The following is a 57,273-nucleotide window of genomic DNA, read 5'->3' on the forward strand; positions in this document are numbered from 1 at the left end:
CGCCACCGGACGCGGCGCGTCCGACACCCCGAGCGCCAGTTCGGTGTAGACGGTGTTGTTCACGCCGATGAAGGCACCGGACAGGATCGTGCAGACGACCGCCGTGGTGTGGTCGCCGTAGCCGAGGACGAGTACGTCGGCCGCGAGCAGCACCAGCGAGCCGCCGAGCACCTTCAGCGAGCCGAACCGCGCCTGCATGCGCGGCGCGACGAGCACCGAGAAGACCGCGAGCAGCACGCCCCAGGCGAAGAACACCGCGCCCGAGCGGTACGGGCTCATGTCCAGCACGAACGGCGTGAAGGCCAGCACGGTGAAGAACGTGTAGTTGTAGAAGAACGCCGATGTCGCCGCCGAGGCGAGCCCGCCGTGGCCGAGCGCCCTGATCGGGTCGAGCAGTGCGGTCCGGCGGGCCGGCTTCGGCTGCTCCTTCAGGAACGCCGTGATGCACAGGAAGCCGACGGCCATCAGGAACGCGGTGCCGAAGAAGGGGTAGCGCCAGCTGGCGTCGCCGAGCAGCGCGCCCAGCAGCGGCCCGCACGCCATGCCGAGGCCGAGCGCGGACTCGTACAGCAGGATCGCGGCGGCACTGCCGCCGGCCGCCGCGCCGACGATGACCGCGAGGGCCGTCGAGACGAACAGCGCGTTGCCCAGTCCCCAGCCGGCCCGGAACCCGACGAGTTCGCCGACCGAGCCGGAGGTGCCGGACAGGCCGGCGAACACCACCACGAGGGCGAGGCCGAGCAGCAGTGTCCTGCGGCCGCCGATGCGGCTGGAGACGAACCCGGTGAGCAGCATCGCGACCGCGGTGATCAGGAAGTACGAGGTGAAGAGCAGCGAGACCTGACTGGTCGTGGCCTCCAGGCCCTTGGCGATCGACGGCAGGATCGGGTCGACCAGCCCGATGCCCATGAAGGCGACGACCGAGGCGCCGGCGGTGGCCCAGACCGCCTTCGGCTGTCGCAGGACTCCCGTGCTGCTGTGCATGCCTGGGGGCTCCCTTGCTGACGGGGAAATGGTTGACGTATACACATAATAAATTAGTGTGGCTAATTAATGCAATCTACATCTAATGGTTTGCCGAGCCCCTTCCGCCCGGACGGGTGATCGTCCTTGACGTGGCGAAGAAGGGGTAGGACCGTGGAGCCCTATGAGGGGCGAACCCAGTTGCCCGAAGTGTGGTGGCCGGGTCAGGGCTCCCGGACTCTTCGCCGATACCTGGCAGTGCGATGTGCACGGCACGGTGCATCCGCTGCAGCCCGCGATCCCGCCCAGCGTCGAGGCCCTCGGTGTCGTGGTGGCTCGCACGCAGGTGCCGGTGTGGATGCCGTGGCCCCTGCCGGTCGGCTGGCTCTTCACGGGCGTGGTCTGTGCCGGTGACGATCGCAGCGGTGGTCGTGCCACCGCGGTGGCGTGCTCGGGCCCCGGGCCCCTCGGCGGCATCGGCGAGCTGGTCCTGGTCGCCGAGGAACTGGGCGTCGGCCTCGGCGCGCGGTACGCGGGGATCGACGGCCCGGATCCGGGGCCGTACATGAACGTCGAGAAGCCGCCCCAGGCGAAGGTGCTGGCCGCCGGGCGGCCCACGCCGCTGTGGCATGTCACCGGGGCGCCGGACGACCGGGCGGTGTTCGCGGGGGAGGCCCGGGGGCTGTGGCTGTGGGCCGTGGTGTGGCCCGAGCAGTCCGGGCTGCTGATGTACGACGAACTGGTGCTGACCGACGTGCGGGACGCGGGCGCGGAGGTCGAGCTGGTGCCGTGCGGCGCGCTGTCGCCGCGCCTGCTCCAGCCGTGACGGGGTCTTGCCGGCTTCCCTCCAAGAGGTCCTCGGTGGCGCGGGTCCCTCTGTATGTAGGGGGCGCACACCAGTAGAGGGTGTGACAGGAGGGCGCCGGATCACCCGCTATCCTTGGGTGTCCCTTTCCGTTCAGTGACCGCCTGGAGTCCGTGTCGTGCGCATAGACCTGCACACCCACTCCACCGCGTCCGACGGTACGGACACCCCCGCCGAGCTGGTGCGCAACGCCGCCGCTGCCGGGCTGGACGTCGTCGGGCTGACCGATCACGACACGACCCGGGGACACGCCGAGGCCATCGAGGCACTGCCCGAGGGGCTCACGCTGGTCACCGGAGCCGAGCTGTCCTGCCGGATCGACGGGATCGGCATGCACATGTTGGCCTATCTCTTCGACGCCGAGGAGCCCGCGCTGCTCGCCGAGCGGGAGCTGGTGCGCGACGACCGGGTGCCGCGGGCCAAGGGGATGATCACCAAGCTGAACGAGCTGGGCGTGCCGGTCACCTGGGAACAGGTCGCGCGGATCGCCGGCGAGGGGTCCGTGGGGCGCCCGCACGTGGCGACCGCCCTGGTCGAGCTGGGTGTCGTGCCGAGCGTGAGCGATGCCTTCACGCAGGACTGGCTCGCCGACGGCGCGCGGGCCTACGTGGGGAAGCACGAGACCGACCCGTTCGAGGCGATCCGGCTGGTCAAGGGCGCCGGCGGAGTCGTCGTGTTCGCGCATCCGGGCGCGGCCAAGCGCGGGCGTACCGTCCCGGAGTCGGCGATCGCCGACCTGGCCGCCGCCGGGCTGGACGGCATCGAGGTCGACCACATGGACCACGACCCCGACACCCGGGCGCGGCTGCGCGGCCTGGCCAAGGAGCTCGGGCTGCTGGTCACCGGGTCCAGCGACTACCACGGCAGCCGCAAGACGGTCGCGCTCGGCGCGTACTCGACGGACCCCGAGGTGTACGGGGAGATCACCCGGCGGGCGACGGGCGCGTTCCCGGTGCCGGGCACCGGCGGAGCCTGAGGCTCACCCCCGCACGCCCCCTCCGTCATCTCCTCGCAAGGCCTGTGGCTCACCCATGTTCGACCTCGCTGTCTTCGGCTCTCTCTTCCTCACGCTCTTCGTCATCATGGATCCCCCCGGGATCACCCCGATCTTCCTCGGCCTGACCGCCGGGCGGCCCGCCAAGGTGCAGCGGCGGATGGCCCTCCAGGCCGTCTGCGTCGCCGGTGGCGTGATCACCGTGTTCGGGCTGCTGGGGCACCAGATCCTCGCCTACCTGCATGTCTCCGTGCCCGCCCTGATGATCGCCGGCGGGCTGCTGCTCCTGCTGATCGCGCTCGACCTGCTCACCGGCAAGTCGGACGAGCCCCAGCAGACGAAGGACGTCAACGTCGCCCTGGTGCCGCTCGGCATGCCGCTGCTGGCCGGGCCCGGCGCGATCGTGTCGGTCATCCTCGCCGTGCAGAAGGCGGACGGCGTCGGCCCCCAGGTCTCGGTCTGGGCCGCGATCCTCGCCATCCACGTCGTGCTGTGGCTGGTCATGCGGTACTCGCTGCTGATCATCCGGCTCATCAAGGACGGCGGCGTGGTGCTGGTGACGCGGCTCGCGGGCATGATGCTGTCCGCGATCGCCGTGCAGCAGATCATCAACGGGGTCACCCAGGTCATCCGGGCGAGCTGAGCGCCGTGCACACAGCAGGGCCCCGCACGGCGTGTCCGTACGGGGCCCTGAAGCCTGGGGTCTGATCCGCGGTTATGAGGCCGTGGTCTCGGCCGGGCGGATCCAGAGCCGCTGACCGGTGGCCGCGGCCTGCTGAACGATCCGGTTGACGGAGGCGGCGTCCACGACGGTCGTGTCGACGGGCGTGCCGTCCACGTCGTCGAGTCGCATGATTTCGAAGCGCATGGCTTCTCCCTTCGTCTGGTCATCCTCCTGAGGAGAACTACTGGTGATGGCGCGAGAGGCAGGAGTGCCTTCGGGCTCCATACGTATGCAACGGGATGTCGACTACAAACATTCCCTACGCTAAGGAAATTTTTCGAACGACTAAATACTGACCGGTAAGCAGCTCTCTTGAGACTAACCGGGACCAGTTGTGTTCGCAGCGTGACCGACGGGACAATGGAGGCGATGAACGACGACCTCGCGGCCCTGTCCGCCCGCATCGACCGCACGAACGAGCTGCTGCAGCGCATGCTCGCCGAGGTGGCGAAGACGCCCTCGACCCACGCGATCTTCGTCGACGCGGGGTATCTCTACGCGGCCGCGGGCCGGCTGGTCGCCGGGACCGAGGACCGGCGCGCCTTCGACCTGGACGCCGAGGGGCTGATCGAGGCGCTCATCGACAAGGCCCGCCAGATCTTCGCGGACAGCCGGCTGCTGCGGGTCTACTGGTACGACGGCGCCCGGCGCCGCATCCACACCACCGAGCAGCAGTCCATCGCGGAGCTGCCCGACGTCAAGGTCCGCCTCGGCAACCTCAACGCCAACAACCAGCAGAAGGGCGTCGACTCGCTGATCCGCACCGATCTGGAGTCCCTCGCCCGGCATCGCGCCATCAGCGACGCGGCCCTGCTCGGCGGCGACGAGGACCTGGTGTCGGCGGTCGAGGCGGCGCAGGGCTACGGGGCCCGGGTGCACCTGTGGGGCATCGAGGCACCCGAGGGCCGCAACCAGGCCGAACCGCTGCTGTGGGAGGTCGACAGCCAGCGCACCCTCGACCTCGACTTCTTCAAGCCCTACGTCGCCCGGCGCACGGCAGCCGCCTACGAGCCCTCCGGGGCCGTGCGGCCCGCCCGCGAGGACGTCCGCTTCGTCGGCGCGCAGATCGCGGCGAAGTGGCTGGCGGCACGAGGGCGGGAGTCGCTGGTGGAGCTGTTGCCGGGGCACCCGTATCTGCCCGGTTCGGTGGACCAGGACCTGTTGGTGGAGGCCGAGGGGCTGCTGCAGTACTCGCTGCGGGGGCAGGCGGATCTGCGGCGCGCGCTGCGGGACGGGTTCTGGGAGCATCTGCAGACGCAGTACTGACCGGGACGCGCCCCGGTGGCCGGCCGGTGCGTGGCGCGGGTCGGACTCCGAGGCCGGCTAGTCCCCGGCGCGGGGGTTGTCCCAGAAGTCGGCGATCGCGCGGGCCGTCGGGAGCGGCTGGTCCGCGTTCGGCGAATGTTCGGCGTCCTCGACGACCGTGCGGCGCGCGTGCAGCCGTACGGCCATGTCGTCGAGGAGCGGCAGCGGCCAGGTGTCGTCCCGTACACCCGACAGGACGTGGAACGGCAGTGGCACCGCGGCGAGTTCGGCGACACGGTCCGGCTCGGTGGTCAACTGGCGTCCGGTGGCGATGAGTTGCGCCGGTTTGTTGCCGAGCCAGCGGCGGCGCAGGAGGTCGGGACCGCCGATGCCGCGAGCGGGTCCGCCGACCTCCTCGGGGGCGCCCATGGACTGGATCACCTCCCAGACCTGCGCCATCGACATCACGGCGAGCGCGTCCCGCAGCAGCTTCACGCGCTGCTGCTGGGAGGCCGAGATCTGCGCCGGCCCCGACGACATCAGGGTCAGCGAGACGAAGGGGGTGTGGTCCAGCAGGACCGCGGCGCGGGTGATCTGGCCGCCCAGGGAGTGGCCGAGGAGGTGCAGGGGAGCGCCCAGGGCCGCGGCCTGCGCGAGTACGTCGCGCGCCAACTCCGGCTGGGCGTACGCCGTTTCGTCGTGCTCGGGACCGTCAGACTCGAACTGCCCCCGGCCGTCCACGGCGACCGTACGGTACCCGCGTGCCGCCAGCGGCCCCTGCATCAGGCGGAAGTCCTCCTTGCTGCCCGTGAACCCGGGGATCAGCAGGGCCGTGCCGCGCGGCTCGACGCCGAGGGCGACCGGCACGTCCACGACCGCGAAGTCACCGCGTGCGGTGGGCAGGGGACAGGCGCGGGCGCCAGGAGGCGGGGTGTGGGCGGCGGGCGTGGTCACGGGCCCGAGGGTAGCGGGTGGGGGTGTACGGGGCGGGGCGGCGAGGTGAGCCGCGGGTGGGCCGTACCCCGGCGGGTCCGGTGGGCTTCCCGGTGCCGGAACGCCGACGGCCCGGCCCCCGCACAGGGGGACCGGGCCGTCGGGCTGCCGTGATCAGCCGTCCGCGGGCTCCGCGGCGGCCGTGGCCTTGCGGGTGCGGCGGCGCGGCTTGGCCTCCGGCTCCTGCGTGGCCTGCGCCGGGATCTCGGCGGTCGCCTCCGGGGCGGGGGCGGTCGCCTTGCGCGTCCTGGTGCGCTTGGGCTTCGCCTCGGCACCCTCGACGGTGTCGGCCTCGGGCTTCGCGGCCGCGGTCTTCCGGGTGCGCTTCGGCTTGGCCTCCACACCCTCGGCGGTGTCCACCGCCGCCTCGGCCGTCGCCGCCACGGACTTGCGGGTCCGCTTCGGCTTGGCCTCGGCGTCCTCCGTGGTGGCGGCCGCCTTGCGGGTGCGCCGGGGCTTGGTCTCGGCGGCCTCGGCCGTGTCGACCGCGGCCTCGGCGGCGGCCGTGGTCTTGCGGGTACGGCGGGCCTTCGGCTTCGCCTCCGCCTCCGCCTCCACGACGGCCTCGCCCGCCTGGGCGGGCACGGTGACCTCGGCGGCGTCGGCGGCCTGGGCGTGCTCCGCGACCTTGCGGGTGCGGGTGCGCTTCGGCTTGGTCTCCACGCCCTCGGCCGTATCGACCGCCACGTCCGCGGCGACCGCGGCCGCCTTGCGGGTCCGGGTGCGCCGGGGCTTGGTCTCGGCGGCCTGCGGGGCCTCGGCGGGTGCCACGGCCTCGACGGCCTCCACGGCCTGGTCGGGACGCGCCTCGGCCGACTTGCGGGTGCGACGGCGGCGCGACTTCGCCGGAGCCTCCGTCACGTCCACGGTGTCCACCGCGGCGGTGCCCTCGGCCGTCGTGACCGCGGCCTCGGCGGCCTCGCTCACGGGGGAGTCGGCCACTGCCGGAGCCGTCGCCTGGGCGGCGCCGGCGCGGGTGCGCCGACGGCGGCGCAGGGTGCGCGGGCCGGCGGCCTCCTCGGTGGTCGTCTCGGTGACCGCCTCGGCTGTCGCGGTGGGCTCCGGCGTCTGCGTCGCGTCCAGCGGGGTGCCGCCGCGCGTGCGGCGACGGCGCCTCGGCGTACGGTCGGAACGCTCGCGGTCGCCCGTGGGACGAGGCTCCTCGCGGCCGCCCCGGCCACCGCGACCGCGCGCACCGCGACCGCCCGGCTCGCCCAGGTCCTCCAGCTCCTCCGCGTCGAGCCCGGCGCGCGTACGCTCCGAGCGCGGCAGGACGCCCTTGGTGCCCTCGGGGATGCTCAGCTCGGCGAACAGGTGCGGCGACGTGGAGTACGTCTCCACCGGGTCGTTGAAGTTCAGCTCCAGCGCCTTGTTGATCAGCTGCCAGCGCGGGATGTCGTCCCAGTCGACCAGCGTGATCGCCGTACCCGAGGCGCCCGCGCGGCCCGTACGGCCGATGCGGTGCAGGTACGTCTTCTCGTCGTCCGGCGACTGGTAGTTGATGACGTGCGTCACACCTTCGACGTCGATGCCGCGGGCGGCGACGTCGGTGCAGACGAGGACGTCCACCTTGCCGTTGCGGAAGGCGCGCAGCGCCTGCTCACGGGCGCCCTGGCCGAGGTCGCCGTGGACCGAGCCGGAGGCGAAGCCGCGCTGCTTGAGCTGGTCGGCCAGATCGGCCGCGGTGCGCTTGGTGCGGCAGAAGACCATGGCCAGACCACGGCCCTCGGCCTGCAGTATGCGCGCGACCAACTCGGGCTTGTCCATGTTGTGCGCGCGGTACACGTGCTGCGAGATGTTCGCGACCGTCACGCCCTCGTCGTCCGGCGCGGTGGCGCGGATGTGCGTGGGCTGCGACATGTAGCGGCGGGCCAGACCGATGACCGCGCCCGGCATGGTCGCCGAGAACAGCATCGTCTGGCGGCGCACCGGAAGCATGTTGATGATCTTCTCGACGTCGGGCAGGAAGCCCAGGTCGAGCATCTCGTCGGCCTCGTCGAGGACGAGGCTCTTGATGTGGCCGAGGTCGAGCTTCTTCTGGCCCGCCAGGTCCAGCAGGCGGCCCGGGGTGCCGACGACCACGTCGACGCCCTTCTTCAGGGACTCGACCTGCGGTTCGTAGGCCCGGCCGCCGTAGATCGCGCAGACGCGCACGTTGCGCACCTTGCCCGCGGTCAGCAGGTCGTTGGTGACCTGCGTGCACAGCTCGCGCGTCGGGACGACGACGAGGGCCTGCGGGGCGTCGGTGAGGGCCTCGGGCGCGGCGCGCCCGGCCTCGACGTCGGCGGGGACGGTGACGCGCTCCAGGAGCGGCAGGCCGAAGCCCAGCGTCTTACCGGTGCCGGTCTTGGCCTGGCCGATGACGTCCGTGCCGGAAAGGGCGACGGGGAGGGTCATCTCCTGGATGGGGAACGGGGTGACGATGCCGACGGCCTCCAGGGCCTCGGCGGTCTCGGGGAGGATCCCGAGCTCTCGGAACGTCGTAGTCAGGGTGCTGCCTCTTCTGTGTGCGCGGTACGAGGCGAGCGCGGGGGTCGTGTCCGACCGTGCCGGGGGGACGTCGGCGGCCGTGGGGCGCGCCGTAGGACACGGGACCTCTGCCAACGCTCCAGCGTTCGTACCGCTGAGGGGGCCCCTCCGATCGTCGTACGCACTGTGCCGTACGGTCAGGGAGGGCTGTCGGGTCGGAGCCGATCGGGCCTCCGACCGGGCATCCTCATACGTGCGGCCTGTCGAGACGCGGCGAAGACGTCGTCGCATCAGCAGGCGCATTACCACCATACCCCGGAATCGCGCACATGCGATGGCCGATTCGGTCACGTAGTCGTCGTCACACTCTCGTGGACGGTCATTCGCGTCGTCGTGGTCACACTGATTGACCAGGGACTTCCACCCCGTGGCGAGCGGGCTATTGTGCGCTCCATGACGACCTCTGACAAGCCTGAGCACGCCGCCGAGACCACCGACGCCGCCGCACACACGGGGGTCGCCGCCCAGGACTGGGCGACCGCCGCCGCCGATCCGCAGTACCGGGCCGCGGTCGTGGACCTGCTGGGCGCGCTCGCGTACGGGGAGCTCGCGGCGTTCGAACGGCTCGCGGAGGACGCCAAGCTGGCGCCGACGCTGGAGGACAAGGCGGAGCTGGCGAAGATGGCGTCGGCGGAGTTCCACCACTTCGAGCGGCTGCGCGGTCGGCTGACCGAGATCGGTGAGGCGCCGACCGCCGCGATGGAGCCGTTCGTCGCCGCGCTCGACGGCTTCCACCGGCAGACGGCGCCGTCGGACTGGCTGGAGGGGCTCGTCAAGGCCTATGTCGGCGACTCCATCGCCAGTGACTTCTACCGTGAGGTGGCCGCGCGGCTGGACGCCGACACCCGCTCCCTGGTGCTCGCCGTGCTCGACGACACCGGTCACGCCGGCTTCGCCGTCGACCGGGTGCGTGCGGCGATCGACGCCGATCCGCGGGTGGGCGGGCGGCTCGCGCTGTGGGCGCGGCGACTGATGGGGGAGGCGCTGTCCCAGTCCCAGCGGGTGGTGGCCGAGCGGGACGCCCTGTCCACGATGCTGGTGGGCGGCGTCGCCGACGGCTTCGACCTCGCCGAGGTCGGCAGGATGTTCTCCCGGATCACCGAGGCACACACCAAGCGGATGGCCGCGCTGGGCCTGGCCGCGTAGGGAACGCCGACGGGCGGTCCGGCCGAGGTCGGGAGCGCGGGCGGTTCTGCTGTGTGAGGTGCGGCTTCGGTCCGCCTCCCCGTGCTCAGCAGTGTGGCGCGGACAGGGACTCGGCGCCGGGGGCAAAGGTCAGGGCCTGTCCGGCGTGGTCGTCGGACGGGCCCCTACGGGCGGCGGTGGCCGCGGCGGCGGCTCAGGCCGTCGCCGAGCGTCGGCGCAGTCTTCCCGCCGGGCGCAGCAGCAGGGAGAGCGAGGCGACGGAGACGATCGCGGCACCGAGAAGCACCAGCAGGACACCGCCGGTCTCCAGCGCGCTGTGCGTGAGGAAGGCGCCGAAGAGGGCCCCGGCCACCCCGGTCGACAGGACCAGGTGACGGGCCGGGAGGCGGTGCGGCAGGCGAGCGGCACAGGCCCATGACAGAGCCAGGCCGAGGATCGCGGAGCTGAGTGCTTCAAGGAGCATGTCAGGGTCCTCCCACATGGCCGGCCTGCCCGAAACGGTCGTAGCCCGTCTTACCCCTGACCTGCGGAATGCAATCCTCCCGTGTGGGGGAGGTGTGATCCGTTCGTGAATCCGTGCGCGACGCGTCGCAATCGGTCGAAAGGGCGCTTCCTGATCGGTCACAAGGCGACCGCAAGCCGAGACGGGAGGGCTCGGTGGCTTGGACAAGCCACCGAGCCCTCCCGTCTGCTGCTGTCCGCGGCGTTCGCCTACAGCGCGCCGAAGCCCACCTTGCGCGGCGCCGGCTCACCGAGCTCGACGTACGCGAGACGGTCGGCCGGGATCAGGACCTTGCGGCCGTGCTCGTCCACGAGGCTGAGCAGCTGCGACTTGCCGGCCAGCGCCTCGGCCACCACGCGCTCCACCTCCTCGGCACTCTGACCGCTCTCCAGCACGATCTCGCGCGGCGCGTGCTGAACGCCGATCTTGACCTCCACGGCTATGTCCCTCCGAACGGTCAGTGAAGTGCGCGGGCGTCCGCGCCGTACCCAGCACACATTAGCCCGGTGAGGGGACGCGCACGCTCCACGCGAGAACGCCAGGAGCGAACACCCCACGGGAACAAACGCGCGGGCCTCAGTGGTGCTGCTGCTCGTTGCCGTGCAGCGGGAAGCCCGCGATGCCCCGCCACGCCAGCGAGGCCAGCAGCTGCACCGCCTGGTCGCGCGGCACGCTGCGGTCGCTGTGCAGCCAGGACCGGGCCACGACCTGCGCCAGGCCGCCGAGCCCGGAGGCCAGGAGCATCGACTCCGCGCGCGAGAGGCCGGTGTCCTCGGCGATCACGTCGCAGATCGCCTCGGCGCAGTCGTTCGTGACCTTGTCGACGCGCTCGCGGACCGCGGGCTCGTTCGTCAGGTCCGACTCGAAGACCAACCGGAAGGCGCCGCCGTCGTCCTCGACGTACGCGAAGTACGCGTCCATCGTGGCCCGCACGCGCTGCTTGTTGTCGGTGGTCGACGCGAGCGCGTGGCGCACCGACTGGATCAGGGCCTCGCAGTGCTGGTCGAGCAGCGCCAGGTAGAGGTCGAGCTTGCCCGGGAAGTGCTGGTAGAGCACCGGCTTGCTGACGCCGGCGCGCTCGGCGATGTCGTCCATGGCGGCCGAGTGGTAGCCCTGCGCCACGAAGACCTCCTGGGCCGCGCCCAGGAGCTGGTTCCGACGGGCACGGCGCGGCAGGCGCGTACCCCGCGGGCGCGCCGCCTCAGTTTGCTCGATGGCTGTCACGCCGCCTCCCAATGTCGTCCACATGCGGTGTGCGCCGCGCGGCCATCGTACTTTTCGGTAACCGTGCTGTGCGCGCTGCGAGCGCAGAATTTCACGGACCGGACGGCCACGAAAGTCGCACAGACCGTTTTGAACGCGTCCGGAGCGGGCAAAAAAAGGCCTCTTTCCCTTGCCACGGTGCCGGTGCCGGCGTCGACATCCGTCACCGCGACCATCACCGTCACCGATAGTCGTCCTCGTCCAGAGTCACGACGCGGGCCTGCTCGGCGAGGTCGCCCTCGCTGCCCCGGTCCGGCTCGACGCCGGTCAGCGGGTCGTCGCGGTCCGGTGCGAGGTCCGCGTGCTGTTCGGCGGCGTCGGCCACGGGGGCCTCGACATCGAACTCCTGCTCTTGCTCGGTCTCCTCGTCCTCGAAGGTCTCGGGATCGGTGGGATCGACGGCCATGGCGGGCTCCCTTCCTACGAACGTCCCTGAGAGATGCAGGGGCCACACGCGGGTGCCCTCATTACGAGCGTAGGAGACACCCGATCCGGACGCTATGCGATCCGCGTCGGGATCGTCACGCGCTGCGCACCCCGGGTCGGCGCGGCAGCGGGGTTCGCCCGTCCGGGGATCTTCCGTCTGTGGATCTTCCGTGTGCGGGAGGGGTGTGTTCCATGGCTGTGACGGTGATCTCCCGTGTCCTTGGCGGCGAACACATGAACCATCGCGTGATCACCTCGTAACATTGCCGCATGTCTTCGACCGAGCTGCCGTTCGTGCCGACCAGCAACGTGCTCCCGAAGGTGGCTCCCGTCCGGGTCGCGGAAGGCGAGCGGCTCAAGTCGGTCCGGTTGCCCGGCATCACGCTCACGGTGCGTTCCCGGCCGCCCGCGCGCGAGGGACTGCCCGCCGCGCTGTTTATCCACGGTCTCGGAGGCTCCTCGCAGAACTGGTCTGCGCTGATGGAACTGCTCGACACGGACGCCGACTGCGAGGCCGTCGACCTGCCGGGCTTCGGCGATTCGCCGCCGCCGGACGACGGCGACTACTCGGTCACCGGGCACGCGCGCGCGGTCATCCGCTACCTGGACTCCTCAGGACGCGGCCCCGTGCACCTGTTCGGCAACTCCCTGGGCGGCGCGGTCACCACCCGCGTCGCCGCCGTCCGTCCCGACCTGGTCCGCACGCTGACGCTCGTGTCGCCCGCGCTCCCGGAGCTGCGTATCCAGCGCAGCGCCGTGCCCACGGCCCTGCTGGCGCTGCCCGGAATGGTCCGGCTCTTCACCCGGTTCACCACCGGCTGGACGGCCGAGCAGCGGGTCAGGGGCGTCCTGACGCTCTGCTACGGCGATCCCGACCGGGTCTCGCCCGAGGGTTTCCGCAACGCCGTCGAGGAGATGGACCGGCGACTTCAACTGCCGTACTTCTGGGACGCGATGGCGCGTTCCGCGCGCGGGATCGTCAACGCGTACACACTGGGCGGCCAGCACGGACTGTGGCGGCAGGCCGAGCGGGTTCTCGCCCCCACGCTGCTCGTCTACGGTGGACGCGACCAACTCGTAGGCTTCCGCATGGCGCAGCGAGCCGCCCGTGCGTTCCGTGACGCGCGTCTCCTCACGCTCCCGAACGCCGGACATGTGGCCATGATGGAGTACCCGGAGACCGTGGCGACGGCGTTTTGTGAACTGATGGCAGAGGCGGAGGCGGAGACCAGGGTGAGAGCGAGTGAGTATCTTGCCTCCGGTGGGACTGCCTCCGGCGGTGCCGCTTCGGCCGGGCGTGGACCCGGCGACAGGGCCTCCGAGGGTGGGGCCGATTCCGCGAGCGCGGGGAGCTGAGGGGCGAGGTGGGACGCCACAGTCGCCGTGGTCCGGCACCCAACGGTGAGGCCACGGACAAGGTGCCACGCCGGCGTGCGCCCGGGCCTTCCGGTGGGCGGCGGGGCGCGGGGTCGCAGGGGGTCGCCGAGGAGACGCCTCCGCGGGGGGTGCCTCGTTTCGCCGACGGCACTCCCGCGCGCGGCGTGCCGGGGCTGCCGGACGGCACCCCCACGCAGGGGGTGCCTCGCTTTGCCGACGGCACTCCCGCGCGCGGCGTGCCGCGTCCGGCGGACGGCACTCCGGCTCGTGGCGTGCCTCGCTTTGCCGACGGCCGGCCCGCGCAGGGGGTTCCGAGGCTGCCCGACGGCACGCCCGCGCACGGATTTCCCCGTCTGCCGGACGGCACCCCCGCACACGGCTTCCCCCACCTGCCGGACGGCACCCCCGCGCACGGCATCCCGCGGCTCGCGGACGGCAGCTCCCAGGTGCGGGGCGGTCATCCCGATCAGCGTGAGGACGGGGGTGGCTGGGGTGAGTTGAGGGGGCGCACGGTCGCGGGCACCGGGGCTCCGGCGTTTCCCCGCCAGCGGCAGGCGCCCCCCGGTCCGCGCCAGGAGTACGTCGACGCCTTCGAGGAACGGGACGACGTCTTCGTACGCCGTCGCCCGGCGCCGACGACCACCACCACCGGGCACCTGTCGGATCCGTACGGCTCCGTCACCAGCTGGGACGCGGAACCGGACGTCGACGACGAGGCGCCCCCGACCGGCGAGCCCGCGCCCTCCAGGGGCGGCAAGGGCCGCGCCTTCGCGGGCATCGCGGCCGCCGCCGTGACCACCGTGCTCGCCGTGGTCGTCGCCGGGCAGGTCACCGGCCAGGACGACGACGGTGCCGTGGAGTCCCAGTCCGCCGCCGAACGTGCCAGGGACGTCCCGGGCCCGGCCTCGCGGGGGGACGGGCGGCCGACGCCGTCCGGTTCGCCGAGCGCGCCGCCGCCACTGACGTACGCGCAGAAGATGGGCCGTACGTATCCGCTGAGCGCGAAGCTCGACGGGTCCGGGAAGTTCGACGCGATCCAGGGCATCGACAAGGCGCCCGGCGCGGGACAGAAGTACACCTACCGCGTCGACGTGGAGCAGGGTCTGGGCCTCGACGGCGAACTCTTCGCGCAGGCCGTGCAGAAGACGCTCAACGACGACCGCAGCTGGGCGCACAACGGCGGCCGCACCTTCGAACGGATCCACTCCGGGAAGCCCGACTTCGTGATCACGCTCGCCAGCCCCGGCACGACCGCGGAATGGTGCGACAAATCGGGCCTGGACACGACCGTCGACAATGTGTCCTGCGACTCCGCCGCCACCGAGCGCGTGATGATCAACGCCTACCGCTGGGCGCAGGGTTCGGAGACCTACGGCGACAAGATCTACGCCTACCGGCAGATGCTGATCAATCACGAGATCGGCCACCGCCTCGGCTACGACCACGTCACCTGCGACAAGTCCGGCGAGCTGGCGCCCGTCATGCAGCAGCAGACGAAGTTCCTGGATCACGACGGGATCCGGTGCAAGGCCAACCCCTGGCCGTTCCCGGAGAGTTGATCCCATTTTCTCCGTGATGACGATCCGTGCGCACATGATCTCCTAGCGCGACGGAACGCGATCCGCACGGGAAAGTTACGACCGTTCACCCCTTTTGGTGGCGCGACGGACAACCGTCCGTCGCGCCACCGGCTTGTCCGCATACGTTCTTTCCCGCTGCGAGCCGTCGGTCCAACGACGGCTTCCCTTAAGGAAGATCGGGGGTGCACTCGTGCGCATAGGACTCCTCACCGAGGGTGGCTATCCGTACGTGAGCGGTGACGCCGGCCACTGGTGCGACCGGCTCGTGCGCGGGCTCGCGCAGCACGAGATCGACGTCTACGCGCTCAGCCGCAGCGAGAGCCAGGAGAGCGAGGGCCTGCTCGCGCTGCCGCCCCAGGTCCGCCGCGTCCGTACGGCACCGCTGTGGACGGCGGACGAGGACGGCGTCGTCTACGGCCGCCGTGCCCGCCGACGGTTCGCCGAGTGCTACGGGGACCTGGCCGCCGTGCTGTGCTCCGGGGCCGCCGCGGACGGGGGCGAGGGGGTCTCCGACGGGCCGGACGACTCCACGGCCACGGTGGCGGACCGTTTCGCCAGTGCTCTCTACGGCCTCGCCGAACTCGCCCGCGACGAGGGCGGACTGGTGGGCGCGCTGCGCTCCGAGACCGCCGTGCGCGCCCTGGAGCGCGCCTGTCGTGCGCCGGGCGCCCTGCGCACCGCGTACGAGGTGCGCGTGACGGATCTGCTCACCGTCGCCGCCCGTCTGGAACACGCCCTGCGCCCCCTCTCGCTCGACTGGTACGAGGACGGCGGGCTCGGCTCGGCCGACCTGTGCCACGCGGCCTCGGGCGGCGCGGCGGCCCTGCCCGGCCTGCTGGCCCGGCACTTCACCGGCGTACCCCTGCTGGTCACCGAGTACGGGGTGCGCCTGCGCACGCACTACCTCGCCCCCCAGGACTCCTCACCCGCCGTACGGTCCCTGCTCGCCGCCTTCCACGGCCGGCTGGCCGCGGAGATCTACCGGCAGGCCGCCTGCCTCACGCCCGGCAACGCGCACGCCCGTCGCTGGCAGGAGCGCTGCGGTGCCGACCGCGCCAAACTCCGCACCGTCTACCCCGGCATGGACGCGGCCCCCTTCGCCGAGGTGGGGGAGGCCCCGGAGCGCGCGGCACCCGACACGCTGGTCTGGGTCGGCCGCATCGAACCGGCCAAGGACCTCGTCTCCCTCCTGCACGCCTTCGCGGAGATCCGCAAGGAGGAACCAGGCACCCGTCTGCGGGTCCTCGGCGCCCCCGCGGGCCCCGAGGGAGCCGCCTACCTCGCGCACTGCCGGGCGCTGGCCGCGCAGCTCTTCCCCGACGAGGCCGTCGGTCCGCACGCGGTCGGCGACAACCCGGTCTCCTTCGAGGAACTCGGCGGCCCGGAGGCACCGACCCTCGCCGACGCCTACGCGAGCGGGGCCGTGAGCGTGCTGTCCAGTGTCGTCGAGGGCTTCCCGATCGGCCTGGTCGAGGCCATGTTCTGCGGCCGGGCGACGGTGTCGACGGACGTCGGCGCGGTGGTCGAGGTCATCGGCGGCACGGGGCTCGTGGTGCCGCCCCGTAACCCCCGGGCGCTCGCCGAGGCGTGCGTGGCGCTGCTGCGCGACCCCGAGCGCCGGGAACGCCTGGGCGCCGCCGCGCGCGCCCGCGCACTCGAACTGTTCACCGTCGAGCAGAACGTCGCGGCATTTCACGGCATTTACCTGGAGATCGTCTCGCGCAGTCCGGCCCGCCACGCGCCGCTCGACGACACCGGTGACCCGCTCCCCTTCGCCGTGCCCGCCGAGGCCCACCTCCCCGGCCGCTGGACCGCCCCCGCGAGCCGCATGGTGGCCCGTGGCGGCCCCGGCTGGGCTGCCGGCCCACCCGTCCGCGCCACCACGCGCGTCCCGGCGGCGGAGGCGGTCCGATGACCGACGTGCACGAACGCGACCTCACGACGGAGCAACCGACCGAGCAACCGACGGAGCCGACGGCAGGGCTCGCGTCCCCGTCCGCCGCGCGGTCCGCTCCGCGCCGGGGTGCCGCGGATCCGGTGAAGAGCTTGATGCACCGTCACCGGGAGCTGTGCGCCCGCGCGGTGGACCCGCTGGAGATCGCCGCGGGACTGGAGGCGCACGGCATCACCGACCGCACCGCCGCCCGTTTCCGGCACAGGGACGTCTTCTCGCTGGCGGAGGAGATGTACGCCCGCTTCCCGCGCGACGCCGACCCACCCCACGCCGCCTCGGCCACGCCGCACGATGGGACGCCCTCGTCCGCGCCCCAGTCCGGCACGCGCTCGTCCACGCCCCGCCCGCGCACCTTCTGGATCCTGCGCACGCTCCTCCCGGGCATCACCTGCACCGCGACGCTGGCCGCCCTGCACCTCACCCACGGCCAGTCACGTCTGCTCGCGGCCGCGGCAGGAACCCTGGCCGTCGTCCTCTCCTTCCGGGTGGCCCTGCACCGGGGCCCCCTGAGCGCGAGCAGACCGCAGCCCGCCGGCACCCACCTCTGGACCTGCGCGCTGCTCGTCCACGCCACCCTGGGCGACGGCCTCCTGGCGGCAGCTGCCTCCGGAGGCCCCGAAGCGCTCCCTGACGCCGCGCCCGACGCGCCCTGGCCCCTCACCCTCGTCCCCGTTCTCGCCCTCACCGTGGCCTGCGCGCCCGCCGCCTGGCTCGCCCACCACTTCGCGGCGCGGGCCCGCCACAAGCTGGGGGCCAGCAGGGGCCTCGAGGACTTCGCCGCTTCGGTACGACCGCTGCTGCTGGGCACGTTCGGCCTGTTCCTCGGGGTCATGGCGGCACTGCTGACCCTCGCCGCCACGGCCCTCCGAGGACCAGCCCCCTACCCCCAGGCCCTCACCCTGGCCGCCCTGCTCTTCCTGGCCCGCCTCCTGGCCGTCCACGGCTTCACCTATGCCCCCAGCGTGATCCTCACGGCCACGGCCACGGCCCAGACGGCCGCCCTGGCGAGCCTCTTCACCGCGCGCCTTCCGCACTGCGCCTTCCTCGCCACCCCCGTCGAGACCCTGATCGGCGCCTGGGGCCCCGGCGCCATCCCCACGCTGATCAGCGGAACGGCGGCTCTCGCGCTGCTGGTGCACGCCACCCGCAAGCTCACCCGCGCCTCGGCGCACGCCGAAACGGCGACGCGATGGTGAGACCGACGTCCGCGCACGCACCGCCCACCGCCCGCAGGCGCGCGGCGCACCCCCACGACCCGCACGGGCCGCCGCCGGCGTAGGGCGGACATCCGATGTCGCGCGCGGGCCACGAGGTACCGGCCGTCGCCCCGGCCGTCAACGCGGAGATTTCGTCGCCGGGTTCCGGTCGCCGGGCCAGACCGGTTCCGGACGGGGCCACCAGTTGGGCGCCGCAGGCACCGCGCACGTGGATCCCACCGCCGCATGTCGCGGTTCCTGGCTCACCCCTTGGCTCGACCCGCCCCCGCGACCGCAGCGACAACCTCACCCCACCCCACCGACCTGGCCCCACGCGCCCCGGCGCCGCGGGCCGCTGCACCCCTCCCCAAGGAGACCCCGATGACAACCTCCCGATCCGCCGCCCCGGCCCCGGGAGCCGTCCGATGAGAGTCCTGCTGATCGGAGCCAACGGCTACCTCGGCCGCTTCGTCGCCGACCGCCTCCTCGCCGACCCGGCCGTCCAGCTCACCGCCCTCGGCCGTGGCGACGACGCCGACGTCCGCTTCGACCTCGCCTCGGGCAGCCCCGGTGCCCTCACCCGCTTCCTCGACGCGGTCCACCCCGGCGTGGTCATCAACTGCGCGGGCACCACAAGGGGCGGCGCGCGGGAACTCACCCGCCACAACACCGTCGCCGTGGCCACCGTCTGCGAGGCGCTGCGCCGCAGCGGCTGCGGCGCCCGCCTGGTCCAGATCGGCTGCGCGGCCGAGTACGGCCCGAGCCAGCCCGGCTCCTCCACCGCCGAGGACGCCGTGCCCCGCCCCGGCGGCCCCTACGGCGTCAGCAAACTCGCCGCCACCGAACTCGTCCTCGGCTCCGGCCTGGACGCGGTCGTCCTGCGGGTCTTCTCCCCGGCCGGTCCCGGCACCCCCGCCGGTTCCCCACTCGGCCGCCTCGCCGAGGCCATGCGACGCGCCATGCAGACCGGCGACGGCGAACTCAAGCTCGGCGGCCTCGGCGCCCAGCGCGACTTCATCGACGTCCGCGACGTGGCCCGCGCCGTGCACGCCGCCTCGCTCTCCGCCGCGCAGGGCGTCATCAACATCGGCTCCGGCCGTGCCGTCCGGCTCCGCGACGCCGCCGCGGTCCTCGCCCGCGTCGCCGGCTACGGCGGCGCCCTGCACGAACTCGACGGCCCGCCCGGCGCCCTGCGCCCCTCGATCGGCCACCCCCGCTCGGAAACCCTGGCGCACCCCCGGTCCGCCGACGCCCTGGTCCACCGCACCGACCCCGACCACGCGCTGCACGCCGCCCCCGGGTCCCACCAGTCGCACAGCGCCCACCCGTTGCAGGCCTCCCATGCCTCGGCGCACACCGGCCCCGCCGCGTACCCCTACCCGGACGGCTGCGGCAGCTGGCAGCAGGCCGACGTCCGCACGGCCCGCGACCGCCTCGGCTGGCGTCCCCGCATCAATCTCGAGGAGTCCCTCGCCGACATCTGGATGGAGGCGGCATGCCGTATCTGACCTGGAAGAAGGCGAGAACCGCCGACACCGGCCTGCACACCGGCTTAGGTGTCCCCGGCCCCGCCCACCCCCTGCTCGCCGTCACCGAATGGGCCGAACTCACCCGCCACGGCACCGCCCTGCACTGGGTCGTCCTGAACGTCGCGGACGGCCCCGGCGCGCTCCCCGACCCGCACTGCCTGGAGGCGGCCGGCCGGCTGCGCAACGCGGGCGTGCGTGTCCTCGGCCGTCTCGACGCCCGGTACGGCGCCCGCGGCTTCGGCGAGACGATCGCCGATGCCCGTCGCTATGCCGACTGGTACCAGGTCGACGGCTTCCTGCTGGACCGCTGCCCGGCCGACCGCGAGTCCCTCCCCGAGGTCGGGCGCATCACGGCCACCCTGCGTGCCCTGCGTGACGGGGCCCATATCGTCCTCGGCCATGGCACGCACCCCTGTCCCGGGTACGCCGAGTGCGCCGAACAGCTGGTCACCTTCCGCGGCTCCTGGAGCGACTACCGCTGGTCGCAGGCGGCGGAGTGGACGGCCGAGCACGGGCCCGAGCGCTTCTGCCACCTCGTGCACGGGGTGCCCCGCGGCCATCTCGACGAGGCGATGCGCATCGCACGCTGGCAGGGCGCCGGAACCATCTACCTCACCGACCGCACCGATCGCGGCGGGCGCATGGATCCCTGGGAGACGATGCCCGGCTACTGGGACGAAATCGTCTCGCGTGTCGGAACAGGTGTCTCGGAATGAAAAAGGCCGTGGCAGTGTTACGCGAAGAACATCCGTAGTGATAGACCGACCAACGGAGTCCCCGTGTCGCTGCCACCCCTGGTCGAGCCGGCCCCCGAGCTCACCGTAGACGAGGTCCGCAGGTACTCCCGCCACCTGATCATCCCCGACGTCGGGATGGACGGGCAGAAGCGGCTGAAGAACGCCAAGGTGCTGTGTGTCGGCGCCGGCGGCCTGGGCTCGCCGGCCCTGATGTACCTGGCCGCGGCGGGCGTCGGCACCCTTGGCATCGTGGAGTTCGACGAGGTCGACGAGTCCAACCTGCAGCGTCAGATCATCCACAGCCAGGCGGACATCGGCCGCTCCAAGGCCGAGTCGGCCCGCGACAGCGTGCTCGGCATCAACCCGTACGTGAACGTCGTCCTGCACGAGGAGCGGCTCGAGGCCGACAACGTGATGGACATCTTCAGCCAGTACGACCTGATCGTCGACGGCACGGACAACTTCGCGACCCGCTACCTGGTCAACGACGCCTGCGTGCTGCTGAACAAGCCGTACGTCTGGGGCTCGATCTACCGCTTCGACGGTCAGGCCTCCGTGTTCTGGTCCGAGCACGGTCCCTGCTACCGCTGCCTCTACCCGGAGCCCCCGCCGCCCGGCATGGTCCCCTCCTGCGCCGAGGGCGGCGTGCTGGGCGTGCTGTGCGCGTCCATCGGCTCCATCCAGGTCACCGAGGCCATCAAGGTCCTCACGGGCACTGGCGAGCCGCTGGTCGGCCGCCTGATGATCTACGACGCCCTGGAGATGCAGTACCGCCAGGTCAAGGTCCGCAAGGACCCCGACTGCGCGGTCTGCGGCGAGAACCCCACCGTCACCGAGCTCATCGACTACGAGGCCTTCTGCGGCGTCGTGTCCGAGGAGGCCCAGGCGGCGGCCGCCGACTCGACGATCACTCCCAAGCAGCTCAAGGAGTGGATCGACGACGGCGAGAACATCGAGATCATCGACGTCCGCGAGATCAACGAGTACGAGATCGTCTCGATCCCGGGCGCCAAGCTGATCCCGAAGAACGAGTTCCTCATGGGCACCGCCCTGGAGACCCTCCCGCAGGACAAGAAGATCGTCCTGCACTGCAAGACGGGTGTCCGCAGTGCGGAAGTCCTCGCGGTCCTGAAGTCCGCCGGCTTCTCCGACGCCGTCCACGTCGGCGGCGGCGTCATCGGCTGGGTCAACCAGATCGAACCGGACAAGCCGGTCTACTGATCCGGTCCGGCATTCCGTCCCGTGGGGGCTTCGTGTACCACCGGTACGCGACGCCCCCACTGGTGTCATGAGCAGACCTTGCCGTCCTTCGGCAGTGTGCCCGTCATGGCGTATGCGTTGATCGTGGAGTCGACGCAGTCGCTTCCGCTGCCGTAGGCGCCGTGACCCTCGCCCTTCCAGGTGAGCATCACGCCGACACCCTCGCCCAGTTCGTCCGCCATTCTGCGGGCGCCCTCGTACGGTGTCGCCGGGTCGCCCGTGTTGCCGACCACGAGGATCGGCGCCGCGCCCGGGGCGCTCACCTCCGGGGTGTCGAACTGCCCGGCGACCGGCCACTCGTGGCACCAACCCGCCGTGTCCCAGCCGAGGAACGGACCGAACACCGGCGAGATCCTCTCGAACTCCGGCAGCAGCTTCCTCGCCTCCGCGGGCGTGGGCCGCTGCTTGTCGTCGAGGCACGATATGACCCGCTGCGAGTGGGTCGTCGTGGTGTAACGGCCCGCCTCGTCACGCTCGTTGTAACTGTCGGCCAGTGCCAGCAGCGCGGATCCGTCGCCCCCCTCGGCGGACTCCAGGGCCATGGTGAGCGTGGGCCAGCTCGACTTGCTGTACAGCGGCAGGACGATGCCGGTGAACGCGAGCGACTGCGCCAGCTTCCGGTCGCTCGACGTCGCCAGCGGCTCCGCGTCGATCCGCTTCAGCAGGTCCGCGATCTTCCGCGAGCCCTGCTTCGGGTCCTGGCCCGTCGACTTGAGGTAGTCGTCGAGTGCGCGCTGGAAGCCCAGCGTCTGGTTCTTGGCGTGGCCGACCGCGTCGGCGCTCGGGTCCACGACCGCGTCCAGGACCAGCCGTCCCACGTTCTTCGGGAAGAGATGGGCGTAGACACCGCCGAGTTCGGTGCCGTACGAGATGCCGAAGTAGTGCGTCTTCGCGTCGCCGAGGACATGCCTCATCAGATCCATGTCGCGAGCGGTGTCCGCGGTCGAGACATGTGCCAGCAGCTGTCCCGTGGACGCCTCGCAGCCCTTGCCGAAGTCGGCGGCGTCCTCGAAGTACGCCGTCTCCTCGGCCGGTGTGTCCGGGCTGACGTCCACCGCCTCCGCGGCCTGTATCTCCTTGTCGCTGCGACAGCGGATGCCCTCGCTGGCACCCACTCCGCGCGGATCCCAGCTCACGAGGTCGTACCGCTCGTGCAGCTTCGCCGCGGTGGACGCGTACGCCGGGAGGGTCGCGACGCCCGAGCTGCCGGGGCCGCCGAAGTTGAAGAGCAGCGAGCCGATGCGGTCGTCGCCGCGCGCCTCGGAGCGGACCAGGGCCAGATCGATCGTCCCGCCGTCCGGCTTCGCCCAGTCCAGCGGGACCTTCAACGTCGCGCACCGCCACTCGTCTCCGGGCGCGGGGGCGGCGTCGGTGGACTCGCAGTCGCCCCAGTCCAGCTTCTGGTTCGCGAGCGAGGAGGGCAGTTTCGAGGCGGATCCGCCGGAGGGGTCGGCCGGCGGTGGGGCGGACGTCCCCTTGCCGTCGTCGGACGAGTCGTCCGGCGAGCCCCCGCAACCTGCCGCCAACAGCCCGGCGGCGACGGCCAACGCCGTCCACCGTACGAAGCGTGCCATGACCACGATCCCCCCTGTCACGCCGCCCGCGCTCCGTCGCGAACGGCTGTCCCGCCATGGTAGGCGGAGCAGACCGCACCCGTAGACGCCTGTGGATAACCTTGTGACCTGGGGGTTCGTGGGTCAGGAGCAGACGGTCCCGCTGTCCGGCACCTTCCCGTCCAGGAGGTAGCCGTCCACCGCCCGCTTCACGCACTTGCTCTCGCTGTCGTACGCGCCGTGCCCCTGCCCCTTGTAGGTCAGCTCCACGCCGACCCCCTTGCCCAGCGCCTGCACCATCCTGCGCGCACCCTCGTACGGCGTGGCCGGGTCGCCGGTGTTGCCGATCACGAGGATCTTCGCCGAGCCCGGAGCGCTCACGTCCGGATGGTCGGCGGCGCCGGCCACCGCCCAGTCGGTGCAGCTCATCATCGACCAGGCGAGGAAGTCGCCGAACACCGGTGAGGCGGCCCGGAACTCGCCCAGCTTCCCCTGCACGTACTCGGTGGTGTAACGGGGCTTGTCGTCGGCGCAGTTGATGGAGACGTTGGCCGCGGTGAGATTGCTGTACTCGCCGTTCTGGTTACGGCCGTTCAAGGAGTCCGACAGCATCATCAGGATCTGCCCCTCCCCGTCGTAGGCCTGCTCCAGGCCCTCGGTGAGGTACTCCCAGAAGTCCTGCGAGTACAGGGCCTGCGCGATGCCGCTGGTGGCGGCCGTCTCGGTCAGCTCACGGGGGAAGATGCCGGGGATCGGCTTGCTGTCCAGGTCCTTGAGCAGCTTGGCGATGCGGTCCTTGACGTCCTGCGCGCTGTCCCCGACCGGGCAGTCCTCCTCCTGGGACACGCAGTGCTGCGCGTAGTTGTCGAGGGCCAGCTGGAAGCCCTTGGCCTGTCCGAGCGAGCCCTGTTCGGAGTTCTGCGTGGGGTCGACCACGGCGTCGAACACCGCCCGGCCGACGTGCTGGGGGAACAGGTGCGCGTAGACGCCGCCCAGTTCGGTGCCGTAGGAGATGCCGAAGTAGTGGAGCTTGTCGTCGCCGAGCACCTGGCGCATCAGGTCCATGTCCCGGGCCGCGTCGGTGGTCCGCACCTGCGGCAGCATCTTCTTGGAGTTCTTCTCGCAGGCGGCGTTGAACTGTCGGACGTTGTCGACGTACTCGGTGCGCTCGGCGGCGTCGTCCGGGGTGGCGTCCTGCTGGAAGTAGACGTCGAGCTGCTGGTCGTTCTCGCACCACACCCCGGCGCTGCGGCCGACCCCACGGGGGTCGAAGCTCACCAGGTCGTAGCGGGTACGCAGCGTCGTGTAGTCCTCGGCGAACGCGGGCAGCGTCGTGACGCCGGAGCCGCCCGGCCCACCGAAGTTGAAGATCAGCGAGCCGATGCGCTTGTCCGCGGGGCCGCTCGTTCTCGCCCGGATCAGCTCGATGCCGATGGTGTCGCCCTGGGGGTCGTTCCAGTCGAGCGGTGCCTGCATGATCGCGCACTGCCACTCGCCGCCGTTCGGCAGCGGAGACGGGGCGTCACCGCCACCCTGAGCCTGGTCGGGTGCCGGACAGTCCTTCCAGCTCAGCTTCTGGGCCGTCAGATCCTGGTCCTGGGAGTCGTTGCCGCACCCCGCCAGCGCGGTCGACAGCAGCACGGCGGAGGCGGTCAGGGCAGCGGCGCGCAGCCGGGAAGGTTTCGGCATGCATCCATCCTGCGCCCGCGAAGGCCACGGCGCTCGCCGTGCGCGGGCCGTCCGAGGTACGGGCAAGGCGGGGCGGGCCCGTGCGACCTCGAGCGCCTCGGGTGGAGCGGCCGAGGGCACGCGCGCGTGCGCGTGATCGACGCGGCGCACCCACGGGTGTCCTTACAGCGCGCCCTTGCGCGTCAGATGGTTGAACGCCAGCCAGCCCGGCAGCACCGGCAGCCACAGCGTCAGCAGACGGAACAGCAGTACCGCGGGGGCGGCGACCTCGCTGGGCAGGCCGACGGCGATGAGGCCGACGGTCAGGGTCGCCTCGACGGCGCCCACACCGCCCGGCGTCGGGGCGGCTGAGCCGAGCGCGTTGCCCGCGAGGAAGACCACGGCCACGCCGGCGATGCTGATCGAGGTCGTCTCGTCGCCGAACGCGCGGATGGAGGCGTCCAGACACATCACGAAGCAGGCGGTGAGCAGCAGCATGCCGCCGATGCCGGTGACCAGCTTCTGCGGCCGCTGGAGCACGTCCAGCATGCGCGGCACGACGCCGGCGAACAGCGAGCGCACGCGCGTGGAGACGAACTTGCGCATGAACGGCACGGAGGTCACCACGAGCACCAGGACCGCCACCGTCAGCAGACCCGCGATGACCGTCCTGGACGGCGACAGTGAGGGCGTCTTCTCGGTACCGGTCAGATAGCCGAAGGCCAGCAGCATCAGGATGTGGCAGCCCAGCCCGAACAGCTGTGAGGCGCCGACGCTGGCCACGGCCAGCCCGGGCCGCACGCCCGAGCGCTGCAGGAAGCGCGTGTTCAGCGCGACACCACCCACCGCCGGGGGCGCCACGATCTTCACGAAGGACCCGGCGACCTGGGCCGCCACGGTCCGCACGAACGGCACCCGCTCGGGCACGAAGCCCAGCAGGGCCATCGCGGCGGCCACATAGCTCAGCGCCGAGAACAGGACGGCCGCGATGACCCAACCCCATTCGGCGTTGGCGATCAGCGGCCCGAACTCGATGTGCGTGAGCTGGGTGAGCAGGAAGTACGCGCCGATCGCGCCGGCGATGAGGCTCAGCAGCGTGCGGAGCCGCACCCGTTCCAGACGGGCCGGCTCGACGGGCGCCTGCGGCCGGATCCGCAGCACCTGGTGCCGGATCTGGGTGAGCAGGTCGTCCTCGCGTGCCTCGTCCAGGGCCTCGTCGATGGCACGCTTCTCGGCCCTGTTCTGCGCGCGTACGGCCTTCTTGTCGGGCTTTTCCAGTACGACCTCGGCGTCGTCCCCGGCCGCTTCCGGCCGGGCCTGCTTGGACTGCCGGGAAGCCTCCAGCACGGCCTCGCGTTCGCGTTCCGCCCGTTCCCTGGCCAGCCGTCGCAGCGTCGCGCGCGTGGAGCGGGTCAGGGCGATGGGCTGGAGCATGGGCAGACAGTCGGCCACCGCGTCGGGTCCGAGCACCTCGACGGCGGAGGCCACCGCGCGCTCCGCGCCGACCCGCAGGGCGAACGTCGTCATCAGCTGGGCGACGTCCATGCGCAGCAGGAGGTCGCCCGCCGCGATCTCGCCGCCGCGCAGGTCGGTGAGGATCACCGTGCCGGAACGATCCACCAGGATGGCGTCGCCCGCGAGCCTGCGGTGCGCGATGCGCCGCGACTGCAGTGCCCGCACCTGCTGCCAGGTGTGGCGCAGCAGCTCGTCGGTGATCTCCTCCTCGGGCAGCGAGTCCAGGGTGCGGCCGCCGCTGTGCTCGTAGACGAGCATCACGGCGTCGGGGCCGAGTTCGGAGGTGGCGATCAGCTTGGGCGCGTTGGCGCCGGCCGCGATCGCCGCGTAGGCGAGCAGGGCCTCCTGCTCCAGCGCCTGCCGCAGCGACTGCAGGCTGCGCCGGGTGGCGAAACCGCGCAGGGTCAGGTTGCGCCACACCCGGTAGAAGAAGCCCTGTGCCTGCTGCTCGCGGTCGACGACCGTGACGTCCAGGGGCGGGCCCTTCTCCAGGGTGACGAAGTAGCGCCGGCCGCGGTCGCCGGCGTCGGCGGCGTCCGGGGTGTCCTCGCGGGACGCGCTCACCGGGTGGAAGCCGACCGTCCGCAGGCCCGCCATCAGCGTCCGGCCCGTCGGGCGGACGTTGGGGGAGCCGACGGCGTACAGCGTGCCGTAGGCCACCGTCCAGCCGATCAGCACCGTGAGGATGATCGAGAACGGCGTGGTGTACCCGGTGACGAGCATCGAGAAGGCGTCCAGGAGCAGCACGATCCACAGCACCGCGCGCCAGCGGGGTCTGCGGGACATGCCGACGGCCGTCATGTACGCGATGACCGGGGCCAGATAGCCGTGCACCGGGTCGGTCAGGGCGTGGATGTCGCCGGGGGAGGGCTGGGTGAGCGCGTCCTGGATCGAGTCGGGCGCCGCGCGGGCGACCCACAGGTCGGTGGCGAGGGTGACGCCGTGTGCGAGGACCGCCGCGAGCACGCCGTCGGCGATGCGCAGTCCGTCGCGCTTGATCAGCCGCTCGATCGCGAACGCCACCGGCACCAGCAGGATCGCGATGCTGGACGCCAGTCCCGCGATCTTGATGAGCAGGTCGGGCGCCTGTCCGGTGCCCTTGTTGATGTCCTGTTCGAGTCCCGAGGTGGTGCCGTGCGCGAAGGCGGCGACGGCGAGCAGCACGCCGACGGCGAGCAGGCCCACCAGGAGCCGCATCAGGTCGGAGGGACGGTGCACGCGCGCGGGCAGGAGCGGCTCGTCGCCCTCGACCTCGTCCGTGTGCGGGTCGCCGGAGTCGTCGCCGATGCCCCGGCCGGACGCACCGTCGGCGTTCCCGGAGGTGCCTCGCCGGGCCGGCTCGTCGTCCCCCTTCACGTCCGCGTCGTCCGTCCCCTTCACGAGCGTGTCGTCCGCGTCCGCGGCGTCCGGGCGCGACGCGGCATCAGGGGTGCTCTCCGCGTCCTTGGCGTGCACACCCTGCTGCTTCATCGTCTCTTCTTGGTCTCTTATCACCGGTCACCGCCCGCACGATGGTGGCATGCCCCACCGACACACGGGGGCATCAGGGTGCAAATGCGGGGGCGCACAGTCTGCCCGAAGCTCTGCCCCGGGGCGAGGGTTACGCACAGTGGCCAGCGCGTCGCGTTGTCGGAGGCGTGCGGCAGGATGGGGCGAATGAGCGAGGACAGCCTTCCTGAGGACGCCCGCCCGGAGTACGCGCAGGACCTGCCGGAGTACGCCGAGCGGGTCCTGGAGGTCGCCGATCTGATTCCGGAGGGGCGGGTCATGACGTACGGGGACGTCGCCGAGTGGCTGGAGGAGGGCGGCCCCCGGCAGGTCGGCCGGGTGATGGCCCTCTACGGGGGTGCCGTTCCGTGGTGGCGCGTCGTCCGGGCCGACGGTGTCCTGCTCCCGGGGCACGAACTGGAGGCGCTCGGGTACTACCGCGCCGAGGGCACGCCCCTGAAGGAGGCGGCCCGGGCGGCCGAGGGTCACCTGCCGCGCGTCGACATGAGACGCGCGCGGTGGGACGGCGGCGAACGCGCGGGGGCTCACACCTGACAGCTTCCGCCATCGAAGGCGTCGGCGGGAGGCCTCTGATCCGTACGGGGGAAACGGGTCACATCCGTGGCATGACGTACGTTCGTGGTGCAAGGGACACGCGGGTCGTGTGAGCCGTGTGGGAATAAGCGGAAGCCCGGCTTCCGTCCGGCCCGTCGGCGTAGCGTCGGCTGCACGTGTCCCCCTCATCCCGCGGCCACCGCCGTCCACGCGCGGCGGTCGCCCACCCAGTACAACCCCCAGGACCGGCGAACCACGTGAGCTCCTCCTCCACCACCAGGCGTCTGCCGCACCAGCCGGTGCGGCAGGGGAGCCGTGGCGCTTACCGGCTGGTACGCACCCCGCCGGCCCGTTCGGATCCCCCTCGTCTGGACGCGGCGCAGCGCGCGGTGGTTGACCACGGGGCCGGTCCGATGCTCGTCCTCGCCGGCCCCGGGACGGGCAAGACGACCACCCTGGTGGAGTCCGTCGCGGCCCGCGTCGCGCGGGGCGTCGACCCGGAGCGGATCCTGGTGCTGACGTTCAGCCGCAAGGCCGCCGTCGACCTGCGCGACCGCATGGCGCTGCGCATAGGGGCGGCGCGCGCGCCTCGGGCGACGACCTTCCACTCGTACTGCTACGCCCTGGTCCGCGCCCACCAGGAAAGCGACCTGTTCGTCGAACCGCTGCGGCTGCTGTCCGGACCCGAACAGGACGTCGCGGTCCGGGAGCTCCTCGCGGGCCAGCCCGGTCTGGAGCGGCTCGGCCTCGCGCACGTGCGCTGGCCGGACGAGCTGCGCGCCTGCCTGACCACGCGGGGCTTCGCCGACGAGGTCCGCGCGGTGCTCGCCCGCAGCCGCGAACTCGGCCTGGGCCCCCAGGCCCTGGACGCCTTCGCCCGGCGCATCGGCCGCCCCGACTGGGGGGCGGCGGCCGCGTTCCTCGCCGAGTACCTCGACGTCCTCGACCTGCAGGGCGTCCTCGACTACGCCGAACTGGTGCACCGCGCGGTGCTCCTCGCCCGCCGCCCCGAGGTCGCGGCGGGGCTCGCCGCCCGCTACGACGCCGTGTTCGTGGACGAGTACCAGGACACCGACCCCGCCCAGGTGCGGCTGCTGCACGCCCTGGCCGGCGAGGGCCGCACCCTGGTCGCCTTCGGCGACCCCGACCAGTCGATCTACGCCTTCCGCGGCGCGGACGTGAACGGCATCCTCGACTTCCCGGGCGCCTTCCCGCGCGCGGACGGCCGCCCGGCTCCCGTCGAGGTCCTGCGCACCTCACGCCGCTCCTTCGGCGCGCTGCTGACCGCGACCCGGCTGCTGACCCAGCGCATGCCGCTCACCCGGCTCCCGGCCGAGAAGGTCCGCGCCCACCGCGAACTGACCCCTCTGAGGGACGGCGGCCGCGTCGAGGTCTACACCTACCCGACGGCCGGCACCGAGCTGGACAACGTCGCCGACATCCTGCGCCGCGCACACCTGGAGGACGGCGTCCCGTGGGGCGAGATGGCGGTCCTGGTGCGCGCCGGATCCCGCACGATCCCGACGGTGCGCCGTGCCCTCACGGCCGCCGGCGTCCCCCTGGACATCGACGGCGACGACATGCCGCTGCGCCACGAGCCGGCGGTCGCACCCCTGCTGACGGCGCTGCGTGCGGTGGCCACGGCGGAGGCGGGACCACGGCTCCAGGAGGGGACCGAGGGGGCGGTGGGGCCCGATTCCCCGCCCGTGCCGGAGGAATCCCCGCCCGTGCCGGAGGATTCCTCGCCCGTGCCGGAGGAATCCCTGCCCGTGCCGGAGGATTCCTCGCCCGTGCCGGAGGATTCTGCGCCCGTCCCGCAGGCGCAGGCGTGCTGGCTCGACACCGAGACCGCGCTCACCCTGCTCGCCTCGCCCCTCGCCGGCATGGACGCCGCGGACCTGCGCCGGCTCGGGCGGGCCCTGCGCGACGAGGAACGGACCGCGGGCAACGCCGTGCCGCCGCCGTCGGACGACCTGCTCGCGCGGGCGCTCGCCGAACCCGAGCGGCTGGTGGCGCACGACCCGGCGTACGCGCGCGGTGCCCAGCGCCTGGGCGCGTTGCTGCAGAAGGCGCGCGCACGGCTCGCGGGCGGCGGCACGGCCGAGGAGGCACTGTGGGACCTGTGGGAGGGCACACCGTGGCCCACCCGACTGGAGCGGGCCACCCGCAGAGGCGGCGCGGCCGGACGCAACGCCGACCGCGATCTGGACGCCGTGTGCGCGCTGTTCGCGACCGCGGCCCGCGCCGAGGAGCGCACCGGCGGCCGAGGCGCACTGAACTTCCTCGAAGAGCTGCAGGCCGAGGACATCGCCGCCGACACCCTCGCGGGCCGCGCCGTACGGCCCGACGCCGTACGCCTGATGACCGCGCACCGCGCCAAGGGACTGCAGTGGCGCCTCGTCGTGGTGGCGGGGGTCCAGGAGGGCCTGTGGCCGGACCTGCGCCGCCGCGGCTCCCTGCTGGAGGCCGACCGCATCGGCCGCGACGGACTCGCCGAACCCCTCACCCCCGGCGCCCTCCTCGCCGAGGAGCGCCGCCTGTTCTACGTCGCCGCCACGCGCGCGCGTGAACGTCTCGTCGTCACGGCGGTGAAGGCCCCCGCGGACGACGGTGACCAGCCCTCCCGCTTCCTGACGGAGCTCGGCGTCGAACCCAGGGACGTCACCGGCCGCCCCCGCCGCCCGCTGTCCGTGGCCGCGCTCGTCGCCGAACTGCGCGCCACCACCGTCGACCCGCGCGCGTCCGACGCGCTCAGGGAGGCCGCCGCGCGCCGGCTGGCCCGGCTCGCCGCCCTCGCCGACGAGGAAGGGCGCCCGCTGGTCCCGTCCGCGCATCCGTACCGCTGGTGGGGCATGTTCGAGCCCACCGAGTCCAAGGTGCCGCTGCGCGACCGCGACCAGCCCGTCGTGCTGTCGGGCAGCGCGTTGGACCAGCTCGCCAACACCTGCGCCCTGCAATGGTTCCTCGGCCGTGAGGTGAAGGCCGACGCGCCCGCCACCGCCGCGCAGGGTTTCGGCAACGTGGTGCACGTCCTCGCCGACGAGGTCGCCTCCGGACGTACCCCGGCCGACCTCGACGTGCTCATGGAGCGGCTCGACTCGGTGTGGAACGCGCTCGCCTTCGACGCCCCGTGGAAGTCGGTGCAGGAGAAGCAGCACGCGCGCGTGGCGCTCGAACGCTTCCTCCAGTGGCACGTGATGGACCGCACCGGCCGCACGGCGGTGGCCAGCGAGCACGACTTCGACGTGACGCTCGGAGCGGGCGACTACGAGGTGCGCATCCGGGGCTCCATGGACCGCGTCGAGGCGGACGGCGAAGGACGCGCCTACGTCGTCGACTTCAAGACCGGCAAGCAGGCGCCCACCTCCAAGGAGGTGGCGCGCCATCCGCAGCTGGCCGTCTATCAGCTGGCGGTGCGCGAGGGCGCCGTGGACGAGGCGTTCGACGGCATGCGCCCGGAGCCGGGCGGCGCCGAACTCGTGCAGCTGCGTCAGGGTGCCGCCCGGCGCGACGGCGGCGAGACCCTGCCCAAGGTGCAGGCCCAGGAGCCCCTGGAGGGGGAGTGGGTCGGTGAGCTGCTGGCGACGGCGGCCGGGAAGGTGCTCGACGAGCGGTTCTCACCGACGACCGGCCAGCACTGCGCGCACTGCGCGTTCCGGGCGTCGTGCAGCGCCCGCCCCGAAGGACGCCACGTGGTCGAGTGACCTAGGGCACGATGCCTGCTGACCTGCGCTTCTCCCGTTCCGGCGGCCGATGTGGCAGCCACTGTCAGTGCCCGCCGTTAGCCTCTTTCGGGTGTCCGCACTTCTCACCGATCCCGAGCAGCTCAAGGAGCTCCTCGGGATTCCGTTCACCCCGGAGCAGACGGCCTGCATCATCGCGCCGCCCGCTCCGCAGGTGATCGTCGCCGGAGCCGGCTCCGGCAAGACGACGGTGATGGCGGCACGCGTGGTGTGGCTGGTCGGCACCGGCCAGGTCGCGCCGGAACAGGTGCTCGGCCTCACCTTCACCAACAAGGCCGCCGGTGAACTCGCCGAGCGGGTGCGCAAGGCGCTCGTGAAGGCCGGCGTCACCGACCCCGACGTCATCGACCCGGACAATCCGCCCGGCGAGCCGGTCATCTCGACCTACCACGCCTTCGCGGGCCGCCTGTTGACCGACCACGGCCTGCGCATCGGTCTCGAACCGACCTCCCGACTGCTCGCCGACGCCACCCGCTACCAGCTCGCCGCGCGCGTGCTGCGCGAGGCCCCGGGTCCCTACCCGGCGCTGACCCGCTCCTTCCCGGACCTCGTCAGCGACCTCCTCGCACTCGACTCCGAGCTCGCCGAACACCTCGTACGGCCCGAGGACCTGCGCGCGTGGGACGCCGAGCTGCTGCGCACGCTGGAGGGCGCCCGGCTCACCAACGCGGACCTGCGCAAGGTCCCCGACACCGCCGCCGCCCGCCGGGAGCTGGCCGAACTGGTCCTGCGCTACCGGACCGCCAAGCGCGAACGCGACCTGCTGGACTTCGGCGACCAGATCGCGCTGGCCGCACGGCTCGCCCGGCTCCCCGACGTCGGCCGCATCCTGCGTGACGAGTTCCGCGTGGTCCTGCTCGACGAGTACCAGGACACGTCCGTCGCCCAACGCGTCCTTCTGGCAGGCCTCTTCGGCGGCGGCACCGGCCACCCCGTGACCGCCGTCGGCGACCCCTGCCAGGCCATCTACGGCTGGCGCGGCGCCTCCGTCGCGAACCTCGACGACTTCCCCGAGCACTTCGCCCACCCGGACGGCACCACGGCCGAGCGCCAGGCGCTGAGCCAGAACCGCCGCAGCGGCGGCCGTCTTCTGGACCTCGCCAACGGCCTCGCCGAACCGCTGCGCGCCATGCACGCGGGCGTGGAGGCCCTGCGCCCGGCCCCAGGCGCCGAACGCGACGGCGTTGTCCGCTGCGCGCTGCTGCGCACGCACGCCGAGGAGATCGACTGGATCGCCGACTCCCTCGCCCACCTCGTGCGCACCGGCACGGAGCCGGGCGAGATCGCGGTCCTGTGCCGGACGGCGACCGACTTCGCAGAGATCCAGGGCGCGCTCGTCGCCCGCGATGTCCCCGTGGAGGTCGTCGGCCTCTCCGGGCTGCTGCACCTGCCCGAGGTGGCGGACCTCGTCGCCGTCTGCGAGGTGCTCCAGGACCCGGGCGCCAACGCCTCGCTGGTCCGCCTCCTGACGGGCCCGCGCTGGCGCATCGGCCCACGCGACCTCGCCCTGCTCGGCCGGCGCGCCCGGCTGCTCGTGTCGCACGCGCGCGTGGCGGGGGACGACGACCCCGACCGCAGGCTCGCCGAAGCGGTCGAGGGGGTCGACCCGGCCGAGGTGATCTCGCTTGCCGACGCGCTCGACACGTTCCTGGAGAGCCCGATGGAGGGCGGCCGGGACGACGACGGGCTGCCGTTCTCGCCCGACGCACGCGTGCGCTTCGCCCGCCTCGCCGCCGAACTGCGCGACCTGCGCCGCTCCCTGGCCGACCCGCTCATGGACGTGCTGCACCGCGTCCTCGCCGTCACCGGCCTGGAGGTCGAGCTGTCGGCGTCCCCGCACGCCCTCGCCGCCCGCCGCCGCGAGACCCTGTCCAACTTTTTGGACGTCGCCGCCTCCTTCGCCGCCAACGAGAGCGAGGCGAGCCTGCTCGCCTTCCTCGGCTTCCTGCGCACGGCCGCCCAGTACGAGAAGGGCCTCGACAACGCGCTGCCGGGCGGCGAGAACACCGTCAAGGTGCTCACCGCGCACAAGTCGAAGGGCCTGGAGTGGGACGTCGTGGCCGTCCCCGGGCTCGTCACCGGGACGTTCCCCAGCGGCCAGGGCCGCGAGAAGTGGACCGCCCAGGCCAAGGTGCTCCCGCACGAACTGCGCGGCGACGCCGACACGCTGCCGGACCTGCGGGCGTGGGACGCGCGCGGCATGAAGGCCTTCCACGAGGCGATGAAGGACCACCAGTACACCGAGGAGCTCCGCCTCGGCTACGTCACCTTCACCCGGCCCCGCTCCCTGCTTCTCGGCTCCGGCCACTGGTGGGGCCCCACGCAGAAGAAGCCGCGCGGCCCCTCCGCCTTCCTGCTCGACCTCTCCGCACACTGCGCCGCCGGTCACGGCGAGATCGAGGCATGGGCGGACGAACCCGCCGAGGACGAGGAGAACCCCGCGCTCCAGGAGACGGCCGCCGACCAGCTGTGGCCGCTGCCCCTGGACGCCGCCGCCCAGGCCCGGCGCCGCACGGCCGCCGAGACGGTACTGGCCCACCTCGACGCCCTCGCCGCACACGACGACCACCGCGCCCCCGTGCACGACCCGGACGCGTACGACGACCCCGAGTGGCCGCCCCCGCCGGACGACGAGTTCCCCGACGGTATCCCGGACGACCCCGATGCCCCTCCCTATGGGGGGGACCCCTCCTTCGAGGACGACCTTCCCTTCGAGGGGGACGCCCCCCGGGACGAGCCGGGCGACTGGGACTCTTGGGACGCGGACGGGCCCGCCCGCCGACCGACCGTCCCGCACCAGGCGGCCCCCTCGGACACCGACCCCACCCGGGGCCCCCGCCCGCACCCGTCGCCCTCCGGGCCGGAGCCCCTCACTCCGGAGGAGTCCCGCGCCATCGCCTCCTGGGACCGCGACCTCGACGCCCTCACAGGTGAGCTGCTGCGCGCGCGGGAGTCCGTCACGGAGGTGCCGCTGCCGGCCTCGCTGACCGCCTCCCAGCTGCTGCGCCTGGCCGCCGACCCCGACGGCTTCGCGCAGGAACTGGTCCGGCCCATGCCGCGTCCGCCACAGCCCGCGGCACGCCGGGGCACCCGCTTCCACGCCTGGGTGGAGGCCCGCTTCGAAGAGCTGACGCTGCCCATGCTGGAGCCCGAGGAACTGCCGGGCGGCGACGCCGAGATCGCCGACGAACGCGATCTGGAGGCTCTCAAGGAGGCCTTCGAGCGCACCGCGTACGCCCACCGCACGCCCTACCGCGTCGAGGCGCCCTTCCAGCTGGCCATCGCCGGCCGTGTCGTACGGGGCCGCATCGACGCCGTCTACCGGGACAGGGACGGCGAGGGTACGACGTACGAGATCGTCGACTGGAAGACGGGGCGTGGCGGGTCCGCCGACGCCCTCCAGCTCGCCGTGTACCGGCTGGCCTGGGCCGAGCAGCAGGGCGTGCCCCTGGAGGCGGTCACGGCCGTGTTCGTGTACGTGCGGACCGGCGAGGTCGCGCGCCCGGACGACCTCCCCGACCGCTCCGCGCTGGAACGGCTGCTGCTGGACGAGCCGTACGGTGACGAACCGCACGAACAGGGTGTCAGCGCGGGCCGATAGGCTCGTGAGCATGAGCGAGACCCCGGACAGCGCCGTCCGCACGTACATCGACCGGCACCGCGCCGCCTTCCTCGACGATCTCGCCGAGTGGCTGCGCATCCCGTCGGTGTCCGCGCAGCCCGAGCACGCCTCCGACGTGCGGCGCAGCGCCGACTGGCTCGCGAGCAGGCTCAAGGAGGCCGGCTTCCCCACCACCGAGGTCTGGCAGACCCCGGGCGCCCCCGCCGTCTACGCCGAGTGGCCCTCGGACGACCCGCAGGCGCCGACGGTCCTCGTCTACGGCCACCACGACGTGCAGCCCGCCGCACGCGAGGACGGCTGGGACAGCGACCCCTTCGACCCGGTCGTGAGGGAGAACCGCCTCTACGCGCGCGGGGCGGCCGACGACAAGGGCCAGGTGTTCTTCCACACCCTCGGCGTCCGCGCCCACCTCGCCGCGACCGGCCGCACCACCCCCGCCGTCAGCCTGAAGCTGCTGATCGAGGGGGAGGAGGAGTCCGGTTCGCCGTACTTCCGGGCCCTCGTCGAGGAGCGCGCGGGGCGGCTCGCCGCGGACGCGGTGATCGTCTCCGACACCGGCATGTGGTCCGAGGACACCCCCACGGTGTGCACCGGCATGCGCGGCCTCGCCGAGTGCGAGATCCGGCTGTACGGCCCCGACCAGGACATTCATTCGGGCTCCTTCGGCGGCGCCGTGCCCAATCCGGCGACCGCCGTCGCCCGCCTGGTCGCCGCCCTGCACGACGAGCACGGCCGCGTGGCGGTCCCGGGCTTCTACGAGGGGGTCGTCGAGCTCACCGACCAGGAGCGCGCGCTCTTCGCCGAGCTGCCCTTCGACGAGGCCCGGTGGCTGCGCACGGCCAGGTCGCACGCCACCCAGGGCGAGGCCGGGTACACCACGCTGGAGCGCGTCTGGGCCCGTCCGACCGCCGAGGTGAACGGCATCGGCGGCGGCTACCAGGGCCCCGGGACCAAGACGATCATCCCGTCCTCGGCGATGGTCAAGCTCTCCTTCCGCCTGATCGCCGGGCAGGACCCGGACCACATCGAGCAGGTGGTCCGCGCCTGGGCCGCCGACCAGGTGCCCGCCGGTGTCCGGTACGAGATCGCCTTCTCCTCGGCCACCCGTCCTTGCCTGACACCGCTCGACCACCCCGCGCTGCAGTCCGTCGTACGTGCCATGGGCCGCGCCTTCGGCCTGCCGGTACGCCACACCCGCGAGGGCGGCTCCGGACCCGCCGCCGACCTCCAGGAAGTCCTTGGCGCACCCGTTCTCTTCCTGGGGATCTCCGTCCCCTCCGACGGCTGGCACGCCCCGAACGAGAAGGTCGAGCTGGACCTGCTCCTCAAGGGCGTCGAGGCCACCGCGTACCTCTGGGACGATCTCGCCCGGCACTGGCGCCGCGCGCCCTGACCGCCACGGCCGAGAGGGCGTCCCGCGCGCGGCACACTGGAAGGGCCGCCCGCGTCTCGGTGCCCCGCCGGACCCGGTCGCCTCCCGCCGCACATCCCGCTGAACCGCCGCCGAACCATCCGTTCCACCGGGGGAGTTGGAAGCACCTGTGACCACCTGGACCGACCACACCGCCGACCGACCCATCTCGCTCACCGCCCCGAGCGGCATCGACCGTGCCGCGCACCACCGGCTCGACGAGGCCTGGCTGGCGGCGGCGTGGAGCCACCCCACGACCCGCTGCTTCGTGGTCTCCGGCGGCCAGGTCCTCATCGACGAGACGTCCGACGGACGCACCGAACTCGTCATGGGCCCGTCCTTCGAAGCCCCGCTCACCGAGGCACACCGCTACTTCCTGGGTATCGACGAGGACGGCGTCAGCTACTTCGCGCTCCAGAAGGACGCGCTGCCCGGCCGCATGGACCAGTCCGCGCGCCCTGCGGGCCTGCGGGAGGCCGGCCTGCTGCTGTCGCCGCGGGACGCGGGCCTGATGGTGCACGCGGTGGGCCTGGAGAACTGGCAGCGCACCCACCGCTTCTGCTCCCGCTGCGGCGAGCGCACGGTCATCGCTGCCGCCGGGCACATCCGCCGCTGCCCCGCCTGCGGTGCCGAGCACTACCCGCGCACCGACCCCGCCGTGATCATGGCCGTCACCGACGAGGAGGACCGCATCCTGCTCGGCCGCCAGGTCCACTGGCCCGAAGGGCGCTTCTCCACGCTGGCCGGGTTCGTCGAGCCCGGCGAGTCCATCGAGCAGTCGGTACGCCGTGAGGTCCGCGAGGAGGCCGGCATCACCGTCGGGCAGGTCGAGTACGTGGCGAGCCAGCCCTGGCCCTTCCCGTCCAGCCTGATGCTCGGCTTCATGGCCCGCGCCACCTCCACCGAGATCGACGTCGACGGCGACGAGATCAGCGAGGCCCGCTGGTTCTCCCGCGACGAACTGCGCGCCGCCTTCGACTCCGGCGAGGTGATGCCTCCGTACGGCATCTCGATCGCCGCCCGCCTGATCGAGCTCTGGTACGGCAAGCCCCTGCCGACCCGCAGCACGTTCTGAGGCCGCCCTCCAGGCCGAAAAAAAGGCCCTCGCCGGACACCGTCCGGCGAGGGCCCTCGGCAGGGTCAGGCGCTGAGCGCCTGCTTCACCTGAGCCAGGCTCGGGTTGGTCATGACGACCTCCGTGCCGCCCGCGAGGGGCACGATCCGCACGGTCGGAACCGTCTGGTTGCCACCGTTCGCCTTCTCCACGAACGCGGCGGAGTCCGGGTCCTGCTCGATGTTGATCTCGTTGTACGCGATGCCCTCACGGTCCAGCTGGCTCTTCAGCCGGCGGCAGTAGCCGCACCACGTGGTGCTGTACATCGTCACAGTGCCCGGCATGTCTCTCGCGCTCCTTCGGCGGGTCGGGGAAGTGCTAGCAGAGACGGAACGTACGCGATGTCGGCGCCATTCCCCGCTGCCCGCCGCCCCACGACGTGATCCCGGCCGCATTAGTACGACCGCGTGGCTCCGCCTGTGGACAACCGGCTCACCCGTCTCCGGCGACCTGGCAGCATGGCCGTGTGACAGCAGCAACGCACTCCACCCTCTTCCCGCAGGTTCCGGATTCGGCCGACGCGGTGCTCGACGGGCTCGATCCCGAGCAGCGCGAGGTCGCCACCGCGCTGCACGGACCGGTGTGCGTGCTGGCGGGCGCGGGCACCGGCAAGACCCGGGCGATCACCCACCGGATCGCCTACGGAGTGCGCGCCGGAATCCTCCAGCCCTCCAGCGTGCTCGCCGTCACCTTCACCAACCGCGCCGCCGGCGAGATGCGCGGGCGCCTGCGCCAGCTCGGCGCCGCCGGCGTCCAGGCCCGTACGTTCCACTCGGCGGCCCTGCGTCAGCTCCAGTACTTCTGGCCGAAAGCCGTCGGCGGTTCGATGCCCAGACTGGTCGACCGCAAGGTCCAGCTCGTCGCCGATGCGGCCGCCGCCTGCCGTATCCGCCTGGACAGGGGCGAGCTGCGCGACGTCACCGGCGAGATCGAATGGTCCAAGGTCACCCAGACCGTCCCGTCCGACTACGCGCTCGCGGCCGCGAAGGCCAGCCGCGAGACCCCCCGCGATCCCGCCGAGATCGCCCAGGTCTACACCGCCTACGAGGACCTCAAGCGCGACCGCGCGGTCATCGACTTCGAGGACGTCCTGCTGCTGACCGTCGCCGTCCTCCAGGACCGGCACGACATCGCCGACCAGGTACGTGCGCAGTACCAGCACTTCGTGGTCGACGAGTACCAGGACGTCAGCCCGCTCCAGCAGCGCCTGCTGGACCTCTGGCTCGGCGACCGGGACAACCTGTGCGTCGTCGGCGACGCCAGCCAGACGATCTACTCGTTCACGGGCGCAAGCCCCGACTACCTCCTCGACTTCCGCGCCCGCCACCCCGGAGCCACGGTCGTCAAGCTCGTCCGCGACTACCGCTCCACGCCCCAGGTCGTCCACCTCGCCAACGGACTGCTCGCCCAGGCCCACGGCCGCGCCGCCGACCACCGGCTGGAACTGGTCTCCCAGCGCCCCGCGGGACCCGAGCCCGTCCACACCGAGTACACCGACGAGCCCGACGAGGCCGAGGGCGCCGCCCGCCGCATCCGCGAACTCCTCGACTCCGGCGTCCCGGCCGGCGAGATCGCCGTCCTGTTCCGTACGAACGCCCAGTCCGAGACCTACGAGCAGGCGCTCGCCGACGCCGGCATCCCCTACCAGCTGCGGGGCGCCGAGCGGTTCTTCGACCGGCCCGAGGTGCGCAAGGCCGGCGTCGCCCTGCGCGGCGCCGCCCGCTTCGGCGGCAACGACTCCCTCCTCGACGAGGCCGTCGACCTGCCGTCCCAGGTGCGTGCCGTGCTCTCCGGAGAGGGCTGGACGACCACGCCCCCGGCCGGCTCCGGCGCCGTCAGAGAACGCTGGGAGTCGCTGGCCGCGCTCGTCGGCCTCGCCCAGGACTTCGCCGCGGCCCGGCCCGGCGCCACCCTCGCCGACCTCGTCGCGGAACTCGACGAGCGGGCGAACGCCCAGCACGCCCCGACCGTGCAGGGCGTCACCCTCGCCTCCCTGCACTCGGCCAAGGGACTGGAGTGGGACGTCGTCTTCCTGGTCGGAGTAGCCGAGGGCATGATGCCGATCACCTACGCGAAGACCGACGAACAGATCGAGGAGGAACGACGCCTCCTCTATGTCGGCGTCACCCGCGCCCGCTCGCACCTGTTCGTCTCGTGGGCGCTCGCCCGCTCACCCGGCGGCCGTCCGAGCCGCCGCCCGAGCCGCTTCCTCGACGGACTGCGCCCCGGCTCCGGCGCCGCTTCGGGCCGGGCCGGCACGGCAGGGGCCGGCGGCGTCGAGCGCGGCTACTCCAGTGGGGCGAACCGTGCGGGTGGTGTCGCCGTGCCGAGGCGGACGCAGCGTGCCCCCGCGCGCTGCCGGGTCTGCGGACGCACCCTCACCGACGCCGGTGAGATGAAGCTGATGCGCTGCGAGGACTGCCCCTCCGACATGGACGAGGGGCTCTACGAGCGGTTGCGCGACTGGCGTGCGGTGCAGGCCCGGCGCAGCGGTCAGCCCGCCTTCTGCGTCTTCACCGACAAGACCCTCGTGGCGATCGCCGAGACCGCTCCGGACGACGAGGGCGAGCTGGCACGGATCCCCGGCGTCGGGATGCGCAAGCTCAACCGCTACGGGGCCGATGTTCTGGCCATCTGCGCAGGCCAGGAGATCGAGGCGGGGGAGGACGGGGACTGATGCGAACTCGTCGAAAAAATAGTTTGCGCATGCCCCAGCAATCCCCATAGGTTCTTAGGCACGGGAACGGAGGCCTTCTCGGAGGCCCTGATTCCGTGTTCTACTTGCATATCCGCAGGACTGGTTGACCCCAGTCCCCCGAGACGCCGAGAGGAGGCGAGTCCAGTGATCAGCATCAAGAAGAGCTCCAGCAGCATCGTCAAAATGACCGATCGCTCGGTCGCTTCCCTGTGCATGCTCGGCATCTCCAACCCGGGCACCGGTCTGTCCGGCATTCGTGCCGTCCGTCCGGCGTCCTCCCTGTCTCTCGCGGGCCTTCCCGTCCGTGAGCGCAATGAGCGACCGACCAAGGCACTGGAAGCGGCAGTAGTGGCACAGGCGAAGGCCTATGCCCACACGGCGACCGGTGCCGGATTCCGGAAGCAGACGACGCAGCACCACCAGATGTGGGCCTTCCGTGGGCCAGAACCCTGGAGTGATCCAGCCTGATCGGCAATCAGGCCGGCGCCTTCAGGGCCGCGGAACCCCATCCGGGATCCGCGGCCCTTCTGTTTGTCCCGAACGGGACGACGGAGCGAAGGGGCCTCGGGACAAGAAAAGAACCCGGTACCAGCCGCCACCCGGTCCACCCCGACCGGAACGACCAGACGAGGAACTCGACACCGTGCAACTCGAAGCGCACGCCCCGTCCGTACCGCCTTCCGAAACGATCCCCCCGCCCGGCCTCACGGAGGACTCCACCTTGACCCCGCTCACTGCGCTCTCCGCGCTCGACGACGCCATCGAGAACCTCGGCGTACCCGTCCCGTGCCGTTCCTACGACCCGGAGGTCTTCTTCGCGGAGTCCCCGGCGGACGTCGAGTACGCCAAGTCCCTCTGCCGTACCTGCCCGCTGGTCGAGGCCTGCCTCGCCGGCGCCAAGGAGCGGCGTGAGCCCTGGGGCGTCTGGGGTGGCGAGCTGTTCGTCCAGGGTGTCGTCGTCGCCCGGAAGCGGCCGCGTGGCCGCCCGCGGAAGAACCCGGTCACGGCATGAACACCACAGGAACGATCGACCGCCCCCTCACGCACGACCCCCAGAAGCAGGCCCCGATGAAGCCGTCCACGAACGAGCCCACCGGCTCCGCGACATCAGACGTCACCACCACCGGCGCGAACGACTCGCGTCAGAACAGGACCCGAGAGATGCAACTCATCCCAGAAGCCCTGGCTCGTGCGCATATGCACGACCGCCTGCATGAGGCGCGGGAGCAGCGCCGGGCCATGAGCCTGGTCGCGGCGCGCCGCATGCAGCGCCGGGCCGAGCGCGCCTCGCGGCGCGCCCGCCGGGCGCTGGCCATGGCCGTCATGCAGTAACACCCACCTGAAGCGGTGCCTCCCCCCCCGTGCGGTTCGAGGAGGCGGATGCTTCGCCGCGGGGGCCGGACCGACCGAACGGTCCGGCCCCCGCGGTGCGTTGTATCCGAGGATCCGCCGGTCACGGGGATATCGTCGGTGAGATGACGAGTCTTTCCGGAGACAGTGACAGGGGCGGCTCCGCCCCGGAACCCCGCCCCGTCGTCTGCGCCCGCTGCGGCGCCCAGGCCCTTACGCCCCAGCCGACCTGGACGTGCTCCGTGGAGAACAGCACGCGGCAGTACTTCTGCGACGGGTGTTCCCGCCGGCACCTGCGGGCGATCGAGGGGCGGCTGGACTCGGCGTGGTGGTGAGCGCCGGCCCCTCGAAGCCCTGACCTCACGCCTCGACGGCGGCCGCGTCCCCCTCTTCCAGCTCCTCCTCCAGTTCCTCCTCCATGTTCTCTTCCAGGTCCTCCTCCAGAACGAAGCCGGGCAGCCACTGCTCCAGTTCTTCGCGCAGGCGGACCGTGGCGTTCAGCTGGCACAGGACGCCGATGGTGCTCAGGGTCACCCGGTGTATGAGGAGATAGGCAGGCGGGAGGTTGAGCTGCTTGCCCAGTTGATAGGCGGGGGAGCGGATGTCGGCCACGCGGGCCGCCTGACTGCGCATCCAGCCGCGGGTGAAGGTGAACTCGTCGACGCGGGCCGGCTCGATGATCGGCAGGAGGTAGTCGAGGACCGCGTCGGGGTCGAGCTCGATGGACTCCTTGACGAAGCCCTCGATGCGGAGCAGGTCGTACACGGCCTCCGCCTCGCCCTCCAGCGTCATGCGCAGGGAGTCGCCGATGGGGGTCGGCAGGCCGCCCTGGAGCCGGTCCACCGTGCCGAAGTCCAGCACCCCGAGGCGCCAGTCGTCCTCGCCCTGCGGACCGCCGGGCAGGAGGCGGAAGTTTCCGGGGTGCGGGTCGGCGTGCAGCAGGCCGGTGCGGGCGGGGCCGGAGAAGAGGAAGCGGGCGAGGAGCTGGCCGGCGCGGTCACGCTGCTCCTCGGTGCCGTCCGCGATGATCTCCGAGAGCGGGGTGCCCTCGATCCACTCGGTGATCAGGACCTGGTCGCACTGGTGGACCACGGCGGGCACCACGAAGTCCGGGTCGTCGGCGAACTCCTCGGCGTGCTCCTGCTGGGCCTGCGCCTCCAGCGCGTAGTCCAGCTCCTCGGAGACGCGGTCCTTCAGCTCGGCGATCAGCGGCTTGATGTCCATGCCGGGGATGAGCGGGCCCAGCAGGCGGGCGAAACGGCTCAGCTGGTTGAGGTCGGAGAGCAGGGCCTCGCCGGCCCCGGGGTACTGCACCTTGATCGCGACCTCGCGGCCGTCGTGCCACAGCCCGTGGTGCACCTGGCCGATCGAGGCCGCGGCGGACGGCATGTCCTCGAATTCCAGGAACAGCTCCCGCCAGTCCTCGCCGAGCTGTTCCGCGAGGACCTTGTGCACCGTGCGGGTCGGCATCGGCGGCGCCGCGTCCTGGAGCTTGGTCAGGGCCGCCCGGTAGGGCCCGGCGATCTCCTCGGGCAGCGCCGACTCGAAGACGGACAACGCCTGCCCGAACTTCATCGCGCCGCCCTTGAGCTCGCCGAGCACCTTGAAGAGCTGCTCCGCGGTGCGCTGCTGCAGTTCGCGGCCGACGAGATCGGCGGACTCGCCGACGATCCGCTTGCCCAGGCCCCAGGTCGCCCGCCCGGCGAAGCCGAGCGGCAGCGCGGCGAGCTTGGCGGTCCGGGTGACCGCCTTGCGGGGAAGATCAGACATGCGCCCTCCAAGTCACAGCCGGGCGCGCCGCGCCTGCCTGACGGCGTACCTCCGTTGACGACCGTTCCACCGCCATTGTCTCGTGTGCCTCCGCGTCCTCGGCGGCGCGTTCCGTGTCGGCTTTCTCCGTACCCCTCTTTGCCGCGCCGCACGGGCATGCCGGATGCGCCCATACGGGTCGCGCGTGCCATTGGAGGGCGGGGACGGAGATCTCCCACCGGGCTCCCGCGCAGGTGGGAGGGCGGCCGTCGAGGAAGGCGAGGGCATGCGCGGCGGTCAGGCCGGCGACCGTGGTGGCCAAGGTCACGTCGCACGGGCGGACCGAACGCTGCCGGCCCGAGTGCCACTGGGCGACCAGGCGGGGCCAGGTCGGGTCCCGGTCCGTCCGGCCCTCGTGCAGGCAGCGGGCGCAGCTGGTCTCGCCCGGAAGGACGAAGGGGCCGACGACGCCGGTGCCCTCGACGACCCCGGCGTACAGGTGGGGCGTACCGGAGGCGATCAAGGGTTCGGCCGTGTCCGGGGAGGGGGCGTGCACGGCGACGTCGTCGCGTGGGGTGAGGATCACCAGCGAGAAGCCCGGTTCGGCGGTCTCGGCCGGTGTCCGGTGGTCGCGGCGGGGAAGGCCGTCCGGGGCGGCCCGGCGGACCAGGCGGCGGGCGGCCTCGTCACGGCGCTCTCCCACGGACTCCGCGGGCAGCCCGCCCGGTGCCACGTCCCACGGCTCGACGGTGCCGCCGTCGCGCACGTCCACCTCGCCGATGCCGGCGCCCGCCAGCAGGGCGGCCACCGTGGCGCCGACCCGGCCGGCGCCGCGTACCTGCACGCGCAGGGTGCGGCGGGCGGCGAGGCGCTCCATCGCCTCGCCCGGCTCGGTGGTGGTCAGGGACAGCGTGGCCAGGTCGGGGCGGAGCCGGTCGAGGACGGCCTGCTTGCCGCGCAGGTCGTCGGCGGCGGGCCCGCCGCCCTTGGCGTCGTCGAGAAGCCCGGACCGGGCGAGCCGCCGGACCAGTTCGTCCACGTGGCCGTCGGGCAGGTCCATCCGGCGGCCCTCCTCGCGCAGGAGCGGCAGCCCGCGGGTGCCGTTGAGCAGGTCCAGGAAGGTGCCGGTCGCGATGTCCATCGGACCCAGCGTCATCGCGTGCGCCGGCGTCATGCCGAACTGCACGGTCTTCAGGTCGCGCCAGCCGCGTCGCAGCGCGGGTTTCACCATGGGATGCATGACAGGCCCCCGTAGCCAGGAAAGTCCCGGAATGTTGCTGTTCATCGGCGGGAGTGGCCTGGCTGGTCGGGCCCGGCCGGATCCTCGCCGACGAATGCCAGCATGCCCGGCCCCGGCCGACGGCGGCGAAAGTTATCCACAGGCAGTGGATTCTTGTCGTACAAATCAAACGCATGGCGGGCGATCGGAATCGAACCGTCCCGGACTCGGGACTTCCCCCGTGTGCAGCGGGTAACGTCGGGGCGTGTCCGCCGACCCACTGCATCGCTCCGGAACGCCGCAGCGCAGTACGACGAGCCCGCCGCCGGGCGGCTCGGGGGCGAGCGTGATCGAGGTGCGCCGCAGTAGCCGTCGCCGCCGGACGGTCTCCGCGTACCGCGAGGGCGATCGCACCGTCGTGCTCATCCCTGCCCGGATGTCCGAGGCCGAGGAGCAGCGCTGGGTGACCGTCATGCTCGACAAGCTGGCCGCCCAGGAGAGCAAGCGGGTGCTGGGCGACACCGAGCTCGCCGAGCGGGCCGAGCGGCTGTCCGCCCAGTACTTCGACGGCCGCGCGCGGCCGTCGACTGTGCGCTGGGTCACCAACCAGAACACGCGCTGGGGCTCGTGCACCCCCTCCGAGGGCAGCATCCGCCTCTCGCACCGTCTGCAGGGCATGCCCGAGTACGTCGTCGACTACGTGCTGGTCCATGAGCTGGCGCATCTGCTGGTGCCCGGGCACGGGCCCCGCTTCTGGCGGCTGCTGGAGGCCTATCCGCGCACGGAGCGGGCGCGGGGCTACCTCGAAGGGGTGGTCGCCGCGGACCGCTTGCCCCACCTGCCCACCGCGCGCGGGGAGTGATCCGCCCGCGCGGCTGAGGGGCATGTGCTGCGGGCATGTCCGGTAAAGAGGTTGTGTACCGGCTCTGTACCGACCTCGTCCGGTGTCCGAGTTTGCCGTTAGCCTGGCGCGACGCACCAGCACTTCGGGATGGGGGACGGTCGTTACGCATGGCCAGGGAATTCCAACGCGGCCACAAGGCCAGGATCAGTGACCTGACGGCGGGCACGGATCTGTACGTGGGGGTACAGATCTCGGGACCCGGACTGAGCTTCGACATCAGCTGCTTCGGTCTGGACGCAGACGAACGGCTCTCGGACGACCGGTACTTCGTCTTCTTCAACCAGCCCAAGTCCCCCGAGGAGTCCATCCAGCTCCTGGGCGCGCAGGCGGGCGACACGGAATCGTTCCGGGTCACGCTCGACCGGATTCCGTCGCAGATCCACAGGCTCTCGTTCACGGCGACCCTCGACGGCGCCGGGCAGATGTCGCAGATCGCCCCGGGCTACCTCCGCATCGTCGCGGGTGGCGAGGAGGTGGCACGGTACGCGTTCGACGGCTCGGAGTTCTCCACCGAGCGGGCCGTGATGCTGGGCGATTTCTACCTGAAGGACGTGTGGCGTTTCGCGGCCGTGGGGCAGGGCTTCGACGGCGGACTCGACGCGCTGCTGAAGAACTTCGGCGGCGAGGTGCTCGAAGAGGAGACGCCGGACGAGCCGCAGCCGCAGAGCGGTGGCGCCCCCGGTTTCGCCCCGCCGGCGCAGACCTCCGCGCCGCCCGCGTTCGGGGTCCCCTCCGGCCCGGCGGCCACGCCTCCCGCGCCGCAGCCCGCCGCCCAGGGGTTCCCGCCGCCCGCCGGCGCCACCCCGCCCCCGGCTCCCGCCCCCGCACCGGCGCCCCCGGTGCACACCGCGCCCACCGTCGTCGCGCCCATGACACCGCCCGGCGGAGCCACCGTTCCGCCGCCCGCGCCGGCACCCGCCCCGCCCTACGGCGGCCCGCCGCAGCCCCCGTACGGTCAGCCGCCCCAGCAGCAGCCTCCGTACCAGCCCGCACCGGGCCAGACGGCCCCGCTGCCCCCCGGCTACGGACAGCCGCCCGTCCCGCAGACCCCCACCCCGCCCCCGGGTTACGGTCAGCCGACGCCGCCCCCCGGACACGGCCATGCCCCCTACGGCGCCCCGCAGACCGCGCCCCAGGGCACCGCACAGGCCCCCGGGGTCGCCGGTGCGCTCCAGAAGTTCAGGGAGACGCCGACCGGGCAGCGCTGGACGCAGCAGAACAAGAAGCTCGTCCGTGTCGACCTCGGCATCGGCGGTCAGCCCGTGCTGGCCCGGCAGGGCAGCATGGTGCTGTACCAGGGCAAGGTCGACTTCAGCTACAAGGGCGCCGGGTTCAGCGGCCGGATCGTGGGCAACGCGACCGGCCAGGAGATGCAGCTGATGCGCTGCACGGGCCAGGGACAGGTGTTCCTCGCCGAGAACTCCACGATGCTGCACCCCATCGAACTCCAGGGCGACGGGATCTGCGTCTCCGCCGAGAACGTCCTCGCGTTCGACGAGAGCCTCCAGTACGAGGTGCGCCGCATCGAAGGGCACGGCATTCCCGGCGGCGCGCTGTTCACGATGCAGTTCACGGGCACCGGCACCATCGTCGTCAAGACGCACGGCACGCCCGTCGTGCTGCCCGTCACGCCCACGACGTTCGCCGACTGCAACGCCGTCGTCGCCTGGTCCGCCGCCGCCCAGGTGATCGTCTCCAGCCAGGTACGGATGCGCCGCAACGCCTACCCCGGGGACACCGGGGAGAGCGTGAACCTGCAGTTCCGGGCCGCGCCCGGGAACTTCGTCGTCGTCCAGCCGTACGAGATCTGAGGGAGAGCCCGTCATGAACCAGCCGCTCGCGGGCTACGCTCCCGCACCCGTCACCGCCCGCATGGACAACCACGGCAACCACATGCTGAAGGTCGCCATGCAGACCGGGCACGACCTCCTCGCCCGCGTGGGCTCGATGGTCGCCTACGAGGGCTTCATCCAGTACGAGCCCAACCCGCTGGCCGTGCGCCAGGTCGCCAAGGACTGGCTCACCGGCGAGGGCGCGCCGCTGATGAAGTGCTCCGGTGACGGACTGCTCTACCTCGCCGACTACGGCGCCAACGTCGTCGTGATCAACCTCAACGGCGACGGCATCTCCGTGAACGCCAGCAACCTGCTCGCCTTCGACGCCCACCTCACCTGGGGCGTCGAGCGGGTCAAAGGGCTCGCGAAGTTCGCGGGGCAGGGCCTGTGGAACACCAGGATCTCCGGGCAGGGCTGGGTCGCGCTGACCTCCCGGGGCAAGCCGATCGTCGTCGACTGCGGCGGCGGCGAGAACGAGACCTACGTCGATCCGGACGCACTGGTCGCTTGGTCCCCGAACCTGAAGGTGAAGGGCAAGCGCAGCTTCAAGGCGCAGTCCCTGATCGGCAGGGGCAGCGGCGAGGCCTACCAGATGGCCTTCTCCGGCGAGGGCATCGTCGTCGTCCAGCCCAGCGAGGACAGCACCGACCGTCTCCGGGTCCGGGGCTGAGGGGGAGCGCCACACCATGCAGAGTCCGATCTTCGCCCACAACGACCAGCAGAGCCAGGAACGCTGGAGCCTGCAGAACAAGCAGATGCTGCGCGTCACCCTGGAGGGCCACGACGACGTCCTGGCCCGCAAGGGCACCATGGTCGCCTACCAGGGGCTCGTCGAGTTCGACGCCGAGTACCAGGGCAACAGCGCCACACGCGCGCGTGCCCGCACCGGTGAGGGCCTGGACCTGATGCGCTGCCACGGGCAGGGCACGGTCTATCTCGCCAACCTCAAGCAGCACGTCCACCTCATCGACGTGGACCAGGAAGGACTGACCGTCGACAGCAGCTACGTGCTGGCGATGGACTCCGGGCTGCACCACGAGGTGATCGCCGTCGACAGCCTCTACGGCATCTCCGGCTCCGGGAAGTACCAGCTCAACATCACCGGTCGGGGCAAGGTCGCCCTCATGACCTCGGGCGCGCCCCTGATGATGCAGGTCACCCCGGACAAGTACGTCAACTGCGACGCCGACGCGATCGTCGCCTGGTCCACCGCGCTGCGCGTGCAGATGCAGGCCCAGACGCACTCCTCCGGAGTGTGGCGACGCAGGGGCAACACCGGCGAGGGCTGGGAGCTCAGCTTCATGGGCACCGGCCATGTACTGGTCCAGCCCAGCGAACTGCTGCCGCCGCAGAACGCCGTGATCGGGCAGGGCGCCGCCGCGCAGTTCGGCATGGGACAGCACGGGGCGCGCGGACAGAACCAGGGCAACGTCTGGAGCTGAGCCGTCCGTACAGCGAACGTGTAAGGGGTGCCTGCCTGTGCGGGCGCCCCTTACACGTTCACAGCCGGCCGCGGGTCGCCCGCACCAGCCGCACCACCGATTCGTCCGCCACGTCCGCGACCTCGTCGTACCCGAACCAGCGCAGGTCCAGGGACTCGTCGCTGATCGCCGCCACGGCTCCGGCGGGGGCCAGCGCCGCGTACTGGACGTCGAGGTGCCAGGCGCACGGCGTGAGATGGCGGTCCAGGCGCACCGGGCCCCCTGGCAGCAGGGAGAGCCCCGGGATCCCGGACTCCTCGGTGCCCTCGCGCAGGGCCGCCGCGGCGAGCGAGGCGTCCTCCGGCTCGCAGTGGCCACCCATCTGGAGCCACATGCGCAGCTTGCGGTGCAGGGTGAGCAGCACCCGCCCCTGCTCCGGGTCGATCACCAGGGCGCTCGCCGTGATGTGACCGTCCGCGCAGGCCTTCCACATGCCGTCGGGGTGGGCCGCCAGGTGGTCCAGATAGGTCTGGCGCAGTTCTTCCTGGTCCTCGTAGCTCTTCAGTACGAGGACCGCGTCGGCGTGCAGGCTCACTCGGTGTCGTCGCCCTTGTCGCCCTCGGGACCCTCGTCCTGACCCTTCTTGCGCAGGTCCGGCTTGTCCGCCGCCTCCCCGAGCATCTTGTCCAGCTCGGAGAAGTCCATCTGCTCGCGGTGGACGAAGCCGTCCGGGTCGTCCAGATCGTGCGCCGTCGGCAGCATGTCCGGGTGGGCCCACAGGGCGTCGCGGCCGTCGACACCGCGCGCGTCCGTGAGGGACGCCCACAGACGGGAGGCGTCGCGCAGCCGGCGCGGGCGCAGCTCCAGGCCGATCAGCGTCGCGAAGGTCTGCTCCGCGGGGCCGCCCGTCGCACGGCGGCGGCGCAGGGTCTCGCGCAGCGCGTCGGCGGACGACAGCCGCGGCTTGGCGGCGGCGTGCACCACCGCGTCCACCCAGCCCTCGACGAGGGCCAGCGCCGTCTCCAGCCGGGCCAGCGCCGCCTTCTGCTCGGGCGTGTCCTCCGGCTGGAACATGCCCTGCTGCAGCGCGTCCTGCAACTGCTCGGGGTTCTGCGGGTCGAACTGGCCGACCACGTCCTCCAGCTTGGCCGTGTCGACCTTGATCCCGCGCGCGTACCCGTCGACGGCGCCGAACAGGTGCGAGCGCAGCCACGGCACATGCGCGAAGAGGCGCTGGTGGGCGGCCTCGCGCAGGGCGAGATACAGCCGCACCTCCTCCTTGGGCACGCCCAGGTCCTTGCCGAACGCCGCGACGTTCAGCGGCAGCAGCGCGGCCTTGCCGGCCGGGCCGAGCGGCAGGCCGACGTCGGTCGAGCCGACGACCTCGCCCGCGAGCACGCCCACGGCCTGCCCGATCTGGGTGCCGAACATCGCGCCGCCCATCGAGCGCATCATGCCGATCAGCGGGCCGGCCATGGCCTGCATCTCCTCCGGCAGGACGTCGCCCATCGCGGCGCCGACACGCTCGGCGACCGGGTCGACCAGCTCCTGCCAGGCGGGCAGGGTCGCCTCGACCCATTCCGCGCGGCTCCAGGCCACCGCCGAGGCGGCGCCGGAGGGCAGGGACGTCGCGTCGTCCAGCCAGAGGTCGGCGAGGCGGACGGCCTCCTGGACAGCGGTGCGCTCGGCGGGGCCGACGCTCGCGTCCTTGGTGCCGTCCGACGTGCCCTGGGAGACCGTCTGGCGGGCGATCTGCTTGGCCATGTCCCAGTTCACCGGGCCGCCCTCGTAGGAGAGCATCTGGCCCAGCTGCTGGAACGCGGCGCCCAGGTCGGTGGGGTTCAGCGAACCGAACATGGCAGCGAGCGGATTGTCCGCACCGGGGCCACCAAAGCCTCCGGCACCGGGCAGCCCGCCGAATCCGAACGGGTTGGCCGGTCCCTGACCACCACCGCTCTGCTGGTCCTTCTTCTTGCCCTCGTCGCCGTCTTCCGGCTCCTCCGGCGGAAGGCCGAATCCGAATGGGGTGTCACTCACGGGATTCCTCGGCTGGTAAGGCCGCCGGTCTCCGCCGGCGGCACGACTGCCCGACAACACCACCCAGCCTAGACACCCCGGGCGGATCGGGCCTCGGTGCTTCGCCGACTCACGGGCTGCGGCAGGATGGATGCCACCTGGTACGTACGCGTCCTCGCGCTCGTATGTGAAGACAACCGCTGGAGACACCTGGTGAGTTCCCCAGATCCGCAGGTTCGCGCAGCGCGAAACCACTCAACCCCCTCCGCCCTGCGCGGACCAGTCGTCGCGGTCACCGGCGCCGCGTCCGGTGTGGGCGCGCTGCTCACCGCGCGGCTGGCCGCGTCGGAGGAGATCAAGCAGGTCATCGCCCTCGACGAGCGGCGCGGGGAGTGCGCCGAGGCGCAGTGGCACATCCTCGACGTGCGGGATCCGGCGATCGCGGAGAAGCTGCGGGGCGCGGACGTGGTGGTGCACCTGGCGCTCGACCTGGACCTGGAGACGGACGCGGCCGCCCGGACGGCGTACAACGTGCGCGGCACGCAGACCGTGCTGACCGCCGCCGCGGCGGTCGGGGTGCACCGGGTGGTGCTCTGCACCTCGTCGATGGTCTACGGGGCGCTGCCGGACAACGAGCTGCCGCTGTCGGAGGACGCGGAGCTGCGGGCGACGGCGGAGGCCACCGGGGTCGGCGACCTGCTGGAGATCGAGCGCCTGGCGCGGCGGGCGCCCCGGGCGCATCCGGGGCTGAACGTCACCGTGGTGCGGCCCGCTGTCCTCGTGGGCGGCACGGACACCGCGCTGACCAGGTACTTCGAGTCACCTCGGCTGCTCGTCGTCGCGGGGTCGCGGCCGGCCTGGCAGTTCTGTCACGTCGAGGACCTGTGCAGCGCGCTGGAGTACGCCGTCCTGGAGAAGGTCGACGGGGAGCTCGCCGTGGGCTGCGAGGGGTGGCTGGAGCAGGAGGAGGTCGAGGAGCTGAGCGGGATCCGGCGGATGGAACTGCCGTCGGCGGTGGCGCTGGGGGCGGCCGCCCGTCTGCACCGGATCGGCCTGACGCCCTCTCCGGCGGGGGACCTGGCGTACACGATGTATCCCTGGGTGATCAGCGGGAGCCGACTCCACGACGCCGGATGGCGGGCGCAGTGGACCAACGAGGAGGTCCTCGCCGAACTGCTCGAAGAGGTCTCCGGGCGGCACACCGTGGCCGGACGGCGGCTCGGGCGCAAGGACGCGACGGCGGCGGGCGCCGCGGGAGCGACGGTGGCGCTGCTGGGAGCGGCAGCGGTGGTCCGGCGGGCCCGGAAGGCGCGGCGCCGGATCTGAGGCGGACAGGGTCCGTGGCGTGCGCCGGGCGGCGCGGTCGCCCGGGCCGGTCCTGTAGGAGGCTCCAAGCCACCGCACGCGCGTGCCGGGCGAAAGCGCTATTCCGTGCTCCGCGCGCGTGGGGCACGATGGACGCATGGCAGCCACAGACGATCACCCTGGGGAGCAGGGCGCCCAGCAGCCCATCAAGCTGATCGGCGTCCGCGAGACGCCGCTCTCCCTCGACGAGGTCTTCAGGGCCGTCGGGGACGACGCCGCCGGGGGAACCGCCCTGTTCGTGGGGACCGTGCGCAACCACGACGGGGGCGCCGACGTCGACGAGCTCGGGTACTCCTGCCACCCCGGCGCCGAGGACGAGATGCGGCGCGTGGCCGAGAAGGTCGTCGCCGAGTTCCCGGTGCGTGCGCTGGCCGCCGTCCACCGTGTGGGGGATCTGAAGGTCGGTGACATCGCCGTCGTGGTCGGCGTGTCCTGCCCGCACCGGGGTGAGGCCTTCGAGGCCTGCCGGAAGCTGATCGACGACCTCAAGCACGAGGTGCCCATCTGGAAGCACCAGAAGTTCTCCGACGGCACCGAGGAGTGGGTCGGCGCCTGCTGAGCCTCCAGCCGGGCGACTCCGGTTGCGTAACCAGGCCCCTGGTATGAGCGTTGTCACTGCGAACGGTTAATCTGCTGATCAGTCAGTTGCGCTCATGGGGTTGGAGGTCGGCATGGCGGCGCTCGCCTGGTTGCTGATTCCGCTTGTGGCTGCTGTCGGCGCGGGTCTGTGGGGCACATGGGCCAACAGGACCCGCAGGGCCCGGAGCGACGGTCCCGAGCTGGACGGCTACGCGCGCTTCCGCGCGGCCATGGAGAGGTCCCACACAGGTCCGTGACCCGGGAGGCGGCCCTGACGGTGCGCCGACACGCCCGTCCCGTATCGTCGTGACATGCCACGCCGCACCGCGACGATGCTCGCCTCCACCCTGATGCTGATCGCGCTCCTGTGCGCGGGTGTGCTCATCCCCGTGCCGTACGCGGAGATGTCCCCGGGGCCGACGGTGAACACGCTGGGGGACCACGACGGCGAGCCGGTGCTGCAGATCGCGGGGCGCAAGACCTACCCGACGGACGGCCACCTCAACATGACCACCGTCCGCGTGACCAGCGCCGACTACCGCATGAACCTCGTCGAGGCGGTCTACGGCTGGCTCGCGCACGACAACAGGGTCGTCCCGCACGACACCCTCTACCCGGACGGCAAGACGGAGGAGGAGTCGACCCAGGAGAACGCCGAGGAGTTCAGCCAGTCCCAGGAGAGCGCCAAGGTGGCGGCCCTGAAGGAACTCGGCGTCAAGGTGGCCTCCTGGGTGATCGTCTCCACCGTGGTGAAGGACTCCCCGGCCGAGGGCAGGCTGCACGCCGGCGATGTGATCAAGGCCGTCGACGGCACGGCGGTGAAGGCCCCCGGCGACGTGGCCGAACTGGTGACCAAGCACAAGCCCGGCCAGGACGTGGTCTTCACGATCGTGCCCGCCAAGGAGCAGGCCGCCGCCGAGAAGGAGAAGCGCGACCCGGTGCGGACGGAGCGGGTCACGATCACCACCGCGACCTCCGACGACACCGGCGAGAAGCGCGCCATCGTCGGGATCTCGGCCGGAACGGACCACACCTTCCCGTTCACCATCGACATCAAGCTCGCCGACGTCGGCGGCCCGAGCGCCGGCCTGATGTTCGCGCTCGGCATCTACGACAAGCTCACCCCGGGCTCCCTGACGGGCGGCTCCTTCGTCGCCGGTACCGGCACGATCGACGACGACGGCACGGTCGGTCCGATCGGCGGCATCGAGATGAAGACGGTGGGCGCGCGCAGCAAGGGCGCCGAGTACTTCCTGACGCCCGCGGACAACTGCGAGGCCGCCGCCACGGACACCCCCGACGGCCTCACCCTGGTCAAGGTCGACACCATCGACGACGCCCTCGGGGCCCTGAAGGACATCCGCGACGGCGACACCGCCGGCCTGCCGAAGTGCACGGCCAAGGGCTGACCGCCCCACCTCGGGCACGCGCGCGCGTGCCCGAGGTCGCATCGCGGCCGCTCAGTCCGCGAACGTGGCGGCCAGTGCCTCCGCGAGACCGGGGACCAGCTCAGAACCGGTGAGGACCTCCGTCGGGGCGTCCTTCTCCCGCAGCCGAAGGGCCGCGTCGCGCGCACCGTCGCGCAGCACGGCGACCGTCATGCGGACCTCCTGGCGCTCCGGATGCCGCGCCACCCACTTGGCGAGCGCGGCCTCGTCGAGATCGTCCGGGACCTGGGTCTCGGCGGTCGGCGGCAGCATCAGCCGCTCCACCGTGAGCGCGCAGCCGGCCACCGCCTCGGGCCAGGCGATGGTGCCGAGGAACTCGTCGAGCGGCTTGTCCGTTGGGATTTCGTCCTGCTCGATCGGGGTGAGACCGGCCGCGTCCGGCTCGTCACCCAGGCCGAGCTGCCTCGCCAGCGCGGGTTCCTGGGCCCGCAGCTGCGCGGTGTCTACGAGGGCGAAAAGGCGTGCGGGCTGGTCCCAGCCGAGGCCGGAGGCGTACTCGTCGATCTCGAGTACGGCCCGGGTGAGCGGGTTCGCCGCCATGGGTGTGTTGGACATGGTCACAATCCTGCCTCGTTCCCACCCCGAACCGGGAACCGAGTAAAGCGTGAGTAAGTTGCATAGGTGAGGCCCTACGATCACGGGGCCCGAAACGGCCCACGAAAACGGGGGCCCGACAGACCAACAGCGATTTTCGAGGTGCCACCTTGGCTTTCCAGATGCCGGACCGCGGCGGAGGCCCGACGGGGCCACGGATCAGAGTGGGCCGCCCGTCCCGGCGTGTCCGGACCCTGCTCATGACACTGGGTGTCCTTGCCGTGCTCGCCATGGCGTTCACCATGTTCGCGGGCTTCTGGACGGACTGGCTCTGGTACCGGTCGGTGAAGTACTCGTCCGTCTTCACCACCACGCTGACGACCAAGATCGGCCTCTTCTTCGTCTTCGGGCTGCTGATGGCCCTGGCCGTCGGGTTCAACATCTGGCTGGCCCACCGGCTGCGCCCGCCGCTGAGCGCGATGTCGATGGAGCAGCAGAGCCTCGACCGCTACCGGATGAGCATCGCGCCGTACAAGAAGTGGCTGCTGTTCGCGATCACCGCCCTGGTGGGCCTGATCGCCGGTGCCTCCGCCTCCGGTCAGTGGCGCACCTGGCTGATGTGGGTCAACGGCGTGCCCTTCGGACAGAAGGACCCGCAGTTCGATCTGGACGTCGCCTTCTACGCTTTCGATCTGCCCTGGTACCGGTTCATGCTCGGCTTCGGCTTTGCCGCAGCGATCCTCTCGCTGATCGCCGCCGCGCTCACGCACTACCTGTACGGCGGGCTGCGGGTCACCAGCCCGGGCGCGCGTGCCACGGCCGCCGCGACCGGACATCTGTCGGTGCTCATCGGAATCTTCGTCGCGCTGAAGGCGGTCGCCTACTGGCTCGACCGGTACGGCCTGGCGGTCAAGTCCAGCGACTTCAAGGCCACGGACAACTGGACGGGCCTGCGGTACGTCGACGCCAACGCCTACCTGCCGGCCAAGACGATCCTCTTCTGCATCGCCGTCATCTGCGCCCTGCTGTTCTTCTCCACGATCTGGCGGCGCACCTGGCAGCTGCCGCTGATCGGCTTCGGCCTGATGGTGCTGTCCGCGATCCTGATCGGCGGGCTGTACCCGGCGATCGTGCAGAAGTTCCAGGTCCAGCCGAACGAGCAGGCCAAGGAAGCCCCGTACGTCGAGAAGAACCTCGCGGCCACGCGTGAGGCGTACGGCATCGACGGCACCCAGGTCACCGAGTACTCGGGCACGGCCGACACCAAGGACACCACCAAGCTGCGGGACGACGTCGACTCCACGGCGAGCATCCGCATCATGGACCCCAACATCATCTCGCCGACCTTCCAGCAGCTCCAGCAGATGCGGAAGTACTACGCCTTCCCGACCAACCTGGACGTCGACCGCTATGGCGCGGGCGGCAAGGAGCAGGACACGGTCATCGGTCTGCGCGAGCTGAACTACGCGGGCATCGACAAGAAGAACTGGATCAACAACCACTTCCGCTACACCCACGGCTACGGCGCGGTCGCCGCCAAGGGCACCTCCGTGGACACCGAGGGCCGCCCGGTCTTCACCGAGTCCGACCTGCCGTCCAAGGGCCAACTCGGCTCGTACGAGCAGCGGATCTACTACGGCGAGAAGACCAACACCTACTCGATCGTCGGCGGTCCCCAGAAGGAGATCGACTACTCCGACGACAGCGGTGAGAAGACCTACAGCTACGAGGGCAAGAGCGGCGTCAACCTCGAGAACCCGATAAACCGGGCCGCCTACGCCGTCTCGCTCAACGAGCCGCAGATCCTCTACTCGGGCGCGATCGGCGACGGTTCGCGGATCCTGTACAACCGCACGCCGAAGCAGCGCGTGGAGGCGGTCGCCCCGTGGCTGACCATCGACGGCGACGCCTACCCCGCGGTCGTCAACAACCGGATCCAGTGGATCGTCGACGCGTACACGACGACGAACGGATACCCGTACGCCTCGCGTACGACCCTCGGTGACACCACCGCCGACTCGCTGACCGCGACCAACGACCAGCGCGCGGTGGTGGCCCAGCAGAACCAGGTCAACTACATCCGCAACTCGGTGAAGGCGACCGTCGACGCGTACACCGGTGAGGTCAAGCTCTACCAGTGGGACACCCAGGACCCGGTCCTGAAGACCTGGATGAAGGCCTTCCCGGACACCGTCGAGCCCAA

Annotated in this window: 49 protein-coding genes (2 of these 49 running past the window's edge); 31 read left to right on the forward strand and 18 right to left on the reverse strand. The window is 72.0% G+C overall.

What is annotated here, in order from left to right; all coding sequences use genetic code 11:
• On the reverse strand, positions 1-984 hold the 5' portion of the coding sequence (locus ACZ7LV_RS24055) for an MFS transporter (RefSeq protein ID WP_471942044.1). The gene continues 228 nt to the left of window position 1, outside the view; only the first 984 of its 1,212 coding nucleotides appear in the window; its start codon is at positions 982-984; its stop codon lies off the left edge, out of view.
• A 163-nt stretch (positions 985-1,147) separates the two neighbouring features.
• On the opposite strand from ACZ7LV_RS24055, the gene ACZ7LV_RS24060 reads away from it, so the two are divergent.
• The 3 genes from ACZ7LV_RS24060 (at position 1,148) to ACZ7LV_RS24070 (ending at position 3,465) form a co-directional block, all read left to right on the forward strand.
• Positions 1,148-1,789, forward strand: coding sequence for a DUF6758 family protein (locus ACZ7LV_RS24060; RefSeq protein WP_471942046.1), 642 nt, complete (start codon positions 1,148-1,150; stop codon positions 1,787-1,789).
• Positions 1,790-1,946: 157 nt separating this feature from the next.
• Positions 1,947-2,804 (forward strand): PHP domain-containing protein, encoded by an 858-nt coding sequence (locus tag ACZ7LV_RS24065; RefSeq protein ID WP_471942048.1) that lies wholly within the window; start codon positions 1,947-1,949, stop codon positions 2,802-2,804.
• Positions 2,805-2,859: 55 nt separating this feature from the next.
• Positions 2,860-3,465, forward strand: coding sequence for a MarC family protein (locus tag ACZ7LV_RS24070; RefSeq protein WP_471942050.1), 606 nt, complete (start codon positions 2,860-2,862; stop codon positions 3,463-3,465).
• Between the two features lie 72 nt (positions 3,466-3,537).
• Here ACZ7LV_RS24070 and ACZ7LV_RS24075 read toward each other — a convergent pair whose 3' ends face one another.
• The gene (locus tag ACZ7LV_RS24075) at positions 3,538-3,690 is read right to left on the reverse strand and encodes a hypothetical protein (protein WP_393105601.1); all 153 of its coding nucleotides are present in this window, start codon (positions 3,688-3,690) and stop codon (positions 3,538-3,540) included.
• A 216-nt stretch (positions 3,691-3,906) separates the two neighbouring features.
• Here ACZ7LV_RS24075 and ACZ7LV_RS24080 point away from each other — a divergent pair, with 216 nt between their 5' ends.
• A complete protein-coding gene (locus ACZ7LV_RS24080) occupies positions 3,907-4,812 on the forward strand; it encodes an NYN domain-containing protein (RefSeq protein ID WP_471942439.1) in 906 nt (301 codons plus the stop codon).
• Between the two features lie 57 nt (positions 4,813-4,869).
• Here ACZ7LV_RS24080 and ACZ7LV_RS24085 read toward each other — a convergent pair whose 3' ends face one another.
• Both ACZ7LV_RS24085 and ACZ7LV_RS24090 read right to left on the reverse strand, forming a co-directional pair.
• Complete coding sequence (locus ACZ7LV_RS24085) at positions 4,870-5,745, reverse strand: alpha/beta fold hydrolase (protein WP_471942052.1); 876 nt, start codon at positions 5,743-5,745, stop codon at positions 4,870-4,872.
• A gap of 153 nt (positions 5,746-5,898) precedes the next feature.
• Positions 5,899-8,181: a DEAD/DEAH box helicase gene (locus tag ACZ7LV_RS24090; RefSeq protein WP_471942441.1), complete on the reverse strand. Its 2,283-nt coding sequence runs from the start codon at positions 8,179-8,181 to the stop codon at positions 5,899-5,901.
• Between the two features lie 516 nt (positions 8,182-8,697).
• Here ACZ7LV_RS24090 and ACZ7LV_RS24095 point away from each other — a divergent pair.
• Positions 8,698-9,459, forward strand: a complete 762-nt coding sequence (locus ACZ7LV_RS24095) for a ferritin-like fold-containing protein (protein WP_471942442.1) — start codon at positions 8,698-8,700, stop codon at positions 9,457-9,459.
• A 193-nt stretch (positions 9,460-9,652) separates the two neighbouring features.
• On the opposite strand, the gene ACZ7LV_RS24100 is transcribed toward ACZ7LV_RS24095, so the two are convergent.
• The 5 genes from ACZ7LV_RS24100 to ACZ7LV_RS24120 form a co-directional block, all read right to left on the reverse strand.
• Positions 9,653-9,922 (reverse strand): hypothetical protein, encoded by a 270-nt coding sequence (locus tag ACZ7LV_RS24100; protein ID WP_401672973.1) that lies wholly within the window; start codon positions 9,920-9,922, stop codon positions 9,653-9,655.
• Between the two features lie 248 nt (positions 9,923-10,170).
• On the reverse strand, positions 10,171-10,398 hold the full coding sequence (locus ACZ7LV_RS24105; RefSeq protein ID WP_043503917.1) for a DUF3107 domain-containing protein: 228 nt from the start codon (positions 10,396-10,398) through the stop codon (positions 10,171-10,173).
• Between the two features lie 139 nt (positions 10,399-10,537).
• Entirely contained in the window at positions 10,538-11,185 is a 648-nt protein-coding gene (locus ACZ7LV_RS24110; RefSeq protein ID WP_401672975.1) for a TetR/AcrR family transcriptional regulator, read from the reverse strand.
• Positions 11,182-11,409 (reverse strand): hypothetical protein, encoded by a 228-nt coding sequence (locus tag ACZ7LV_RS24115; protein WP_471942055.1) that lies wholly within the window; start codon positions 11,407-11,409, stop codon positions 11,182-11,184. Before ACZ7LV_RS24115 ends, ACZ7LV_RS24110 begins: the two co-directional genes overlap by 4 nt.
• On the reverse strand, positions 11,406-11,630 hold the full coding sequence (locus tag ACZ7LV_RS24120; RefSeq protein ID WP_471942057.1) for a hypothetical protein: 225 nt from the start codon (positions 11,628-11,630) through the stop codon (positions 11,406-11,408). The genes ACZ7LV_RS24115 and ACZ7LV_RS24120 overlap by 4 nt, the downstream gene beginning before the upstream one ends.
• Before the next feature lie 290 nt (positions 11,631-11,920).
• Between ACZ7LV_RS24120 and ACZ7LV_RS24125 the strand changes: the two genes are divergently transcribed.
• From ACZ7LV_RS24125 to moeZ, 7 genes are all read left to right on the forward strand, one after another.
• Positions 11,921-13,006: an alpha/beta fold hydrolase gene (locus ACZ7LV_RS24125; RefSeq protein ID WP_471942059.1), complete on the forward strand. Its 1,086-nt coding sequence runs from the start codon at positions 11,921-11,923 to the stop codon at positions 13,004-13,006.
• Positions 13,007-13,014: 8 nt separating this feature from the next.
• Complete coding sequence (locus ACZ7LV_RS24130) at positions 13,015-14,586, forward strand: DUF3152 domain-containing protein (RefSeq protein ID WP_471942061.1); 1,572 nt, start codon at positions 13,015-13,017, stop codon at positions 14,584-14,586.
• A gap of 211 nt (positions 14,587-14,797) precedes the next feature.
• A complete protein-coding gene (locus tag ACZ7LV_RS24135) occupies positions 14,798-16,522 on the forward strand; it encodes a DUF3492 domain-containing protein (RefSeq protein WP_471942063.1) in 1,725 nt (574 codons plus the stop codon).
• Positions 16,519-17,757, forward strand: coding sequence for a hypothetical protein (locus ACZ7LV_RS24140; RefSeq protein WP_471942064.1), 1,239 nt, complete (start codon positions 16,519-16,521; stop codon positions 17,755-17,757). Before ACZ7LV_RS24135 ends, ACZ7LV_RS24140 begins: the two co-directional genes overlap by 4 nt.
• A gap of 425 nt (positions 17,758-18,182) precedes the next feature.
• Complete coding sequence (locus ACZ7LV_RS24145) at positions 18,183-19,265, forward strand: NAD-dependent epimerase/dehydratase family protein (protein ID WP_471942066.1); 1,083 nt, start codon at positions 18,183-18,185, stop codon at positions 19,263-19,265.
• A complete protein-coding gene (locus tag ACZ7LV_RS24150; protein WP_471942068.1) occupies positions 19,253-20,002 on the forward strand; it encodes a spherulation-specific family 4 protein in 750 nt (249 codons plus the stop codon). Before ACZ7LV_RS24145 ends, ACZ7LV_RS24150 begins: the two co-directional genes overlap by 13 nt.
• Positions 20,003-20,065: 63 nt before the next feature.
• Positions 20,066-21,244, forward strand: coding sequence for an adenylyltransferase/sulfurtransferase MoeZ (gene moeZ / locus ACZ7LV_RS24155; protein WP_385376712.1), 1,179 nt, complete (start codon positions 20,066-20,068; stop codon positions 21,242-21,244).
• Between the two features lie 65 nt (positions 21,245-21,309).
• Here the strand turns inward: moeZ and ACZ7LV_RS24160 are convergent, their stop codons facing one another.
• From ACZ7LV_RS24160 to ACZ7LV_RS24170, 3 genes are all read right to left on the reverse strand, one after another.
• A complete protein-coding gene (locus ACZ7LV_RS24160; protein ID WP_471942070.1) occupies positions 21,310-22,857 on the reverse strand; it encodes an alpha/beta hydrolase in 1,548 nt (515 codons plus the stop codon).
• Positions 22,858-22,980: 123 nt separating this feature from the next.
• Positions 22,981-24,525 (reverse strand): alpha/beta hydrolase, encoded by a 1,545-nt coding sequence (locus tag ACZ7LV_RS24165; protein WP_471942072.1) that lies wholly within the window; start codon positions 24,523-24,525, stop codon positions 22,981-22,983.
• 162 nt (positions 24,526-24,687) lie between these two features.
• Positions 24,688-27,489, reverse strand: coding sequence for a lysylphosphatidylglycerol synthase transmembrane domain-containing protein (locus ACZ7LV_RS24170; protein WP_471942074.1), 2,802 nt, complete (start codon positions 27,487-27,489; stop codon positions 24,688-24,690).
• A gap of 186 nt (positions 27,490-27,675) precedes the next feature.
• Here ACZ7LV_RS24170 and ACZ7LV_RS24175 point away from each other — a divergent pair, with 186 nt between their 5' ends.
• The 5 genes from ACZ7LV_RS24175 (at position 27,676) to nudC (ending at position 37,913) form a co-directional block, all read left to right on the forward strand.
• The gene (locus ACZ7LV_RS24175; RefSeq protein WP_471942076.1) at positions 27,676-28,062 is read left to right on the forward strand and encodes an MGMT family protein; all 387 of its coding nucleotides are present in this window, start codon (positions 27,676-27,678) and stop codon (positions 28,060-28,062) included.
• Positions 28,063-28,319: 257 nt separating this feature from the next.
• Positions 28,320-31,766, forward strand: coding sequence for an ATP-dependent helicase (locus tag ACZ7LV_RS24180; RefSeq protein ID WP_471942078.1), 3,447 nt, complete (start codon positions 28,320-28,322; stop codon positions 31,764-31,766).
• 91 nt (positions 31,767-31,857) lie between these two features.
• Positions 31,858-35,406, forward strand: coding sequence for an ATP-dependent helicase (locus tag ACZ7LV_RS24185; RefSeq protein WP_471942079.1), 3,549 nt, complete (start codon positions 31,858-31,860; stop codon positions 35,404-35,406).
• Between the two features lie 10 nt (positions 35,407-35,416).
• Positions 35,417-36,820: a dipeptidase gene (locus ACZ7LV_RS24190; RefSeq protein WP_471942081.1), complete on the forward strand. Its 1,404-nt coding sequence runs from the start codon at positions 35,417-35,419 to the stop codon at positions 36,818-36,820.
• A gap of 148 nt (positions 36,821-36,968) precedes the next feature.
• The gene (gene nudC, locus ACZ7LV_RS24195; protein ID WP_401673017.1) at positions 36,969-37,913 is read left to right on the forward strand and encodes an NAD(+) diphosphatase; all 945 of its coding nucleotides are present in this window, start codon (positions 36,969-36,971) and stop codon (positions 37,911-37,913) included.
• 65 nt (positions 37,914-37,978) lie between these two features.
• On the opposite strand, the gene ACZ7LV_RS24200 is transcribed toward nudC, so the two are convergent.
• Positions 37,979-38,236, reverse strand: coding sequence for a mycoredoxin (locus ACZ7LV_RS24200; protein ID WP_401673020.1), 258 nt, complete (start codon positions 38,234-38,236; stop codon positions 37,979-37,981).
• A gap of 182 nt (positions 38,237-38,418) precedes the next feature.
• Between ACZ7LV_RS24200 and ACZ7LV_RS24205 the strand changes: the two genes are divergently transcribed.
• The 5 genes from ACZ7LV_RS24205 (at position 38,419) to ACZ7LV_RS24225 (ending at position 42,335) form a co-directional block, all read left to right on the forward strand.
• On the forward strand, positions 38,419-40,629 hold the full coding sequence (locus ACZ7LV_RS24205; RefSeq protein WP_471942083.1) for an ATP-dependent DNA helicase UvrD2: 2,211 nt from the start codon (positions 38,419-38,421) through the stop codon (positions 40,627-40,629).
• Positions 40,630-40,794: 165 nt separating this feature from the next.
• Positions 40,795-41,118, forward strand: coding sequence for a hypothetical protein (locus tag ACZ7LV_RS24210; RefSeq protein WP_471942085.1), 324 nt, complete (start codon positions 40,795-40,797; stop codon positions 41,116-41,118).
• 175 nt (positions 41,119-41,293) lie between these two features.
• Complete coding sequence (locus ACZ7LV_RS24215; protein WP_401673027.1) at positions 41,294-41,662, forward strand: WhiB family transcriptional regulator; 369 nt, start codon at positions 41,294-41,296, stop codon at positions 41,660-41,662.
• A complete protein-coding gene (locus ACZ7LV_RS24220) occupies positions 41,659-41,982 on the forward strand; it encodes a hypothetical protein (protein WP_471942087.1) in 324 nt (107 codons plus the stop codon). Before ACZ7LV_RS24215 ends, ACZ7LV_RS24220 begins: the two co-directional genes overlap by 4 nt.
• A gap of 143 nt (positions 41,983-42,125) precedes the next feature.
• The gene (locus tag ACZ7LV_RS24225; RefSeq protein ID WP_471942089.1) at positions 42,126-42,335 is read left to right on the forward strand and encodes a hypothetical protein; all 210 of its coding nucleotides are present in this window, start codon (positions 42,126-42,128) and stop codon (positions 42,333-42,335) included.
• A gap of 25 nt (positions 42,336-42,360) precedes the next feature.
• On the opposite strand, the gene ACZ7LV_RS24230 is transcribed toward ACZ7LV_RS24225, so the two are convergent.
• Together ACZ7LV_RS24230 and ACZ7LV_RS24235 are read right to left on the reverse strand one after the other, a co-directional pair.
• Positions 42,361-43,770, reverse strand: a complete 1,410-nt coding sequence (locus tag ACZ7LV_RS24230; protein WP_471942090.1) for an ABC1 kinase family protein — start codon at positions 43,768-43,770, stop codon at positions 42,361-42,363.
• Positions 43,763-44,989: a TOMM precursor leader peptide-binding protein gene (locus tag ACZ7LV_RS24235; protein WP_471942092.1), complete on the reverse strand. Its 1,227-nt coding sequence runs from the start codon at positions 44,987-44,989 to the stop codon at positions 43,763-43,765. The genes ACZ7LV_RS24230 and ACZ7LV_RS24235 overlap by 8 nt, the downstream gene beginning before the upstream one ends.
• 244 nt (positions 44,990-45,233) lie before the next feature.
• Between ACZ7LV_RS24235 and ACZ7LV_RS24240 the strand changes: the two genes are divergently transcribed.
• From ACZ7LV_RS24240 to ACZ7LV_RS24255, 4 genes are all read left to right on the forward strand, one after another.
• Positions 45,234-45,830: a M48 metallopeptidase family protein gene (locus ACZ7LV_RS24240; RefSeq protein WP_471942094.1), complete on the forward strand. Its 597-nt coding sequence runs from the start codon at positions 45,234-45,236 to the stop codon at positions 45,828-45,830.
• Between the two features lie 149 nt (positions 45,831-45,979).
• Entirely contained in the window at positions 45,980-47,683 is a 1,704-nt protein-coding gene (locus ACZ7LV_RS24245) for a TerD family protein (protein WP_471942096.1), read from the forward strand.
• A gap of 13 nt (positions 47,684-47,696) precedes the next feature.
• Entirely contained in the window at positions 47,697-48,377 is a 681-nt protein-coding gene (locus ACZ7LV_RS24250) for an AIM24 family protein (protein ID WP_471942098.1), read from the forward strand.
• Between the two features lie 16 nt (positions 48,378-48,393).
• On the forward strand, positions 48,394-49,149 hold the full coding sequence (locus ACZ7LV_RS24255) for an AIM24 family protein (RefSeq protein WP_471942100.1): 756 nt from the start codon (positions 48,394-48,396) through the stop codon (positions 49,147-49,149).
• 58 nt (positions 49,150-49,207) lie between these two features.
• Here ACZ7LV_RS24255 and ACZ7LV_RS24260 read toward each other — a convergent pair whose 3' ends face one another.
• On the reverse strand, positions 49,208-49,723 hold the full coding sequence (locus ACZ7LV_RS24260) for an NUDIX hydrolase (RefSeq protein ID WP_471942102.1): 516 nt from the start codon (positions 49,721-49,723) through the stop codon (positions 49,208-49,210).
• A complete protein-coding gene (locus ACZ7LV_RS24265; RefSeq protein ID WP_471942104.1) occupies positions 49,720-51,165 on the reverse strand; it encodes a zinc-dependent metalloprotease in 1,446 nt (481 codons plus the stop codon). The genes ACZ7LV_RS24260 and ACZ7LV_RS24265 overlap by 4 nt, the downstream gene beginning before the upstream one ends.
• Before the next feature lie 192 nt (positions 51,166-51,357).
• On the opposite strand from ACZ7LV_RS24265, the gene ACZ7LV_RS24270 reads away from it, so the two are divergent.
• The 4 genes from ACZ7LV_RS24270 to ACZ7LV_RS24285 all read left to right on the forward strand — a co-directional run bounded on the left by ACZ7LV_RS24270 (position 51,358) and on the right by ACZ7LV_RS24285 (position 54,497).
• Complete coding sequence (locus ACZ7LV_RS24270; RefSeq protein ID WP_471942106.1) at positions 51,358-52,470, forward strand: SDR family oxidoreductase; 1,113 nt, start codon at positions 51,358-51,360, stop codon at positions 52,468-52,470.
• A gap of 136 nt (positions 52,471-52,606) precedes the next feature.
• Positions 52,607-53,068, forward strand: a complete 462-nt coding sequence (locus tag ACZ7LV_RS24275; protein ID WP_471942108.1) for a molybdenum cofactor biosynthesis protein MoaE — start codon at positions 52,607-52,609, stop codon at positions 53,066-53,068.
• A 94-nt stretch (positions 53,069-53,162) separates the two neighbouring features.
• Positions 53,163-53,345: a hypothetical protein gene (locus tag ACZ7LV_RS24280; protein ID WP_401674518.1), complete on the forward strand. Its 183-nt coding sequence runs from the start codon at positions 53,163-53,165 to the stop codon at positions 53,343-53,345.
• A gap of 54 nt (positions 53,346-53,399) precedes the next feature.
• Entirely contained in the window at positions 53,400-54,497 is a 1,098-nt protein-coding gene (locus ACZ7LV_RS24285; protein ID WP_471942110.1) for a YlbL family protein, read from the forward strand.
• A 51-nt stretch (positions 54,498-54,548) separates the two neighbouring features.
• Here ACZ7LV_RS24285 and ACZ7LV_RS24290 read toward each other — a convergent pair whose 3' ends face one another.
• The gene (locus ACZ7LV_RS24290; RefSeq protein ID WP_471942112.1) at positions 54,549-55,091 is read right to left on the reverse strand and encodes a PPA1309 family protein; all 543 of its coding nucleotides are present in this window, start codon (positions 55,089-55,091) and stop codon (positions 54,549-54,551) included.
• 161 nt (positions 55,092-55,252) lie between these two features.
• Between ACZ7LV_RS24290 and ACZ7LV_RS24295 the strand changes: the two genes are divergently transcribed.
• Positions 55,253-57,273 carry the 5' portion of a UPF0182 family membrane protein gene (locus tag ACZ7LV_RS24295; protein WP_471942444.1) on the forward strand. It continues 955 nt past the right edge of the window, so 2,021 of the gene's 2,976 nt are visible here — the first part of the coding sequence; it begins with the start codon at positions 55,253-55,255; the stop codon falls past the right edge of the window.

The sequence above is a fragment of the Streptomyces sp. NPDC107562 genome (assembly GCF_055657325.1).

Excerpts from the sequence above, each read along its gene's own strand:
- ACZ7LV_RS24060 (WP_471942046.1), top strand. The coding sequence starts at position 1,148 with ATGAGGGGCGAACCCAGTTGCCCGAAGTGTGGTGGCCGGGTCAGGGCT.
- ACZ7LV_RS24290 (WP_471942112.1), bottom strand. The coding sequence starts at position 55,091 with ATGTCCAACACACCCATGGCGGCGAACCCGCTCACCCGGGCCGTACTC.
- ACZ7LV_RS24080 (WP_471942439.1), top strand. The coding sequence starts at position 3,907 with ATGGAGGCGATGAACGACGACCTCGCGGCCCTGTCCGCCCGCATCGAC.
- ACZ7LV_RS24120 (WP_471942057.1), bottom strand. The coding sequence starts at position 11,630 with ATGGCCGTCGATCCCACCGATCCCGAGACCTTCGAGGACGAGGAGACC.
- ACZ7LV_RS24170 (WP_471942074.1), bottom strand. The coding sequence starts at position 27,489 with ATGAAGCAGCAGGGTGTGCACGCCAAGGACGCGGAGAGCACCCCTGAT.
- ACZ7LV_RS24230 (WP_471942090.1), bottom strand. The coding sequence starts at position 43,770 with ATGTCTGATCTTCCCCGCAAGGCGGTCACCCGGACCGCCAAGCTCGCC.
- ACZ7LV_RS24285 (WP_471942110.1), top strand. The coding sequence starts at position 53,400 with ATGCCACGCCGCACCGCGACGATGCTCGCCTCCACCCTGATGCTGATC.
- ACZ7LV_RS24165 (WP_471942072.1), bottom strand. The coding sequence starts at position 24,525 with ATGCCGAAACCTTCCCGGCTGCGCGCCGCTGCCCTGACCGCCTCCGCC.
- ACZ7LV_RS24125 (WP_471942059.1), top strand. The coding sequence starts at position 11,921 with ATGTCTTCGACCGAGCTGCCGTTCGTGCCGACCAGCAACGTGCTCCCG.
- ACZ7LV_RS24235 (WP_471942092.1), bottom strand. The coding sequence starts at position 44,989 with ATGCATCCCATGGTGAAACCCGCGCTGCGACGCGGCTGGCGCGACCTG.
- ACZ7LV_RS24200 (WP_401673020.1), bottom strand. The coding sequence starts at position 38,236 with ATGCCGGGCACTGTGACGATGTACAGCACCACGTGGTGCGGCTACTGC.
- ACZ7LV_RS24150 (WP_471942068.1), top strand. The coding sequence starts at position 19,253 with ATGCCGTATCTGACCTGGAAGAAGGCGAGAACCGCCGACACCGGCCTG.
- ACZ7LV_RS24140 (WP_471942064.1), top strand. The coding sequence starts at position 16,519 with ATGACCGACGTGCACGAACGCGACCTCACGACGGAGCAACCGACCGAG.
- ACZ7LV_RS24250 (WP_471942098.1), top strand. The coding sequence starts at position 47,697 with ATGAACCAGCCGCTCGCGGGCTACGCTCCCGCACCCGTCACCGCCCGC.
- ACZ7LV_RS24160 (WP_471942070.1), bottom strand. The coding sequence starts at position 22,857 with ATGGCACGCTTCGTACGGTGGACGGCGTTGGCCGTCGCCGCCGGGCTG.
- ACZ7LV_RS24075 (WP_393105601.1), bottom strand. The coding sequence starts at position 3,690 with ATGCGCTTCGAAATCATGCGACTCGACGACGTGGACGGCACGCCCGTC.
- ACZ7LV_RS24275 (WP_471942108.1), top strand. The coding sequence starts at position 52,607 with ATGGCAGCCACAGACGATCACCCTGGGGAGCAGGGCGCCCAGCAGCCC.
- ACZ7LV_RS24070 (WP_471942050.1), top strand. The coding sequence starts at position 2,860 with ATGTTCGACCTCGCTGTCTTCGGCTCTCTCTTCCTCACGCTCTTCGTC.
- ACZ7LV_RS24190 (WP_471942081.1), top strand. The coding sequence starts at position 35,417 with ATGAGCGAGACCCCGGACAGCGCCGTCCGCACGTACATCGACCGGCAC.
- ACZ7LV_RS24225 (WP_471942089.1), top strand. The coding sequence starts at position 42,126 with ATGACGAGTCTTTCCGGAGACAGTGACAGGGGCGGCTCCGCCCCGGAA.
- ACZ7LV_RS24220 (WP_471942087.1), top strand. The coding sequence starts at position 41,659 with ATGAACACCACAGGAACGATCGACCGCCCCCTCACGCACGACCCCCAG.
- ACZ7LV_RS24175 (WP_471942076.1), top strand. The coding sequence starts at position 27,676 with ATGAGCGAGGACAGCCTTCCTGAGGACGCCCGCCCGGAGTACGCGCAG.
- ACZ7LV_RS24280 (WP_401674518.1), top strand. The coding sequence starts at position 53,163 with ATGGGGTTGGAGGTCGGCATGGCGGCGCTCGCCTGGTTGCTGATTCCG.
- ACZ7LV_RS24255 (WP_471942100.1), top strand. The coding sequence starts at position 48,394 with ATGCAGAGTCCGATCTTCGCCCACAACGACCAGCAGAGCCAGGAACGC.
- ACZ7LV_RS24090 (WP_471942441.1), bottom strand. The coding sequence starts at position 8,181 with ATGACCCTCCCCGTCGCCCTTTCCGGCACGGACGTCATCGGCCAGGCC.
- ACZ7LV_RS24100 (WP_401672973.1), bottom strand. The coding sequence starts at position 9,922 with ATGCTCCTTGAAGCACTCAGCTCCGCGATCCTCGGCCTGGCTCTGTCA.
- ACZ7LV_RS24245 (WP_471942096.1), top strand. The coding sequence starts at position 45,980 with ATGGCCAGGGAATTCCAACGCGGCCACAAGGCCAGGATCAGTGACCTG.
- ACZ7LV_RS24145 (WP_471942066.1), top strand. The coding sequence starts at position 18,183 with ATGAGAGTCCTGCTGATCGGAGCCAACGGCTACCTCGGCCGCTTCGTC.